Here is a 56520-nt window from a genome sequence, read left to right as displayed (position 1 = left end):
CCACGTCAACGGCGGGCGGCTCCTCTCCGACAAGGAACTGAAGATCCGCTACCCCACCAAGAAGACCTATGTGGAGCGGCTGAACGCCTGGCTGAGTACGGAGAAGTGCTACCTCCCCAAGGATCAGGAGGGCGCCTTCTGTCAAGGGGCCGCGAGTCTCGGTCTGTTCTCCTACGGAAATTCCTCAGGCCGGATCAAGGAAGCTGGGAAATCGATCAAAAATGCGGCTTCGTATGTAATGTCCTACAGCAAGACTTCTGGCGTTTGCGTGAGCGCCAACGCCACGTTCGGCGCCGGGTTCGAGGGATCCGGGTGCTTCATGCGAGTGGGCGACGACTACGCCCTGGCCGCCGTCACAGAAGAGCAAGCAGGCCTTGAAGCCGGGGTGGGTATCACCGCGGGGCTCGTGTTCAGCAACGCGGACTCAGTTGATCAGGTAAGAGGGGAGGCCGCAGGTGTGGGTGGCACCCTCGGGCCTCTGACTCTCAGTCATCGGGGCACCTTCGGGACCAGAAACGAACGTGGAGACATCGTGCACGGCGTGACCACCTCGGGCGGTCTCAATGTTGGCCTGGGTGGCAACTTCGGCTCCGGGAAGACGCACATCGCAACAGTGGGAACTGTATTCGACCACGTGGGTGACTTCTTGCACCTCTGGTAACGTTCCGGCCGACACTGCGCCGCGATCGGTCCGAACGCCGCCACTTTACTCCAGTATCATGTTTCGTTTAACGAAAGAGGACATCATGATCACAGCCGCCCAGGGTGAAGCGGTCGGCTACTTGCACGCCATCTGGCAAGGAATAATGGCGGTAGTGACTCTGTCCATCGCATTCAATGTCCGAGACTGCGCCTATCGAATTTTCCAGTATTCGATGGACCGCAGCCCCGTTACTCCTGGCGCAGGATTCAGCCCGACGGTGATCCGTTTGGCTACGGGGGTCATAGGTGTCGTTCTGACTTTCTCGTCCATGAGCAACCTACTTGGTTGAGAAATAACGCAGGGAAGCACTGAGCACGAAGAAGCCCCGCCCGGAATCATCCGGGCGGGGCCTTCTCGATTGCGCGGGCGCGGAGCGCCGCTCAGTCCATCGGGCGCTTGGGGCTCGGGCGCCAGACGACCAGGGCGCTGCCCGGCTGCGGGGGCTGGTACGGGACCAGGTCGCGCCGGTAGGAGGCGTGCACCTGGGCCTCGCGGGCCCGCAGGGTGGCCGCCGCGCCGTCCACCGCCGCGGAGAGCTCGGCGACGCGCTGCTGGAGCGCGGCCACCTGGTTCTCCAGCTCGATGATCCGCTTGATGCCCGCCAGGTTGATGCCCTCGTCCTGGGACAGCGCCTGCACCGTGCGGAGCAGCTCGATGTCCCGGGCCGAGTAGCGCCGGCCGCGCCCGGCCGTACGGTCCGGGGAGACCAGGCCGAGGCGGTCGTACTGGCGGAGGGTCTGCGGATGCAGGCCCGAGAGCTGGGCGGCCACCGAGATCACGTAGACCGGGGTCTCGTCGGTGAGTGGGTAACCGCTTCCCAGACGGGAAGACTGTCGTCGGCGGCCGTCCATGTCATGCTCCCTTCGCGGACTCGAACAGCGCGGAGCGCGGGTCCTGCGACTCCGTCGCCTCGCGGTACATCTCCAGCGCCTCGCGGGCCTTGTCCGACAGCTCGGTCGGAACCGCCACTTCCACGGTGACCAGCAGGTCCCCGCGGGTGCCGTCCTTGCGGACCGCCCCCTTGCCGCGGGCCCGCATCGTACGCCCGTTCGGGGTGCCCGGGGGTAGTTTCAGCGTGACCGACGGGCCGTTCAGGGTCGGGACCTTGATGTCGGCGCCCAGCGCCGCCTCCGCGAACGTCACCGGGACGGTCACCGTGAGGTTGTCGTCCTTGCGCCCGAACACCGGGTGGGTGCCGACGTGCACGACCACGTAGAGGTCGCCGGCCGGACCGCCCCGCTCGCCCGGAGCGCCCTTACCGCGCAGCCGGATCCGCTGGCCGTCGGAGACGCCCGCCGGGATCCGGACCTGCATGGTGCGGGAACTGCGGGCCCGGCCGCTGCCCTTGCACACGTCACACGGGGTCTCCGCGATCAGGCCGCGGCCCTTGCAGTCCGCGCAGGGGTCGGTCAGCGAGAAGCCGCCGCCGCTGCCCCGCGAGACCTGGCCGGTGCCGACGCAGGTCGGGCACACCCGGGGGGTGCCGTTCTTGTCGCCGGTGCCCGAACAGGCCTTGCAGGGCGCCTGCGAGGACATCCGGAGCGGGACCGTGGCCCCGTCCACCGCCTCCGTGAAGGAGAGGGTGACCTCCGACTCGATGTCCTGGCCGCGGCGCGGCTGGGTACGGGTGCCCGCACCCGGGCCGGCGCCGCGGTTGAAGAGGCCGCCGAAGACGTCGCCCAGGCCGCCGCCGAAGCCGCCGGCCTGGCCGCCCTGCTGGGTGCCGCCGAAGAGGTCGCCCAGGTCGAAGTTGAACGAGCCGCCGCCGCCCGGCCCGGGGCGGAAGCCACCGCTGCCGAACAGGGCGCGCGCCTCGTCGTACTCCTTGCGCTTCTTGGCGTCCCCGAGGATGTCGTTCGCCTCGGAGATCTCCTTGAAGCGCTCCTCGGCGGCGGCGTCGCCCTTGTTGGCGTCCGGGTGGAACTCGCGCGCGAGCTTCCGGTACGCCTTCTTGATCTCGGCCTCGGTGGCGTCCTTCGGGACACCGAGGACCTTGTAGTAGTCCTTCTCGACGAAGTCCTTCGTGTTCATCCCCGGTGTCCCTCCTCCCGCGCTGCCTCTACGTGTACTGCGTCAGCCCTTGTCGGCTGCATCCGCGTCCTCGCCGGACGGCTTGTCGCCCTCCGCGGACTCGGACTTGGGGGCCGCGCCCGGCTGGGGCTCGGCCACCGCGACCCGTGCGGGACGGATCGTACGCTCGCCGATCCGGTACCCCGGCTGCAGGATCGCCACGCAGGTCGTCTCGGTGACGTCCGGCGCGTACGAGTGCATCAGGGCCTCGTGGACCGTCGGGTCGAAGGGCTCGCCCTCCTTGCCGAACTGCTGCAGGCCCATCTTGGCGGCGACCGTCTCCAGCGATTCGGCCACCGACTTGAAGCCGCCGACCAGCTCTCCGTGCTCCCGCGCCCGACCGATGTCGTCGAGCGTGGGCAGGAGCTCCGTCAGGAGGGACGCGACCGCGATCTCCTTGACGGTGATCCGGTCCCGCTCCACCCGGCGGCGGTAGTTCTGGTACTCCGCCTGGAGCCGCTGGAGGTCCGTGGTGCGCTCACCGAGCGCGGTACGGGCCTGGTCCAGCTGCGCCAGCAGGGCCACGTCCTGTGCGCTGTCCCCGGCCGGGGCCGCACCCTCCGCCGTGTCGGCGGAGTCGGCGGCCTTCGGCTCGGCGTCGTCCTGAGCGGCGTCGGCGGGGACTTCGGGCTTCTCGTCGAAGCCCGGGGTCTCCTCCGACATCAGGCAGCGCCACCCTTCGGCTTCTCGTCGTCGACGATCTCGGCGTCGACGACGTCGTCGTCGGCCTTCGCCTGGCCCGCGTCGCCGGCGGCGGCACCCGCGGCGCCCTGGGCGGCCTGGGCGTCGGCGTAGAGCGCCTGGCCGAGCTTCTGGCTGACCGCGGCGAGCTTCTCGGTCGCGCTGCGGATCTCGCCGGTGTCCTCGCCCTTGAGCTTCTCCTTCAGCTCGGTGACGGCGGACTCGACCTCGGTCTTGACCTCGGCCGGGACCTTGTCCTCGTTGTCCTTGAGGAACTTCTCCGTCTGGTAGACGAGCTGCTCGCCCTGGTTGCGGGACTCGGCGGCCTCCTTGCGGCGCAGGTCCTCGTCCGCGTACTGCTCCGCCTCCTGGCGCATGCGGTCGACCTCGTCCTTGCCGAGCGAAGAGCCGCCGGTGACGGTCATCTTCTGCTCCTTGCCCGTGCCGAGGTCCTTCGCGGTCACGTGCATGATGCCGTTGGCGTCGATGTCGAAGGAGACCTCGATCTGCGGGACGCCACGCGGGGCCGGCGGCAGGCCGGTCAGCTCGAACATGCCGAGCTTCTTGTTGTACGCCGCGATCTCGCGCTCGCCCTGGTAGACCTGGATCTGCACGGACGGCTGGTTGTCCTCGGCCGTGGTGAAGATCTCGGACCGCTTGGTCGGGATCGTCGTGTTGCGCTCGATGAGCTTGGTCATGATGCCGCCCTTGGTCTCGATGCCGAGGGACAGCGGGGTCACGTCGAGGAGCAGGACGTCCTTGACCTCACCCTTGAGGACACCGGCCTGGAGGGTGGCGCCGATGGCGACGACCTCGTCCGGGTTGACGCCCTTGTTGGCGTCCTGGCCGCCGGTCAGCTCCTTGACGAGCTCGGCGACGGCCGGCATGCGGGTGGAGCCGCCGACCAGGACCACGTGGTCGATCTCGGACAGCTGGATGCCGGCGTCCTTGATGACGTTGTGGAACGGGGTCTTGCAGCGGTCCAGCAGGTCCGCGGTCAGCTGCTGGAACTGGGCGCGCGTGAGCTTCTCGTCCAGGTGCAGCGGGCCCTCGGCGGACGCGGTGATGTACGGCAGGTTGATCGAGGTCTCCGTGGAGGAGGACAGCTCGATCTTCGCCTTCTCGGCGGCCTCGCGCAGGCGCTGGAGCGCCATCTTGTCCTTGGAGAGGTCCACGCCGTGGCCGTTGGCGAACTGCTTCACCAGGTAGTCGACGACGCGCTGGTCCCAGTCGTCACCACCGAGGTGGTTGTCACCGTTGGTGGCCTTGACCTCGACGACGCCGTCACCGATCTCCAGGAGCGACACGTCGAAGGTGCCGCCACCGAGGTCGAAGACGAGAATGGTCTGGTCGTCCTTGTCGAGACCGTAGGCCAGGGCGGCGGCCGTCGGCTCGTTGACGATGCGCAGGACGTTCAGGCCCGCGATCTCGCCGGCCTCCTTGGTCGCCTGGCGCTCGGAGTCGTTGAAGTAGGCCGGGACGGTGATGACCGCGTCCGTGACCTTCTCACCCAGGTAGGCCTCGGCGTCGCGCTTCAGCTTCTGCAGGATGAAGGCGCTCATCTGCTGCGGGTTGAAGTCCTTGCCATCCAGGTTGATCTTCCAGTCAGTGCCCATGTGGCGCTTGACGGAACGGATGGTCCGGTCCACGTTCGTGACCGCCTGGCGCTTGGCCACCTCGCCGACGAGGACCTCGCCGTTCTTGGCGAAGGCGACGACGGACGGCGTGGTCCTGGCGCCCTCGGCGTTGGTGATGACGGTGGGCTCGCCGCCTTCCAGAACGCTGACGACGGAGTTCGTGGTGCCCAGGTCGATGCCGACCGCACGTGCCATTTCGATTCCTCCAGGTGACTTGAGTGGAACAGACTCAACCATGCCGCATCGACCCGCTCGCGTCAACAGAACTGAGTCAGGTCGACTCAATCTTTAGCCGCCGCTTACGCGCAACCCCGCGCCCTCCCGACGACCGGGCGGCCGGACGAGGGACCCGCGCCGCGCGGCGCGCCGGGGCCGCACCGCACATGCGGCAGCGTGCTGGCATGCCGCTCACACTCACCGCCCCCCGGCTCCGGGCACGGCGGCCCGCCGCCCCGCCGGCGAAGCGGGTGCTCGACCTCGTCGGGGCGGTGATCCTGCTCGCCGCGCTGGGCCTGCCGCTCGCGGCCGTCACCGCGCTGCTGTACGCGACCCGGGGCGGGCGGCCCTTCGCACGGCGGCCCGCGGCGGGCCTCGCCGGGCGGCCGTTTCGGACCTGGCGCTTCGACACGGCCGGGCCGGGCCGGACGGGCGCCCTGCTGGAGCGCTGCGCGCTCGACGGCCTCCCCCAGCTGCTCAACGTGGTCCGCGGCGAGATGTCGCTGGTCGGTCCGCGACCCGAGGCCCGCACGGATCGCCCGGAGCGGCTTCTCGTACGCCCCGGAATGACCGGATTGTGGCAGGTGAGCGCACGCTCCGACCTCCCCTGGGAGGAGATGGCGCTGCTCGACCGGCATTATGTGGAGAACCACTGGCTCGGGATGGACCTGGCGATCCTCGCCCAGACCCCGCGGGCGGCCTACCGACGAAGGCTCGCCTGAGCGACACAGATCACCGCACACTCAGCTACATTGCGGCGTCGGGAATGGGTAACCTCAAGCCTTGACTTCATAAGTTACCGCTTAGTAAGCGCCGCCCGAGGAGCCCTCCCATGCAACTCGCCGCGATCATCGTGTCGCTGGTCCTGACGGTGGTCGGCGTCGCGCTGCTCGCACGAGCCGTGGCGCAGATCTACCGCTTCGTGAAGATCGGTCAGCCCGTACCGGCCGGCAGCCGCACGGACGACCCGAAGGCCCGAACGCTGACCCTCGTCCGGGAGTTCCTCGGCCACAGCCGGATGAACCGCTGGGGCATCATCGGCTTCGCCCACTGGTTCGTCGCGATCGGCTTCCTGACGCTCCCGCCGACCCTGGCGCAGGCCTACGGCCAGCTCTTCCAGGCCGACTGGACGCTTCCGGTCCTGGGCGGCTTCCTGCCGTTCGAGCTGTACATCGAGTTCATCGGCCTGATGACGGTCGTCGGCATCCTGGTCCTGATCGGGATCCGCCTGCTCAGCCTGCCCTCGCGGGCCGGCCGCAAGTCGCGCTTCGCCGGCTCGAAGGCCTGGCAGGCGTACTTCGTCGAGTACGTCATCCTCACCATCGGCCTCGCGATCCTGTGCCTGCGCGGCCTTGAGGGCGCCATCCACCACGTGGACGGCTGGGAACCGGCGTACTTCGTCTCGTACCCGCTGGTCACGGTCTTCGAGGGGCTGTCGCCGAGCGCGCTGCAGAACGCCATCTACTTCACCGCGATGATCAAGATCGGCACCTCGCTGATCTGGATGATCGTGGTCTCCCTGAACACCAACATGGGTGTCGCGTGGCACCGCTTCCTGGGCTTCCCGAACATCTGGTTCAAGCGGAACGCCGACGGCGCGACCGCCCTGGGCGCGCTCCAGCCGATGACCAGCGGCGGCAAGGAGATCGACTTCGAGGACCCGGGCGAGGACGACGTCTTCGGCGTCTCGCAGGTCGAGCAGTTCTCCTGGAAGGGCATCCTCGACTTCTCCACGTGCACCGAGTGCGGCCGCTGCCAGTCCCAGTGCCCCGCCTGGAACACGGGCAAGCCGCTGTCCCCCAAGCTGCTGATCATGTCGCTGCGCGACCACGCGCACGCCAAGGCCCCGTACCTGCTGGCCGGCGGCGGCAAGACGATGGAGGGCGAGGAGAAGGCCTCCGAGGAGCAGCTGGCCGGTGTGCCGGCGACCGCGCTCGCCGAGGCCGAGCGCCCGCTGATCGGCACGGTCGAGGAGAACGGCGTCATCGACCCGGACGTGCTGTGGTCCTGCACGACCTGCGGTGCCTGCGTGGAGCAGTGCCCGGTCGACATCGAGCACATCGACCACATCGTCGACATGCGCCGCTACCAGGTGATGATCGAGTCCGCGTTCCCGTCCGAGGCGGGCACGATGCTCAAGAACCTGGAGAAGAAGGGCAACCCCTGGGGCCTGGCGAAGAAGCAGCGCGTCGAGTGGACGAAGGAGGTCGACTTCGAGGTCCCGATCATCGGCAAGGACGCGGAGGACCTCTCCGAGTTCGACTACCTCTACTGGGTCGGCTGCGCCGGCGCCCTGGAGGACCGGGCCAAGAAGACCACGAAGGCCTTCGCGGAGCTCCTGAACATCGCGGGCGTCAAGTTCGCGATCATGGGCGGCGACGAGAAGTGCACCGGCGACTCGCCGCGCCGCCTGGGCAACGAGCCGCTCTTCCAGCAGCTGGGCCAGGAGAACGTGGCCATGCTGAACATGGCGTTCGGCGAGGACGACGAAGATCCTTCGACCCGTAAGCCGAAGTCGGCGAAGCGGATCGTCTCGACCTGCCCGCACTGCTTCAACACCATCGCGAACGAGTACCCGCAGCTGGGCGGCGAGTACGAGGTCATCCACCACACGCAGCTGCTCCAGCACCTGATCGACGAGGGCCGGCTGACGCCGGTGACGCCGGTCGACGGACTGATCACGTACCACGACCCGTGCTACCTGGGCCGGCACAACAAGGTCTACACGCCGCCGCGCGAGATCATGTCGGCCGTGCCGGGCCTGCGCCAGCAGGAGATGCACCGCCACAAGGAACGGGGCTTCTGTTGTGGCGCCGGTGGCGCACGGATGTGGATGGAGGAGCGGATCGGCAAGCGCATCAACAACGAGCGCGTCGACGAGGCCCTGTCCCTGAACCCCGACATCGTCTCCACCGCCTGCCCGTTCTGCCTGGTCATGTTGACCGACTCGGTCAACGGCAAGAAGAACGAGGGCCAGGCGAAGGAATCGGTCCAGGTCGTGGACGTGGCCCAGCTCCTGCTGGAGTCGGTCAAGGCCCCGGGGCCGACGGAGGAAGAACTGGCCGCCCTGGCGGCCGAGGCCGAGGCCGAGGCCGCTGCGGCAGCGGCGGAGGCGGAGGCAGCCGCCAAGGCGAAGGCGGCCGAGGAGGCCAAGGCCGAGGCGGAGGCCAAGGCCAAGGCGGAAGCCGAGGCGGAGGCCAAGGCCGAGGCGGCTGCCGCGGCAGCGGCAGCGCCGGCGGCTGATGCCGAGGCTGAGAAGACCGGAGCCGCGCAGGCGGTGGACGCGAAGCCGGAAGCGAAGCCGGAAGCCGAAGCGGCGCCGGAGGCAGAGGCCGATGCCGAGGCTGAGGCCGAGAAGCCGACGTCGCCGCAGACGTCGGCGGAGCCCACGGCCGAGCCCGAGGCTCCGGCTCAGGGCGAGGCGAAGTCCGGAGACGCCAGGTAGGCACCCGGCCAGTCGGCCGACCCAACAGCAGGCGACACAGCGGAACGGCCGGCCCCACCCGGGGGCCGGCCGTTCCGGCGTTTCCGGTCAGCCCCGGAGCGGTATCACCGCGAAGCCCAGCCCGGCCGCGTCCGTCGCGGCCGCGCCGCCGCTGCTGGGGACGGCCCGGTCACGGTGCTTCCCCGGCTTCGGCGCGTCGGCCGGGTACCTCGCGATCAGCCTGCCGTCGAAGTCGTACACCCAGCCGTTCCCGCCGCCCGCGCCGTCGATGACGACGAAGGTGAAGCGCTTGCCGTCCCGGGCGATCTCGTACGCCCAGCCGTCCTGCCGCATACCCGGGCGCTTCGGGTCGAGGGTGCCGAGGACGTTGCCGTTCGGCGTGGAGACCACGACGTACACGCCGCGCGGGCCGTCCACCAGCTTGGCGATGCGCCCGTCCGGCAGGGCGACCCGTACCGAGCTCTCCACCACGTCCTGCTTCTTCACCGCGGGCTTGGGCTGCGGCGTCGCCTTCGGAGTCGGCTCCCCGTCCAGCCACGACGTCACGGTGCCGTCCGGCCGGAGCACGACGTGCAGGCCGTCGCTCCGCCCGTACGACGCCGGCTCCGCCCGGCTGACCAGGGTGTCCGGTCGGGCGGAGCCGGCGAAGACGTCGGCTTCGAAGTGGCTCGTGCCGATCCGGTAGACCTTGGCCACGGAACCGTCCGCCAGCCTCACGGCGGCGGCGAAGGTGCGGACTTCGGGCGCCGGCCGGTGCTTCGGGTCGACCGGGGCTCCGGCGGGCGGCCCGGCCGACGGCCGCCCGGCACCCGGCAGCGCCTCCTTCCCGGGCGCGGCCGGAGAGTCCGCGAAGGCGGACCCGCCCGGGAGTGCCAGGACGGAGGCCACGCCGGCGACGACGACGGCGGCGGTACGGAGGGCGGTGCGGCGGATGCTGCGCATGATGGGACTCTTCCTCGTGCTCGTTCGTACGTGTTCGCACTGCGTGGAGGCGACGGAACCGACGGAGACGACGCTACGAGCCCGATATGTGGAGAGACCGTCGAATATGTAACAGAAGCCCACAGAAGAGCCCGCAACTCCATGAACCAGACATGGGATGCAGGATCCCCGGGGGTGGGGGCAACCCCCCGGGGATCCCCTAGGGGATGTCACAGGTCAGCCGCAAAGGATGCGTGTTCCGGCTGCCCGGCCACCGGGGCCCGCCGGACCAGGTACGTTCGATCACGTGGCTGGATTCAGGATCGGACGCGGACGGGACGACAACCGCGGTCCACAACAACCCCCGCAGCAGCAGCAGTCGTACGGTCAGCAGCAACCGCCGCCGTACGGCCGGCCGGCCTACCCTCCCGTCGGCGGCCCGCCACCGCAGCAGCAGTGGCCGCAGCCGAACGCCGGGGACCACGGCGAGCCGGAGTACTTCGACCCGTACGGACAGCAGCAGCCGCACGCGCAGCAGCCTCCGTACGGCCACGGGGGCGGCGGGAACTACACGAACGACAACCCGGGTCACACACAGGTCTTCGCCGTCGGCGAGGACCCGTACGGCCAGGGAGCGACCTACCAGGCGGGAGCAGCCCCGGCGGCACCGTCCGGGCCGCGGCTGCCGTGGAAGGAACTGCTCCGCGGCATCGTGACGCGCCCCGGGCCGACCTTCCTGCAGATGCGCGACTACCCCGTGTGGGGTCCGGCGCTGATCGTGACCTTCCTCTACGGCCTCCTCGCGGTCTTCGGCCTCGACGACGCCCGCGAGGACGTGATCAACGCGACCCTGTCGCAGGCCGTCCCGATCGTGCTGTCCGCCGGCGTGGCCTTCGTCATCTGCGGTCTGCTCCTGGGCGCGGTCACGCACACCCTGGCCCGCCAGATGGGCGGCGACGGCAGCTGGCAGCCCACCGTGGGCCTGTCGATGCTGGTCATGTCCATCACGGACGCCCCGCGCCTGCTCTTCGCTGTCTTCCTCGGCGGCGACAACATGGTCGTCCAGGTGCTGGGCTGGGCCACCTGGGTCGCCGCGGGCGCCCTGTTCACCTCGCTGATCAGCAAGTCGCACGACCTGCCGTGGCCGAAGGCGCTGGGCGCCTCCGCGATCCAGTTGATCGCCCTGCTGTCGATCATCAAGCTGGGCACCATCTAGCGCACCCGCACCCGCACACCGCGTGCGAGAGGGGCCCCGGCCGTCGGCCGGGGCCCCTCTCGCACGCGGTGGGACGAGACGCGATCAGGCGTCGAGGACCTGGCCCTCGCGCTTGACGACGGGCGGCTCGACCGACCACGGGAAGTTGATCCACTCGTCGGTCTTCTTCCACACGTACTCGCACTTCACGAGGGAGTGGGACTTCTCGTAGATGACCGCGGAGCGCACCTCGGCGACGTGGCCGAGGCAAAAGTCGTGCACCAGCTTCAGCGTCTTGCCGGTGTCGGCGACGTCGTCGGCGATGAGGACCTTCTTGTCGGTGAAGTCGATCGCCTCGGGCACGGGGGCCAGCATGACCGGCATCTCCAGCGTGGTGCCGACGCCGGTGTAGAACTCCACGTTCACCAGGTGGATGTTCTTGCAGTCCAGGGCGTAGGCCAGGCCGCCGGCGACGAACACACCGCCGCGGGCGATGCTGAGGATGATGTCCGGCTCGTAGCCGTCGTCGGCGATGGTCTGCGCCAGCTCGCGCACGGCGGCGCCGAAGCCCTCGTAGGTCAGGTTCTCGCGTACTGCGTTGCTCATGCCTCGTGCCTCACCTGGGTGCGGTGGAAGTTCTGGAAGGAGCGCGAGGCGGTCGGCCCGCGCTGCCCCTGGTACCGGGAGCCGTACCGTTCGCTGCCGTACGGGAACTCCGCGGGCGAGCTGAGCCGGAACATGCACAGCTGCCCGATCTTCATGCCGGGCCAGAGCTTGATCGGCAGCGTGGCCAGGTTCGACAGTTCGAGGGTCACGTGCCCCGAGAAGCCGGGGTCGATGAACCCCGCGGTCGAGTGCGTCACCAGTCCCAGGCGACCGAGGCTGGACTTCCCCTCCAGCCGGGAGGCGATGTCGTCGGGCAGCGTGATGACCTCGTAGGTCGACGCGAGGACGAACTCACCGGGGTGCAGGATGAACGCCTCGTCCCCCTCGGGCTCGACCATCCGGGTCAGATCCGGCTGTTCGACCGCGGGGTCGATGTGGGCGTAGCGGTGATTCTCGAACACCCGGAAGTACCGGTCGAGACGCACATCGATGCTGGAGGGCTGCACCATCGCCTCGTCGAACGGGTCGATGCGAACCCGTCCGCTGTCGATCTCGGCCCGGATGTCTTTGTCAGAGAGAAGCACGCCCCGAGGATACGCAGAGCGCGCGGGCCGCCCCAATCGAGAGGGACCGCCCGCGCGCCCGGCCGTACGACTCACCCCGCCCGGCGCTCAGCGCTTGGGCGCACCGCCGACGGGGACGGCCTGGCGCAGGCGTGCGCACCGCGGACACCGCAGCAGCCGCCCGGGCCCGATCCGGCCGGCACCGAGGTGCTGCAGCGGGAAGGAGGCGGTACTGAAAACGTGCCCTTCGGCACAACGGACGACGGTGTGCTCCATCGAGTCCCTTTCCCCAACGAGCCATACTGCGACGAATCGCCACATTAGGGGATGATCGGCACCCGCTCCAGCCGCCGCTCCGCACCACACGGTACGCCCCAACTCCCGCCCCCACACGCCCCCGTGTACACCACAGACGACAACGACCCCGCGGCGGATACACCGGGGGTCGATCATGAGGTAGAGTGTGAAACGGTAGTGATCCAGGCAACTGGTCCACTGTGCGGATGTAGTTTAATGGTAGAACATGAGCTTCCCAAGCTTATAGCGCGGGTTCGATTCCCGTCATCCGCTCTTGAACGAAGGCCCAGGTCACAGACCTGGGCCTTCGTCATTGTCTAGACCTCTCACCCCTCGCCGTGCCCTCCGCGTGCCCCAACTCGCAGGAACTCCCTGGCCGGAGGGCCCTTCGCGCACCACTTGCACCACACGAGCCCCCGCCGATCTCGCGTCGCGAGACACGTCCTCGATGACCTGCGTCACACCGCTGTCTCCGTCGGGTGAATTCGCTTTCCAAAAGGGGCGGTTGGTCGGAGGGGTTGACTCAGACCCTCGACGGGTCCGCCTAGTCCTCCCTTCCCGCCAACACGCGATCGGCGGCGTAGTGCGGGCAGGAAGGGAGGTGCCACGTCACCGTCACCCGGCACCGGTCGGCGGCGACGGTACGAGCCTGCCCAGTGGCCGGGCAGGCCGCGCAGTGCGGGCACGCGACGGTTTCGAACTTCAGCTCAGCCATCACCTACGCCACCTTCCCCGCCAACGGTGCTCGCGACGAGAGTGCCACGCCTCTCAGCGGGACAGGCTCCACACACCGGTCCCCACTGATGCAAGTCTCGAAGCGAGCGGCGCACCGGGACTCGGGGGCGGCCTGGTCCAGCCGTGCCAGTGAGATCACCGTTGAGCTGACCATCTCGTCAGAAGATTCCCACGGGTGCCGGTGGATGAAGGCAGTGACCCCGAGCGGGATACTCCGGCAGAGCGTCCGGACACGGCTGGTCCTTCCGTTCATGTGTGGGCCACGGCCGGCCCACCATGCCTTCCCGCAGAAGCGGCCGCCACCGTCGAGGCCATCGTGCGGGCTGTGCACCATGGCGATGACGTTCGTATCCGGATCCTTTTGGCAGCCTTGGTCGGCATCGCCGACGCCGAGGTTCTCCTCCACCTGCGGGAGCGGCTTCGCGAACGACCGCCGTGAGGGGTCAGGCGCGGCGGAACAGACGTGTAGCGATAGCGAGGCCGGCCGCGCCGCCTTGCCGTGGACGCCCCCGAGGCCGCCATGGAGCACCTGCGAGCTGCTGATCTTTAGGGAGGGCGCTGCTGACACACCCCGTAGGCTCACGCCCCCTGGACTGCACGTCGCAGCTGGCGGACGCTCCTGCTCCCGAAACGCTGCACTCGGGGGGAATCAATATCTATCCCCGCGGTCAGAGAGTTTAATGGACCCAGCAGGGAGAGTTCTTCCGCACCGCACACGATGGAGACATTTAACGCACACGAACCGCTGCAGCATGCTACTGTCGGTCTCGGTTGCAGTTTTGGTACCCAAAAACTTCAAGCGCTCCAGTCGGCCTCCGCGCCACATTCGAGTGCTTCATATTTCCGGTCATTTTCCGGCGGGGCATCATCGCGGCGACACGGTGTCCGTATGGTGCGGATGCTGGTGTACTGCCCCAAAGGAGATATGACATGGCATCTGGCACCGTGAAGTGGTTCAATGCGGCCAAGGGTTTCGGCTTCATCGAGCAGGACGGTGGCGGCGACGACGTCTTCGCCCACTTCTCGAACATCGCCTCCTCTGGCTTCCGCGAGCTGGTGGAAGGCCAGAAGGTCACCTTCGACATCGCGCAGGGCCAGAAGGGCCCGACGGCCGAGAACATCGTTCCCGCCTGACGCTGACGCGCATTTCGTAGCTGGGGCCCGCATCCCTCGGGGTGCGGGCCCCAGCTGCACGCATCTCCCTCAGTGGGTTCACCTGCGTGACGAGGTATCCAGGGTTAAAGCCCGCTCGGCGATTCACCCCCTCGATTTTTCTCGGTTTCGCGTCCACATGACGCCTCCCCATCTCAGCGCCTGCGACCGTGCAGAATCTCTGTAGGCCAGAGTCGCTTTCGCATTCCATTCGGCCCGTTCTTGTGATTCCCTGTGCTGCGCTTCCGCTGCGGGAATTCCTTGATACGTGCCGTATCAAGGAAGGTTCTGAATGAACCGCACTCGTACGAATGACCGTTCCTCTCGTACCCGTAGCCGCACCGGCGGCCCCGCTTTCGGCGCTGCCACCGGTTCGGAGCGGGGGAACCGCTCCGGCTCGTCGGCCCCGAGCCGTTCCGGAGGTCCGAGCCGCTCCGGCGGCTACGGCCGCCGACCCGCCGCAATCCAAGGCGAGTTCGCCCTGCCGAAGACGATCACTCCGGCGCTGCCCGCCGTCGAGGCCTTCGCCGACCTCGCCATGCCGGCCGAGCTGTTGGCCGCTCTCGGCGCGCAGGGCATGACCTTGCCCTTCCCGATCCAGGGAGCCACCCTGCCCAACACCCTCGCAGGCCGCGACGTCCTCGGCCGCGGCCGTACCGGCTCCGGCAAGACCCTCGCCTTCGGCCTCGCCCTGCTGGCCCGCACCGCCGGGCAGCGCGCCGAGCCCCGCCAGCCCCTCGCCCTCGTCCTCGTCCCCACCCGCGAGCTGGCCCAACAGGTGACCGACGCCCTCACCCCGTACGCCCGCGCCGCGAAACTGCGCCTGACCACCGTCGTCGGCGGCATGTCGATCGGCAAGCAGGCCGGCGCGCTGCGCGGAGGCACGGAGGTCGTCGTGGCGACGCCCGGCCGATTGAAGGACCTCATCGACCGCGGCGAATGCCGGCTGAGCCAGGTCGCGATCACCGTCCTCGACGAAGCCGACCAGATGGCCGACATGGGCTTCATGCCCCAGGTCACCGCCCTGCTCGACCAGGTGCGCCCCGAAGGTCAGCGGATGCTGTTCTCCGCCACCCTCGACCGCAACGTCGACCTGTTGGTCCGCCGCTACCTCACCGACCCTGTCGTCCACTCGGTAGACCCCTCGGCCGGTGCGGTGACGACGATGGAGCACCACGTGCTGCACGTCCACGGCGCCGACAAACACCGGACGACGACGGAGATCGCGGCGCGCGAGGGCCGGGTGATGATGTTCCTGGACACCAAGCACGCCGTCGACCGGCTGACCCAGGACCTGCTGAACTGCGGTGTCCGGGCCGCCGCCCTGCACGGCGGGAAGTCGCAGCCCCAGCGCACCCGCACCCTCGCCCAGTTCAAGACCGGACACGTGACCGTACTGGTCGCGACGAACGTGGCGGCGCGCGGCATCCACGTCGACAACCTCGACCTCGTCGTCAACGTCGACCCGCCCACCGACCACAAGGACTACCTCCACCGCGGCGGCCGCACCGCCCGCGCCGGCGAGTCCGGCAGCGTCGTCACGCTCGTCACCCCCAACCAGCGCCGCGACATGACCCGCCTCATGCAGGCCGCCGGCATCACACCGCAGACCACCCAGGTCCGCTCCGGCGAAGACGCCCTGAACCGCATCACCGGCGCCCAGACACCCTCCGGCATCCCCGTCGTCATCACCGCACCCGTCGCCGAACGCGCCAAGCGCAGCACGGCCTCCCGCGGCAGGCGACGGCCCGACTCGACGGTCCGGCGCGTGAGCGTGCGGCAGTCCGCCTTCGATGCGGCGGCCTGAGAACCACGTGATCAGGAAACTGACCCATCTCTGCAGGAGGCACGTTTTGACGCTGGTCCAGATGCAGCCCCGCTCGACGAACGCCAACCCTGTCCACCGGACAGTGGACACCGCGATGGAGGCGGCCGGTCCACAGGCCTGCGACGACATGACGGTCGAGGTCGCCCTGGCCGTCATGGCCAGTGCCCGTGCGGATCATCTGCTCGTCTGCGACGAGGACGGCCTGTGCACCGGGCTGGTCACCCAGGCCGGGCTCGCCGCCGTCCGCGACAGCGCGGCGTACACGGACCAGGTCCGTCTCCGCGACCTCCTGGGAGACCACGGGCCGGTCACCTCGCCCTTGACCACGATGGCCGAGGCCGAGCACGCGATGCGCTATCGCCGGCTCGATGCCCTGCCGGTCGTCGACGAGCAGGGCAGCGCTCTGGGCGTCCTCGCCCTTGCCCGCTGAACCGCCTCACCACGGCACGACCGTCCCCCTTTCCTCTTCCTGTGAGGCAACATGCGCTGCGTCATCGCCCGTTTCCCGTTCGACCTGACCAAGAGCGGTGTCCTGGAGTCGATGAAGGGCATCAAGCCCGAGCCGGTCGTCGGCGAATCCGTGATCATCGGGCGCCGTACCTACCCCGTCAAGCAGGTCGGCCAGGTCATCACTCGGCAGGACCGGCGTGACTTCAGTGCCGGTGAAGTCCTCCGGGCCATGAACCAGCTCGGGTTCACCTGCCGCGGCCTCCCCCGGGCCGCCGTGCCCACGCGCGTCCTCACCCCGTTCCAGCAGGCATCCGCGATGCTCGGCATCCCGGTGACCGTCTAACGGACGGACAGGACCGGCGCAAGCCGACACCCGAACACAGCGAGGAGGGCCCGACCGGCACGCGCCGGTCGGGCCCTCCCGCGTACCCAGGGATTTCCTACGCGATGTCGGTCAGTGGTCGGAATAGCTGAAGTCGCCCATGGTCCAGGCGCTGACATCCGCGATCGAGACGCGATACATCCCACCCGTCTCCGGGATCCCCACCGTGCCCTGAAGGATGCGGGCCACATGGAAGTGCAGATGGTTGGGCGGCCCCTCGCGGGGTGTCGTGGCGGTGAAGACGGCGGCGAACTCGCCCAGGCGGGCGGAATCCGCCAGGACCTCCGACACCCGCTGCCTCCACACGGCTTCGGGTGCCAGCCGACCGGTGATGACAGCGCCACCGGCGACCACGGTCAGGGACATCTGATTGCTCTGCCCGGACTCCACCATCGTGGCAATGTCAACGAGCAGCTCGTCAGGCTTCGACATGGGAGCCGAGTTTATGCACCGGTCGTCCCGTCCCCTCGACGGCGAGGACTACCGGTCGAGAGGAGCACTCACCGTCTTCCCGCCGGAGGGCCGACGGGTGACACCGGTTGCTCGGGCGCTGCGGTGCCCATGGGCCAGCCGAATCCACCGGTACGGCGGCCGTACAGGACAGGGCGTCCGAGCCCCTGACCTGCTGTGCGGGATCCTCTGCACATCTGGTCCCACCGCAGAGGTCTAGCTCTCCTCGACGGATGCGAAAATCTATGATGGCCGGAGTAGACATTGGGCTGTGGCGTGGTTATGGTTTCTCTCGTAGCCCAGAGAGACAGCAGGGCCTGGCAGAGACGAACTGCCGGGCAGCAGTACCCGCAGTTGCAGTGCGCAGGACGGTGCGGTGGTGGAGTTCCGAAGCCAGGGTTGTTGCAAGATGGCGACGGGACTGACGACCGGACCGGGTGGCCCTCAGTGATCAGGGGCCGCCGTGAGCAGTACCCGCAGTTAATGCGGTGGCAGTACCTGTAAGTGCAGTTCGAAGTACCCAGCAGTGCAGTAAGTGAACAGCACCTCGGTGAAGGCGTCGGCTGCGGGCGCACGCACCGGGAAGTTCGGCAGTGGGGTTCTAAGCCAGAGCAGACGCAGGATGGGCAACGGGGCTGGCTGCCGAAGAGTGGCGCTGGGTCAGGCCACTGAGCAGTACGAAGTAGAGCAGTACCAGCAGTAAGCAGTTGATCGCCGAGGGAAGAACGGAGGAGCCGAGCACCATCGGGATCGCCCGGGCGGAAGCCTTGCGCCCGGGTACCGCAGGACATCGATAGCGAGGTGGTCTCCGGTCAAGCAACCGCGATCCCCGCACTCCCGGCAGCGTCTCGGTCGGGTCGGCGGAAACACAGGGTCGGCGCAGTATCAGGGCCGACAGATGGTGTAGTAGTTCCTTCGGGGCCCTGGTGCCGTACGGCACCAGGGCCCCTCCACGCGTTCCATGAGAGAGGTTCAATGACAGCAGACGACTCGTTCGGCCGTCTCGACGACGACGATTACCCCGCCTACACGATGGGCCGGGCGGCCGACATGCTCGGCACCACCCAGGGCTTCCTCCGCGCCATCGGCGAAGCCCGCCTCATCACCCCGCTCCGCTCCGAGGGCGGCCACCGCCGCTACTCCCGCTACCAGCTGCGCATCGCCGCCCGCGCCCGGGAACTCGTCGACCAGGGCACCCCCATCGATGCCGCCTGCCGCATCATCATCCTCGAGGACCAGCTCGAGGAGGCACAGCGCATCAACGCCGAGTACCGCCGCGCCGCCGAATCATCCGCGCCGCCGCCCTCGGCCTGACCCGAGTGCGCCCGTCGGGATCGGCGGGAGCAAACGGCAGATGGGCCCGGAAGGGCTCGGCGCCGGCCCGTCCGCGATCACCCCGGTCGGGTTCCACGCGGCAGAGGAAGCCTCAGGTTCGGGCTGCCGGGTCGCCGGCGCCTGCGCCCTCGGGGCCAGGTGTGGTGGCGATGAGGATCTGAGCGGCCTCCGTGATGTTGTCGGCACGGACGGCGCGGGCCATCGCTTCGCGGGCGGCGTCGGCTGTGGTGTCCGGGGGAACGACCAGCAGGGCGAAGTGGTCGTTGCGGCCGCGGGTGATGAGAACGGTGTCGTCGCCGACGGGGTCGGAGTCGAGGTGCACGACCTGGTCGTCGATGATCAGCCGGGGTGGGAGAGCGTTCCAGGCGGATGCGTCCACTCCCACGCGGGTGATCGGCCCGAGGTGCCCGGTCAACACGCCGATCAGCGCGGGCAGCTCGGTCTCGATATCGCGGGTGTGGGGCCACCACGCGCCGTCCAGGAGGCCCTCCCGGGACCGTGTGGTCTCCAGCCGCAGCAGGGCCGTGCCGGGTTTGACCGCCCGGTGGATCGCATCCGGCAGCAGCAGCGGTGGCGTGTGGGGGATGTCGGATTCAGCCATGGGGTCCGCCCGTCTACGGGGTGCGGCCGCGCTCCGTAGCAGGTCGGGGCCGGTCTCCGGGTCTCGACGTACGCGAGCTTGCCGTCGTTTCACGGTACCCCCGCGACCCGTGCCGCCGCTCTCCACCGCACCTCCGCCGGAAAATATCTGGTCAAATGGGTCATATACCACCGAACGCGCGTGCAGTGGAAGTACCGGAAGCACTTCGCACACCGGCTTTCATGCGGGTGTCGTTTCCGGCGATCGCTACAAACCGGGCTGTCGACGGGCAGTCCGGGGGCAGGTCCACCCCATGACCAGCGTCCTCGAACGGACCGCTCCCCGCGACCTCGCCACAGAGTTCCCGGCACGCTTGTCCCTCACCCCGAAGACCACCCTCGCAGGCAAACTGGACGGCGCCTGGTGGCCCTACTCCCGTGATCTGACCGTCGAGCTTCCGCCGCTCGCGGCCGCCCTCGACGAGGCCTGGGGGCGCATCACCCGCGTCACCGTGAACCCCGCCCGCTGGCCCGTCGTCCCGCACGCCGTTCACACGGCCGGACGGACGCTCCACATCGGCTGGTTCACCGAACAGGACCCCGACAAGCACATGGAGGCCGCGGAGGAAGAACACGGCTGAAGCGCCTCCCCTGCGTGAAGGACGTGCAGCCGGGGGCGGGGACGCCGGCACGAGTCCTCACCTCGTCCTGGATGCCGAGCGCGCCGTCGGCCCCGCCCTGCGGGAGCCGGTCGTGTGGCGTGCCCGGCCGCCCAAGGGGATCCTGTAGGCCACACCGCCCATGCGGCCGAACCCCGCGCCCGGCCCGGTTGGAGGCACCAGGATGGCCGTCGGAGCTCGCGGGGCCCCGGACCGCTCCGAAAGCTTCGGGGAGGGAGTGCTCGGGCTGCTCCTGGACCGGGCGCACGAGCTGCCACCGCACCTGGTCGCACCGCTCGTCGCGGAGGCGGTGGCCCGGCTGGGCGGCCGCGATGCCCAGATCATGCTCCAGGACTACGGGCAGCAGAACCTGGTCCCCCTGCCCGGTACGGCAGCGGGGACCGGGGGTCCGCAGCCCATCGACGGGTCGGATGCCGGCCGGTGCTTCCTGGAGTCGCGCCCCGTGGAAGTGCCGGCGCCCGGCGGCGTTCGGGTCCACCTGCCCCTGCTGGACGGTGGCGACCAGGTGGGGGTCCTCTCCGTCACCCTGGACGGGACCGGCCGCGACGAGCACCGCATCCTGCGCCGGATCGCGGGCCTCACGGCCGACATGATGCAGACCAAGAACGGCTACACCGACCTCTTCTTCCGGACCCGTCGCAGCGAACCGATGAGCGTGGCCGCGGAGATCCAGTGGTCCCTGCTGCCCCCGCTGTCGATGGTGATGCCTCGCGTCGCGGTCGCAGGGGTCCTGGAGCCCGCCTACGCCGTGGCAGGTGACAGCTTCGACTACGCCCTCAACGGCGACGTCCTGCACCTCGCCATGATCGACGCCATGGGGCACGGCCTGGACGCGGCCACCATGGCCACGGTGGCCATCGGCGCGTACCGCCACGCCCGCCGGATCAGCATCGAGCTGTCCGAGATCTACCTCTTCATGGACCGCGCCATCGCCGAGCAGTTCGACCCGGACCACTTCGTGACCGCCCAGATGATGCGACTGGACACGGACACCGGCCGCCTCCAGTGGGTCAACGCGGGACACCCCGCGCCCATGCTGGTCCGCGCACACCGCGTCGTACGCCGCCTGGAGAGCCCCACGACCCTCCCCGTCGGCTTCGGCGGGGACCAGCCCCAGGTCAGCGCGGTGACACTGGAGCCGGGCGACCGCGTCCTCTGCTTCACCGACGGCCTCATCGAGGAACACGCCAATGGGCAGGAGCAGTTCGGCGAGGAACAGCTGATCGACTGGGTGAACCGGCTGGAAGAGGCCGACCACGGGATCCGCACCGTGGCCCGGGAGCTGTCCCACACCCTCAAACGGGCGCGCGGCGAAACCACCTCGGACGACGCCACGCTCGTCCTGTTCGAATGGCGGGGCTGACAGAGGCCCCGTGCCACAACGTGCCAGTAGCAGCGGTGAACGGCGGTCGACAGCAGACACGAAAAGGCGGCCGCGAGCCCTGGACCCCAGAGGCATTTCCGCAGGTCAGGGGCTATCGGGCCGATCAAGCGCCGGGTGATTCCCAAGCTTATAGCGCGGGTTCGATTCCCGTCATCCGCTCCACGACAAAGCCCCAGGTCAACGGCCTGGGGCTTGTTTGTTGTCCAGACCTTCCGGCGTCCGAGCTGCCCTTCGCGTGCCATAGCGGCCCTCACCGTGCATCAGGTTGGGCCCAGACCCGTACGCAGCAGGTCCAGGAAGACGGTGGCGGCGGGGCTGGAGGGGCCGTCCGTCCGCCAGGCCACGGCGACCCGGCCGCGTAGCCGCGGCTCGGTGATCTCCAGCGTCCGCAGCCCGAGGGCCGACGCCGCACCGGCGGGGAGGGCCGGAAGCACCGCCACGCCGAGACCGCGGGCGGCGAGCTGTGCAAGGAACGGCGGAGCAGCCGCCTCGAAGGCAATGCGGGGCCGGAACCCCGCCTGCACGCACGCGCGGTCGAGCACTCCACGGATACCTGTGCCACGCGGCAGGCTGATCAGCGGGCGATCGCGGAGCTCGGTCAACGGAATGCTCGTGCGGTCCGGGGGCATGAGGGCGGGGTCGTCCGGGGTGACGGCTGCGACCAGGGGTTCGTCGACCAGGACTTGGATGGAGATGCCTGGCGGGGGCTCCTCGTCCGCGAGTCCGATCACGGCGATGTCGAGTTCCCCTCGGTGCAGTGCGGTGAGCATCCGCTCCGAGGTGTCCTCGGTCAGGGCGATCTCCACCTGGGGGTGGTCCTCGTGGAATCCGGCCAGGACGGCCGCCAGGCCGAACTCGTGGGCCGCCGCTGCCGCGCCCGAGACGAGACCGAGGTTGACGTGCCCGCGCAGCAACCCGGTGAACTCGTCCGCGGTCTGCCGAACCGCTTCGACGGCGGTGAGCGCGGCCCGCGCGTACGGCAGTACGGCCTCGCCCACTTCCGTCAGGGTCACCGACCGGCCGGAGCGGTCGAGCAGCGGGTGCCCGAGTTCCTTTTCGAGCTGGCGGACTTGGGCACTCACCCCCGGCTGAGCCAGGTGCAGACGGGCGGCGGCGCGGGTGAAGTTGGCTTCCTCCGCGACCGTGACAAAGTACCGCAACTGCCGGATGTCCATAACTGATCATGCTAGTTGCGAGACATTCAAACTCTTGGACTTATGGCGGGCCTGCCGAGAGCCTTGAGGCCATGGGGAACACGACTCGCACGACTCACCGCAGACCAGCCGCGGACATCAGAGCCGCGATCGCTGCCGAACGCCGCGAGCTGGCCGCCATGCTGGATGGTCTGCCGGCCGCGCAGTGGGACGCGCCGACCCTGTGCGGAGGGTGGCGGGTACGGGAAGTCGCGGCCCACATGACGATGGGGTTCCGATACTCCATCCCCAGGATGGCGTGGGAACTGATCAGGTCGCGAGGCAACCTCCATCGGATGACCGACCGTTGCGCCCACCAGGACGCGGCTGCCCATTCGACGCGTGAGCTCGCCGCATTGCTCGCTGACAACGCGGACCACCCTTGGAGGCCGCCGGTCGGCGGGATCGAAGGGGCCTTGGGCCACGACGTGATCCACGGCCTGGACGTCACGGTCGCGCTGGGCCTCGGCCGCCGGGTTCCCGAGGATCGCGTGCGCATCCTCCTGGAGGGCGTCAGCCCCAGGACCCTCAAGTTCTTCGGAGCCGACCTGGCCGGCATCGAACTCCGCGCCGACGACCTCGACTGGTCCTTCGGCACCGGAACGCCTCTGTACGGCGCCGCACAGGATCTCCTCCTGGTCGCATACGGCCGACGGCTCCCCGCAGGGCACCTCCGCGGCGAACTGGGCGTCCGCTTCCTTGCTGCGGAAGCGTGACGGCGGCACGCCTGACCGTCGCCCGTCCTCCTGCCTGTGACGCACCACAGGCCCGGCACCGCCCCGCCTCGACCACTCAGAGCCGTCGACCGGACCAAGCCACACAAGCACCCGTCTCCTCTTGATCCAGTGCGCCCGCCCGGTAGGCATTGGCGAGGGCGGTGACGTGCTGGCGGGACCAGCCGACGCGGCGACCAACCGCCGCCTTCTGCCCGTAGCGGTCAGCGGAGCCGATGCGACCCGCCGTGTGGTTGAGGTGAGCCTGCGCCCGCGCCAGGGCCTGCTCGGCCCGCCGGACGGCCTTGAGGGCCTCGTCCAGCTCGGTCTTCTCGTCTACGGTCAGGGGGTCGCTCGTCGCTCGCACACCCCGAGCATAAACCGTCACCTTGACCTGACGCTATGAGACCCTCTGGAAATGCACCCGAGCCGAGGGACGACGTCTCCTGAAGACGACGGGGCGACCGCTGATCTGTGAGGCACGGCCGCCCGACACCAAGGACCTCTTCTCGCCCGGCAGGAAGCGCGTGAAGTCGGCGGCCGTGCCACAACGTGCCAGTAGAGGCGGTGAACAGCGGTCAACAAGGGGTTCACCGAGACAGCCGGACCAGGTCCATCAGTTGACGTTTCCGCAGCTCAGATGCCATGCACAAGGCCAAATGCCGGGTGATTCCCAAGCTTACGGCGCGGGTTCGCTTCCCATCATCCGCTCTTCTTACGAAGCCCCAGGTCAACGGCCTGGGGCTTCGTCGTTGTTCGGGCATCTCGGATGCATGCCACGTGCGTGTTGAAGCCGTGGTGACGGCATTCCAGTTCTCGCCTCGGTGGCGCAGTGCGCGGCCCTGTGGCACCGAGTGGCGCTGCTTCTCCTACGCGATACGGTCTCGCCGCCGGGCGACGAAGGCGGCCAGGATCGATCGGACTACAAGCGGCCCGGCGACCCAGTGGGTCACATGCGCCACCCGGCCCGGCTCCCCCGCCCGCCATCAGGGGCACCGTCTCGACGGCGAGCTCACCGGTCCTGGAGTGCCGGGGCGGCGTGGCGGCCCCGGCCCCGAAGCTCACGTCGGCGCACGAACCACCAGACCGCGGGCAGCGGAACGAGCCAGGCGACCATCTGAAGCGGGACGCTGGTGAGGTCCCCCACGACCAGGGCAGGCGCAGCGCACAGCATCGCGCCGAACGCCGCCTTGCCATGGACCACGAGGAGCCGGGGCAGCCCGCGTTCTCCGTAGCGGCGGGCCCTGGTGAGCACCCGCCCTCCGGCGTAGGCGGTGAACACGCCGGCCGTCAGCAGGACCGTACCCACCGCGGTCGCGAGCTGCGGCTCACCCACCGGGCTGTCGGCCGTCTCCTGGAGCCGGCCGTCCTTGGCCACCGCGACCACGTAGTCCTGCCACAGCGTGACGGTCACGACATCACCAGGCCGCAGGTCCTTGAGCAAGGGGCCGGGCGCACCCATGTCGACGTCGCCCGAGACCTCGCGCGGGCCCCTGAGGCGTACCGAGAACTCGTCGTACTTGATCTCGTCCTTGATCACGGTGCTCACGACCGTCGCCGTCACCTCACGGAGACAGTCGTCGGCCGCGCCTGCGGCTGCGGGACACGGAGACGCAGCGGCATGGGCCCGTTCGTCGTCGATCAGCTCCGGTACCACGCCCAGGAGAACCGCCCCCGACAGCAGGGTCATCGCGAGACCCCAAAGAGCTGCGCACGCACCCCATGCGCGATGCCAGACCGTACGCCGACGTACGGAACCCTCAGCCGCCGGCAGAGCGAGACGCGGTGAACCGTCAGGCATGCGACCTCCGCGCCCGAACCGCTCGTGCCTGTGCGATCACCGTGAGGACGGGGACGGCCGCCGAAGCCCCCTGCCCGGTGGCGAGCGGATCCGCCATGCCTCGGTCCGTCACCGGCCGCAGGTCGCGACGCCGCCAGAACCAGTGCGCCAGAACCGTCATCACCGCGAAGGCGACCGGCGAGAACGGTTCATCGACGCAGGACAGCAGTACCCCGCCCAGGCCACACACCGCCCAGCACCCCGCGCGCACCCAGCCCGCCTCACGCCACGTGCCCCTTCGGCGACCCGTCATCGTCCCGGCCCCCCCTCCGTCGTCCCTTCGAGCCGGCCGGAAACCGGCCACCGTCTGTCACCACGCGGTCGTGCTCCATGGGGAAGCCGCCAGAAGACGACGAGGTAGAGCACGGGGCCGGCGGCACGGCAGAAGCCGACCGCCCAGGGCTCCGGCAGTCCCGTCAGGCCGTACACACCACTGCTCCCCATGCCGATCCCCAGGAGCACCAAGCCCGCCACCCGGGAGCGCACGGCCCACCGCGGGCCACGAGCCATCCACGCGGGAGCCCGATCGGGGTGACGCCGCCACTCCCAGGCGGTCCACGCCACCAGCGGCCCGAAGAGCAACAGAGCGACATCGCCGAACGCGTCCCACAGCCAGTCCATACTCCCCTCCCTGGTTACGCCTGGCTCCGAACCGCATGCCACGGGGGAGCACCTTGTCGCCTTGCCCAGCTCTCAGGAAGGGGCCCGGCGCCTCCAGCAGGGAAGCCGCAGCCGGCATGAGTGCCGCGCGAGTCGGCGAAGGAGCAGACAAGCCCGACTTGCTCGTCCGCGACCTCGCCTCGGCGCAGGACCGAGCATGCCACCCCACACCGGGGAACACATGGCCGGGTTCCGGCAGCATCGGCGCACGTAGGCAGACGGCTCGGCCCCTGATGCGGCCCTCTGCCGCCTGGTGAGGGCCGCCCTCAACTCCGGAGTCCGCTGTACGGCGCCATCAACCTCGGCACAGCCGCCCACACGGCCGCACGGTGCCCGGAAGGGGGTCACGCCTCCGCTGAGCCCTGACCGGAGCCGTGCCGCAACGTGCCAGCAGGAACGGTGAACAGCAGTCGTCAGAGGCTTCGGCGAGTCGACCGCCGCGAGGCCGCCGATGACCGCTCTCAGGTCAGACGGTGCGCGCCCGCCCGAATACCGGGTGATTCCCAAGCTTGTAGCGCGGGTTCGGTTCTCGTCGTCCGCTCCCCTGCGATGCCCCGGGTCGAAGCCTCGGGGCAGGTGTTCACGGCCTGGCGGGCGTCGAGGAATCAGCGCGCGACGACGGCCAGCGCCGCGATCCCGTCAAGCACCTCGGCGGCGGTGGGGGCGGTGGTGGGGTCGCTGAGGCACTGGAACATCACACCGGAGACGAGCGCCAACTGGACTGCGCCGAGGGTACGGACGGAGGCTTCCTGTACCTCCTCCTCGGGGACGCCGTCGAGGATGGCCGCCATGCCGCGCCGTCCCTGAGCGGTGCCCTCGGCCAGCGCCGCCTTCAAAGCGGGCTGCCGCTGGGCCTGCATGAAGAGCTCCACCGAGGCCAGCCAGAGGTCGGGGTGCGCGCCGAAGTCCTCGATCAGGCTCTCCCAGATGCGCTCGAAGTGGGCCCGGGCGGAGCCGTCTCCATCGGGCACCAGGGCCCGGCCCATCGCGTCACCCCACTCGTCGAGGATCTCGAACAGGGCCTGGTTGAGCAGCGCTTCCCGGGAGCCGTAGTGGTAGCCGACGGCGGCCGTGCTCACGCCGGCGGCGGTGGCGATGTCACGCACGGAGGTGCGGTCGTACCCCTTCTCCCGCAGGCATGCCTTGGCGCTGATCAGCAGCGCTTCACGGTTTCCCACGCCCGGAGCCTAGCGGGGAGATGGCACGCACGTCTCATACGATCGAGTTATACAAACGTATTGCACGCTCGTTTGATTCTGTCGTAGCGTTCGGAGCATGAGACACGTCAAGAACGTTTCCAAGGGGTTCGCCGCCGCCCTGACGCTCAGCCTGGGCCTGAGCCTCGGGGTCGGCGCCGGACCGGCCGCCGCGTCAGGGGAGGCGGCGGGCCGCGCCGGCGGCACGGTCGTCGAAACCACCGGAGGCGCCGTGCGCGGCACCGCCGACTCCGAGGGCGTGCGCAGCTTCCAGGGAATCCCCTACGCCGCCCCGCCGGTGGGCGAGCTCCGCTGGGCCTCGCCGCGGCCCGCCGCGCCCTGGACCGGAGTCCGCGCGGCGACCGCGCCGGGCCCTCCCTGTCCGCAGCCGCAGGGGCTGCCCATAGGGAAACCCGGCGAGAACGAGGACTGCCTGTACCTGAACGTCACCACGCCGACCCAGCGGACCGGCAAGCAGCCGGTGATCGTGTGGATCCACGGCGGCAGCCTGATGTTCGGCAGCGGCGACATCTACGGCCCCGCGCGGCTGGCCGCCGAGGGCGCGGTCGTGGTCTCGGTCAACTACCGGCTCGGTGTGATGGGCTTCCTGTCCGACCCGGTACTGAAGACCTCCGGCGGTCTCGGCCTGGAGGACCAGCAGGCCGCACTGCGGTGGGTCCGTGCGAACGCGGGCGCCTTCGGCGGCGACCCCGCCCATGTGACGGTCATGGGCGAGTCCGGCGGCGGCTACAGCGTCTGCGGCCACCTTGCTTCGCCGAAGTCGGCCGGGCTCTTCGACCGCGCCGTCATCCAGAGCGCACCCTGCGCCACGGGCGGCTCCCGCACCCGGCAGGAGGCCGAGGACGAGGCGAAGGCCACCCTCGCGAACCTCCGGACGTCGGGGGCGTGCGGGAAGGAGGAGGACGCGGAGGCGTGCCTGCGCCGCACGGATGCGGCCACGCTCATGAAGGCGTACGGGACCTGGAACGAGCCGCGTCCCATAGCGGGAACGGAGTTGATGCCGCTCGCCCCCGCCGAGGCGCTGCGCACCGGGAGGTTCAACCGCGTCCCCGTGCTCCTCGGGGTCAACCACGACGAGGAGCGCGGCAGGATCCTCGGCCAGGAGCTGCGGGACGGGCCCCTGCCGGCCGACGGCTACGAACCCGCGATCCGTGCGGAGTTCGGCGCTCGGGCGGACGCGGTCCTGGCCCGGTACCCGCTGAGCCGTTTCGGCTCGGCCGGCGAGGCCCTGGCGACCGTACGGACCGACCACGGCTGGTCCGTACCGACGCTGGACACCGCCAAGCTGCTGTCCCGGTGGACGCCGACCCACATGTTCGAGTTCAGCGAGCGCGACACCCCGCGGTGGGCGGGCATCGAGCCCCTCAGCTTCGAGCCGCGCGCCCAGCACATGGCCGAACTGCCCTACCTCTTCGACTTCACCATCCCCCTGTTCGAGGAGCTGACGAAGAAGCAGCAGGCCCTCGGCAGGCGAATGACAAACACCTGGGTGACGTTCGCCGCTTCCGGGAAGACGGACTGGCCGGGCTTCCGCTCCTGCGGCTACGTCCAGGCGCTGGCCTCGGGGCCCTGGAAGCGCGCGGAGTTCACGAAGGACCACGACTACACGTTCTGGAAGAACCTCGACTGACGTCGATGGCTCGTGCCACAACGTGCCGGTCGGGACGGGTGCCGGCAGGCGGTCCGGCGGCCACCGTCCCATGGCCCCGGCTCGCCCCGTGGCCTTGCGCGCCTGACCGCTCCGGGCCCGGGCCCGGGCAGCCTTGGCGCGTGATCGAGGGATGCAACCGCATTCCGGTCACGGCCGACGACGGCGTACGGCGCGCACTCCGGCGGCCCGCACAGCCGCCCTCCCCTCCGCGCGAACCGTGCTCACGTCCGGCACGCATTACCGGTCGTAATCCCCAACGCAACCGGCCTGAACTCTTCCCATCTGGGAATATGCACCGGAATCGTTCTGGGCTACACCAGCATGGACCCGGCGGGCGGAGGCGACGCCTGGGTGAGCACCGACGGCCAGGCGGCCGACACCGCCTTCGCCGACTCGTTCGGGCCCATCGTGCTCCGCAATGTGGGAGCCGCGATGCTGATGTTCTCCGGAGTGCTGACAGCGGGGTCCACCGTCGTGGCCCTCGGTCTGATGGCGGCGTACATCGGTGCCACCTTCGGATCGGCGGCCCATGCCGTGGGATTCCAGGAAGCGCTGGGCTCCATCGTCCTCTACGCGCCCCTCATCGGCCGGGGGCGGCTCATCGCCGACCTGCCGCTGACCGAGTTCATCCACTCCTTCGAGCTCGATGCCGTCCTCACGCGCACCGCCGACGCGGACGGGCTGGCCCGGGCCATGGCGGAGGCGGGCGGCACGGTGCTGGAGCGGGAGGCCGAACTCGTCGTCGTACGCGGGCTGTCCCAGCGCCGCATCGCCGAGATCGCTCTGGATCACCGCATCCTCGTGTACGAGCTGATCGCCCGTACCTCCACGCTGGAGGCCGCGTATCTGCGCGCCTCGGCAGAACAGACCGACTACGACGCCGGGCAGGTCGTCGGGGACATGGTGACGGCATGACGACAGCTCTCGCTTACGAGTGGTGGCGGCTGAGGACCCTGCGCAGCACCTGGTGGACGGCCGCCGCCACGCTGGTCGTCACCGCCCTGCTGGCCCTGGCCTTCGGCAGCCTGATCAAGGACATGTCAGCGGATCAAGGGCATCCGGTACCGGTCTCCGAGCTCCTCGTGATCATGCTGACGAAGTCTCCGCTGACACCGGTGATCGCCGGAACGCTCGGGGTCTTCGCCATGGGCCACGAGTACCGGTACGGCACGATCCGCACAACGCTCGCCCTGACTCCGCGCCGCACGGTGGCCTTCGGCGCCAAAGCCGCGTCGATCGCCGCCTTCAGCGGGCTGCTGGCTCTGGCCAACCTTGCCGCGGCGTGGGCCGTAGCCGTGCCACTGCTGGCGGGCGACTCCATGGACGGGGTCTCCGCAGCGCTCCTGGTGCGCGTCCATGTCGGCCAGGTGCTGCTGATCGTGGGCTGGGGCCTGGCGGGCGTCGCGCTGGGCGCGCTCATCCGTTCCCAGACGGCGGCCCTGCTCACCCTGTTGGCCGTCCCCTTCGTGGTGGAGCCGATGCTCCGCGCGGTTCTGACGAACTCCGGCCAACCGGTGCTGGAACGTGCCGGCGCATTCCTGCCCTTCACCGCGGGCGGCGCCATGACCAGCGCCGCGGACACCAGCACCACCCTGCTGGACAGCAGCGCCCAACTGGGCCCGTTCGTGGGCGGAATGGTGTTCCTCGCCTTGATCGCGGCGAAGACAGCGGCAGCGGTGACGGCATTCCAACGGCGCGACGCCTGAGATCGTCCGACCCGGAAGGGTCTCGTCCCGACGCTACCGGGACGAGACCCTTCCTCACGATACGGCGGCCCCGTTCTCGCCAGCGACCCGGCCACCACCCACTTCGCCGGCGCCACGCGACCGCGGAGCAGGGGGCGCCTGGTCCGGTGCACTCAGCCGGTCGACCGCGAGCTCGCCAGAGCGCGACCCCCGAGGGCGGTCGCGATCAGCCCCACCAGCAGGCCGCCGGGAGGTCCGGCGTCGGCACCGAGGACGCCGGCAGCACGAAGGCGGGCACGCGGCAGCCCGCATCCGCTCGCGTCACCACTCGGTGATGAGCGGCGCGTCCGGTTCGTGCTGCCGCCAGGCTGCGGTGAGGCGGACGAGCCGGGAGGGCGCGGCGATGCCGCGCACCGTTGCGATCCTGCCGCCCGTGATGTCGAACGTGACGGCACCGACGACCTTGTCTCCGGGCACGAAGAGGATGGCGGGGGCCCCGTTGACGAGCGCGTAGTGGACGGCGGAGACCCCTCCGGCAAGCCGCTGTTTCGCGGGTGTCGAGGTGAAGCCGGCCCGCGCGATGGCGGCGATGCGCTGCGGAGTGTCGTACCGCATCAGCTTCTCGGTCAGGCCCGCGCCGTCGGAGATCGCGGTCGCGTCATCGGTGAGCAGCGCCACCAGCTGTTCGGTACGGCCCGAGGAAGCGGCGGCGAGGAACTCCTCGACGATCCTGCGGGCGGATGCCGGGTCGAGTTCGCCTCCGCCGCGGCGCGCGGTGGTGATGCGGTGCCGGGCGCGGTGGAGGTGCTGCTGGCTTGCGGACTCGGTGATGTCGAGGATCTCGGCGATCTCGGCGTGGCGGTAGGAGAACGCCTCCCGCAGGAGGTAGACGGCCCGCTCGTGCGGTGAGAGGCGCTCCATGAGGGTCAGCATGGCCAGGGAGACCGACTCGCGCTGCTCGAAGGTGTCGGCCGGGCCGAGCATCGGGTCGCCGTCCAGGAGGGGTTCGGGCAGCCAGGCGCCGACGGTGCGTTCGCGGCGGGCCTGTGCCGAGCGGAGCCGGTCGAGGCACAGGTTGGTGGCGACCTTGGTCAGCCATGCTTCCGGCACCCTGATGAGCTGCCGGTCGGCGGCCTGCCAGTGCAGGAACGTATCCTGCACGGCGTCCTCGGCGTCGGCGGCCGAGCCCAGCAGCCGGTACGCCAGCGAGGCCAGCCGATTGCGGCTGGCCTCGAACCGACTGGTGTCGAAGCGGTCGATGGCGGCGCTGTCCACGCGAATCAGCCTAGTTACCGACCACCCGGCTGCGCGACCGCGTTCTCGGCCGGGGCATCCGGCCCGGCGGCCAGACGACGCCGGCGCGGGCGCAGCCCGCCGGTCAGACACAGCGCGACACCGAATCCGAGCCAGGCCGTGAGCACGAGGACGCAGTGGGCGGAGCCGCGACCGTCGAAGAAGGCCGTGGAGCGCAGCAGTTGGCCACCCGCCCCGGGCGGGAGCAGTTGGCCGAGCGCGCCGGACCGGCCGGGCAGCATCTCGGGAGCGGTCGGGGTACCCGACAGGGGATTGCCGATGAGCATCATGGTGGCGGCTCCGAGGCCGAAGCCCGCGAACCCGAGCAGGGCCCCCAGCCCGATGATGCTCAGCGATGTGGCCGCCATGGTCAGGGCGATCGCCGCGGTGTTGGCGGCGTAGGAGCCGCCCAGCGAGCCGAGCCAGAACTGCAGGATCGCTGCCACCGCCAGGCCGCCGGTGATCGCGAAGGAGACCGCCCCGACGGCCTGGCGGGCAGTGCCGCGGACGAGCCTGGTCAGCAGCAGTGCGGCGAGGAGACTGCCCATGACCAGGGGCAGGGCTCCGGCGGCCAGGCCGGCACCGCGCGGGTCGCCGGACGGCATGGGGACGAGGTCGCGGACGGGGGGCGTCTTGGGGGCGCCCTGAGCCTGCGCCTGGCCGAGCCCCGCCGCGACGCCCTGCAGGGTCTGGGCGAGCGCCGTGCTGGCGGCAGAGGCCGTGATGACGTGCGGGGTGCCGGAGGTGGCATCGATCGCGCCGTACACCTCCCGGTCGCGGATCAACCGTTCGGCGGCCGCGGTGTCGGCGACCTCTCGGATCGCGAAGCCGTCCGGCAGGCGTCGGTCCAGGGCGGTGCTGAGCTGCTCGACCGCCGCGGCCGGTCCGGCGACGGCTATCGGCACGTCGTGCGCGTGCGACCGTACCGACGGCCAGGCGAAGGTGGTGAGCAGCACACTGACGATCGCCGTGAGCAGGACGACTGTTCTGGCCACGGTCGGCCAGGACGACGGCCGTGTGTCGGCCGCGCGGGGGACGGGACTACCCATGCTTCCTCCTCGTAGAGACAGTCTTCTTCGCGTGGTGACGGGGGCCGCGGCCGCCCGGCCCGGTGCCGGGATGCCGAGGCCGAACGCCACCACGCCCGGAAGCCACACGGACGGAGTGATCCGCCGTCGGCCTCGAACCCGCCGGTGTCGAAGCGAACGGCGGGGCTGTCGAGGGCGGCTACGCGGCTGCCTTCTCGATGGACTTGTCCGGTACGGCTGCCAGGTGACGCTTGCGCTTGGGCAGGCCGAAGGTCGGGTGCGAGGTGGTCCACAGCGACATCCTGAGGATGCCCGCCTTGATCCGCGCGGCCTTCCGGCCGCCCAGGTACTTCGGCTTCGCCTGCGCTTCGCCGTCGACCATCTGCAGGATCCCGTCCCGCCGCCCGAGGCTGATGTGGTTGCCGTGGTACTCCAGCTTGACGTTCGGAATCTTGCGGCCGGTCAGCCGCCCCACGATCGCGACCGTGGCCTGCATGCCGGTGTAGCCGGCCGAGGCGCAGGACATCGGCAGCGGCCGACCGTTGTCGCCGAGGGCGTAGGCGCTGTCGCCGACGGCGTACACGTGCGGGTGCGACACCGAGCGCATGGTGCGGTCGACGACGACCCGGCCGTCCTCGGTGACGTCGAGGCCGGCCTCGGCGGCGATGAGGCCGACCGCGAACCCGGCCGTCCACACGGTCGCGTCGGACGCCAGCGTGCTGCCGTCGGCGCACAGCACCCACTTCGCCTCGACGGCGCGGACGTCGGTGTGCTCCAGGACGGTGATGCCCAGTCGGTCGCAGGCCTGCCGCAGGTGGCCGCGGGCCCCGGCGGAGAGCGCGGCTCCCAGCTCTCCACGGGCAACCAGCGCCACCGACAGCCCGGGCCTGGATTCGGCGATCTCGGTGGCGGTCTCGATGCCGGTCAGCCCGTCGCCGATGACCACCACCCTCCCGCCTTCGTCCCGCCTGCCCGGGCTGTCCAGGCTGTCCAGGCGTTCGCGCAGGCGCAACGCCGCCGGACGGCTGGTGACGTGGAAGGCGTGCTCGGCCACACCGGGGACGCCGTGGTCGGCGACGTGGCTGCCCAGCGCGTAGACGAGCGTGTCGTAGCCGACCTCACCGCCCCCGTCGGCGTCGGCCACGGCGACGACCCGGCGCTCCGGGTCGATGCCGGTGATCCGGGCCGGGCGCAGGCGTATCCCCGTACCCGCGAACACGTCGGCGAGCTGCGGGGCCTCGATCTGCTGGCCGGCCGCGAGCTGGTGCAGCCGCAGCCGCTGGACGAAGTCCGGCTCGGCGTTGACCACGGTGATCTCGGTGTCCGCCGGGGACAGCCGACGGGCCAGGGTCCCGGCGACGTAGGCCCCTGCGTAGCCGGCTCCGAGGACGGCGATGCGGTGCTTCATGTGCTGCTCCTGTCGGTCGGTTTCGCGTGCTGTCGCCGGCTTGAGCGGAACAGCACCCGGATTGCTGACAGGAATCGCATGTGACGTGAGTCACAGATCGACGGAGGTGCCGCCCTGCGCCTCGACCGCGGCCGGACGGAGGCTGCCAGGCGGTCGCGAACCCGCCCCGCGGCGACGGCCGTCCGAGGGGGAGAAGCACCCCGCGGACGGTCGGCCGTGACGCCGGGACTGCTGCCCGGACCTCACGGACCCGGATCGTCAGGACGCTGCGAACCGGTACGTGAGGTGGGTGACCCGCGGTGAGTCGACCACCCCGGCGGGTTCGAGGCCGAGGGCCGCCGACATCCCGTCGAAGAGCCGGACGCCCGCGCCGAGGACGAGGGGTGCGAGATGGATCTGGAGTTCGTCCAGGAGTCCGGCGTCGATGAACTGCCGTACGGTGTCGGCACCGCCGGAGATCTGGACGTCCTTGCCCCCCGCGGCCCTGCGAGCCCGCTCCAGCGCGCTGCCGATCCCTTCCGTCACGAAGGTGAAGGTGGTGCCGCCCTGCCGCACCCACGGTTCCCGCGGGGTGTGGGTGAGGACGAAGACGGGGGCGCGGAAGGGCGGCGGGTCGGACCAGCCGACCTCCCCTTCGGCGAACATCCGCCGGCCCATGATGTAGGCGCCGGCCCGGTCGAAGTTCGCCCGGACGATGGCGTCGTCCTGATCGGTCTGCCCGCCCTCGGCGTTCTGCCGGGCCCGCCAGCTCTCTACGCCGAAGACCCATTCGTGGATGCGCATTCCGCCGTCCCCGAGCGGGTTGTCGGGGCCGGAGCCGGGACCGGCGATGAAGCCGTCCAGGGACATGCCCAGGCTGGCGAAGACCTTGCTCACGCCTGCTCCCCGAAGCTGAAGAAGCCGGTCAGGACCGGGGCGAGGTGCTTGGGGTCGATGGCGTGCTCCTCGCCGGGGAAGACCCGGAGGGTGAAGTTGTCCTTGAGCGCGGCGAGTTCCCGCGCGCCGGTGAGCATGTGCGGCGGGCCGGCGTCGCCGCTGCCGACGAGAACGGGAACCGTCACGGACTGCCAGCGGTCGGCGGGCAGGGGACGGCCGGACATGGTCTCGCCCATGATCCGGCCGTCGTGCGGCAGGGTCCGGGCGTTGGCCTCCATGCCGGGCCAGAACGGGGCCTGCCGCATGCCGGCGACGGCCTCGGCGGGCACACCCGCGGCCGCGGTCAGGAAGTACGCCGCCGCATCGCCGTACGCCCCCTGTTCCAGCAGCTCCTCCAGCCGGGCGATGTAGTCGGCGGGCAGCGGCGGACGACTGTCGTCGGTGATGAAGGGCGGCTCGTACAGGGCCAGCCGGGTCACGGCGCTGCCCCGGGCGGCGGCCTCCAGCGCCAGTACGGCGCCGGAGGACATGCCGAAGAGCATGGCCTCGCCGCCGGCGTGCCCGATCAGCGCGTCCAGATCCTCTACCTCCCGCTGCACGTCGTACGCCGGGCCGTCGCCGCTGTCGCCGCGCCCGCGGCGGTCGTACGTGATCACCGTGAAGTGCTCGGCGAGGAGACCGGCGAGCTCCGCCGACTCGTGCCGCGTCATGAACGCGCCCCCGACGAGCACCACTGCAGGACCCGAACCCTGCTGCTCGAACGCGATGGCCGTGCCATCGGCCGAGGTGACCTTGCCCATGTGAACCCCCATGCGTAGGCGGCACGGCCGGAGGGCCGCGCCGTTTGGAACTAGACGGTACAGTACCGAAACGAGTACTGGTCAGTCCAGTACTCTTCGGAGGCGGGGATACGGAGTGGAGAGGGAGTCGAAGATGGACGGCCGTTCGGCACGCAAGCACCAGGCGATCCTGGATGCCGCAACCACCGTGTTCCTGGACAAGGGGTACTCGGGGACGAGCATGGACGACATCGCGAAACTGGCGGCGGTCTCCAAGCAGACCGTCTACAAGCACTTCGCGGACAAGGAAAAGCTCTTCGCCGAGATCGTCATGGCCACCACCGACCGCATCGACGGCATGATCGACCTCGTGGCCGACGTACCCGCCGACGCCGAAACCCTGGACGAGAACCTGACCCGCCTCGCCCGCCGATTCCTGACGACCCTCACCCAGCCCGGGGTCATCCAGCTGCGTCGGCTGATCATCGCCAACGCCGACACCTTCCCCGCGCTGGGAGCCGCCTGGTACGAGCACGGGTTCGAGCGGGTCCTGGCCACCCTGGCGGCCACCTTCGAGCGCCTGACCGGCCAGGGGGCGCTCAGGACCGACGACCCCGTGCTGGCCGCCCACCACTTCGCCGGACTGCTGCTGTGGATCCCCGTGAACCAGGCCATGTTCCACGGTGGCGCCCGGCACACGGAGGCCGACCTCGACCTCTACGCGACGGCCGGCGTCCGCACCTTCCTCGCCGCGTACCGGGCGCCGGGCCCGGCGCAGCCCGTGGGCGACGGCGGACCGGCCTGACGGCCGGGCACTTCGGCCCCTCGTGGCCTCCGGGCGCCGGGCCGGGCGGCATGTGTGAGACTCCTCTCAACGATCACTCGGGGGGGGATGGCGTTGAACGCGCTGTTGAAGAGGGTGTGGATCGGGCTGGCCGTGGCCCTGATCGGGAGTCTGGCCGCCGCGGCCTTTCCGGACCTCATCCGGAGGGACGACACCGGGCGCATCCGCCTGGGGGCGCCCGCGCCGTCGCCGTCCGCGTCGGCGCCCACGCCGGAGTCCGCGTCGCCGCCCCTGCCACGGGACGCCGTGGACGAGGCGATTCAGACCGCGATCGGCGCGGCGGGCCTCGACCCCGCGCAGGGCCGGCCGCTCGGCCCGACCGGCGCCGACTCGGACAGGACCGGCTGGACGGCCGTCCGCGAACGGACCTCCGCGGTGTCGGAGATGAACGCGATCTGCGCCGACCTGGAACGGCAGGGCTGGACGCCGAACCCGAACGGCGACCGCCCCGACCTGTCCCGCAGCTACCGGCGCGGGAGCTGGTCCCTGCTGGTGAGCACGCGCGGGAAGACCCTGGCGCCGTCCACCACCTCCGCCCTGACCGACTCGCAGACGTACCTGACCGTGGTCGGGTTCCGGCTCAACCTGTCCGACATCCCCCTCCCCGAGATCACGGTCCGCCTCGGCTGACCCGCACGGAGAAGCCCGCGCCGCCCTCGCGGGACCCCGCCCCGGCGCCCGGGGCCGGCCAGGGCGGGGTCCCGCCGGCACTCCCCCGGCCACGGACCATCGTGCGGCGGGGCGCGATGCGGGAGCGGCGGACGGGACGCGGCGGGACGCGGCGGTGCGCGGTGAGCAGGTCGGTCATGGCGGGGCCTTCCGCGCTTCGTCGTGGTCACCCGTATGACCGACGACGAGGAGGGCGGTCATCGCCCCCGTCCCTGCGCAGGCCGGGAGGGCTTCCGCGGCCCGTTCGGGCCTGCCAGGACCCGGAGGAGCATGATCGCCCTGCGGCAGGGTGCGCGCGGGCCCGGCCCTCGCCTCCGGGCGGGCAGGGCGCCGGCGGGCCGCCTGCCGAGCCGGTCCGGCGCATCATGGACGGGGAGGCGGTGCGCCGCACGGGCGCATCATCGTCGACGCGCGGAACAGCCACGTTCCCGTCGGTTCCGCGCCCGTACCGGTGTGCCGGTGAGCGGAGATCAGCACCATGTCAGCTGCCGACCGGGAGGCCGTTCCCGAGGGCGTTCGGCCGTCTGCCGCCCCAGGCGGCGCGGCGTCGTACGGGAGGCCGATGAGCCAGGCGATCCGCGACGCGCTCGTCGAGCTGGACGCCGTCACCGGCATCGTCTACCTGCTGGACCGGGGCCGTCGCCGACTGCGGGCCACCCTGATCGGCGGCTCCCCTCCGGTGATCTTCACCATGCCCGAGCAGATCCCGGTCGACGCTCCCTACGCCTCGGCGAGGGCGTGGCGGACCGGCACGGTCGTGGTCATCGGAGAGCCCGAGACAAGGCCCGACGACCCGGGGCTCGCGCGGCTGGTCCCCTTCCCCTATTCGGTGATGTCCACCCCGCTGTCGGGCGGCGGCCACCGGTTCGGCGCCCTGACCGTCGTGCGGCTCCCCACTCGTGACGGCACCCTGAGCATTCCGCAGCGCCGCAAGCTCCGCGCCATCGGCGACCGGCTGGCCGCCCGTCTGACGGCGGGCACGGCAGGCGGCGGTCCGCCGGACCCCCCGGATCGCCCGGTGGTCTTCTCCGTCGATTCCGTTCCGCCGCCGAGCGACGGCGAGCCGTCGGGCGGCTGGGGACTGCCCGGGATCCCCGGTTCGTACGAGACCACCCTCATGTACCAGCTGCACAAGCTGTCCGAAGCGCTCAACAAGGCCGCGGACATGGATGCCGTGGCCGACGTGGCCCGGACCGGCATCATGGCGCCCTATCGGGCCGGGTCCCTCGTCATCACCGGGTTCGGAGGCGGACGGCTCTGGGTCACGGCTCACCACGGCACCGCCGCCGGCTCCCTCCGCTCGGTCCACGGAGCCTCCGCCGAGGCGCCGTCCCCCTACGCGGACACGCTGCGCGGCAGGGACCTTCGGCTCTTCTCCGACCGCGCCGAACTCCTCGCCGCCTATCCCGACGCGCCCGACGACGGCTGCCGCGCCTGGGCCTTCCTTCCCCTGCGCGCAGGCGACACCCCGGTGGGGGTGTGCGCCCTCGGCTTCCCGGCCGAGCGCCACTTCACGCCGGAGGAACAGGCGACGGCGATGATGATGGCGAGCCTGCTCGCCCAAGCCCTGGAGCGCGTCCGGCTCGGGGAGAAGAAGCACGCCATCGCCGAGAGCGTCCAGAAATGGCTGCTCCCGCGCATCCTGGGCGACCTGCCGGACATCGTCACGACCGCGCGATACCTGCCGGCCGCCTCGGCCTCCGGGATCGGCGGCGACTGGTACGACGTCATCGCCCTGCCGGACAGCCGGATCTGCCTGATCGTCGGCGACGTCGAGGGCCACAAGGTGGAGAGCGCGATGCTGATGGGACAGCTGCGCAGCGCGATGCTCGCCTACGCCCGCGAGGAGCACGGCCCGGCAGCGGTGCTCAGCCGGACCGGGGACCTGCTCGCCGCGCTGGAGACCGACCTGCTGGCGACATGCTGCCTCGTCCGGGTGGACGCCGCGCAGGGAACGGCCGAGGTCGCCTCGGCCGGCCATCCCCCACCGCTCCTGCGGCGTCCCGACGGCAGCCTCGACACCCCGGACGTGCCCGTCGACGTGCCCTTGGGGGTCCACTCCGGCGTGGCGTACCGGAGCGTCGAATTCCTTCTCGAACCGGGCACTCTGCTCCTGCTCTACACCGACGGCCTCACCAGTGCCCGGGACGCCGACCTGATGCCCCGGGTCCGGGAACTGCTGGCGGCCGGGCCTCCCGCCACCGAACACAACCTGGAAGGCCTCGCGGACCGGCTGGTCGCCGCCCTGCCCGCGCCGCCGGAGCGCCGCGACGACATCGCCCTGCTCCTGGCACGCTACGAGGGCGCACTGTCGCGCCACCGGTACCGGTTCGCCCGCATGGAGGTCCGCCGGCACGACCTTCCAGGTGTCCGGGCCGCACGGAGGTTCGTCCGCGAGAGCCTGCACGACTGGGGCCACGGGGACGTCGCGGACGCGCTGGAGCTCATGGCCTCGGAGGTGGTGACCAATGCGCTGATCCATGCCGACAGCCATGTCGACCTGCGCCTGCGCGAGGGCCCGGACCACATCCGGCTGGAGGTGCGCGACTCCGACGTCACTCCGCCCGTCCCGTCGCCGGTCTCCGTGTCCGGCGAGGGGAACGCCCGGGCCGAGCACGGACGCGGCCTGCTCATCGTGGAGAGTCTGGCGAGCGCGTGGGGTACCTCGCCCAGTGGCCGCGGAAAGACCGTGTGGCTGGAACTGCCGATCTGAGCTGCTCCGCTGCGCCGCGGCCCCGCGGGTGGTCACCGGGCATCGACGCCGGGCACCTCCCGCTGGAGGGCGGCCCGGGTCTCCGGCCCGTACGAGCCGCGCGGATCTCCGGTGAGGCGGCGGCTGCTCTGGTAGGCGGCGACCGCGTCGGTCAGCCGCTGGTTGTAGGCGCCGTTCAGACGGCCTTCGTACAGGCCGAGCACCCGTAGCCGGTACTGCAGCTCGGCGACCTCGGGACCGCTCGCACCGCAGCACAGGTCGGGGGGCCGTCGGCTGGGCGACGGAGTCTCGGGCCGGCCGGCGGACGGGCACGGCGCTCCGGGAAGGTGCGGTGTGACGCACCGGGGGGCGGGGCCCTGCTGCGGGGTGGCCGCGGGTCTGGGCGGGGTGACGCCGGGGCGCCCGGACGGCTGCTTCGCGGCATCGGGGGGACCGGCGGCGCCCTCCGTGCCCTCGGCGGCCGGGGTCGCTGGACCGCCGGGGGACGGCGCGGTCGTGGGATCGACGGCGGGCAGCGGGACGGACGTCGGCTCCGACTCCACCCGTTGCGCGGTGGCGCGCGGATCCACCTGTGGGCCGCCGAGCATCGCCGCGCCGACCACCGCCGCCATCACGGCCATCACGGCCATCAGACCCACCGCCCCGGCCGACCGGCGCCTGCCGGCACGCCGGTGCGACGCCGGCCGCCTGCCACGGGTCCGGCGCGGCCCCGGCACGTCCCCGGGTGCGGCGGCCGCGCCGGTGAGGGGGCGCGGGCCGACCGGGGTCAGGATGAGGGTGTCGTCCCCGAGCGGGTGGGGACCGACCGGGGTCAGGATGAGGGTGTCGTCCCCGAGCGGGTACGGACCATCGGGGGCGGGGGGAGTGCCCTGCCCCGCTGAGGACGCGGAACCGGCCGGCGGGTGGAGCGCGGACACCGCCGCGCCGGGGTGCGGCGGGAGCGTGCCGGCGGCGCGGTGTTCCCGCGGCGGACCGTGCTCCGGCCGCAAGGACACGTACGGCTGCATGATCCCCAGCACGCGTCCCGGGGCGTCACCGTGCGCCCCGGCCGGATCCGGTTCGGTCCCGTGCCGGTCCTCGGCAGCGGCCGGGGGCCCGTGTTGCGCCGCGCCGACGTAGGGGCGCACCCAGGTGCGGGCGAACGGTTCGCGGTCGCCGGGCGCGGTCGCCCCGCTTCCGGGGCAGGGACAGTCCGTGCCCCGGGTCGCTCGGGTGGCGCCGCAGCGTGGGCAGGTCGACGGGGACACGTGCGTACATCCTCTTCTCGGAGGCCCTTCGGACGGGCCTCGCCGAACGTGCGGCCGTCGTTCTGGGCGGGCCGCACGGCGTGCCACCGGCCCGGAAGCCGGCCTGGGGCCGGATCCGGCTCCGCGCGGGGCGGCCCGGCACGGCCGGATCTAGGGGGTCAGCGGCCGGTGCGCCGGTGGCGGCCGCCCCGCAGCAGGAAGAAGCAGAGGAGGAGCAGGGAGGAGGCGGCGACTGCCGTGCTCAGCACGGTGGCGGTGGCGCCGGCGTCGTCGGCGGCCGGGCGCGCGCCGTCCGCGCCGCGGGCGTCTGCGGTGCGGGCGTCTGCGGTGCGGGCGTCCGCGGTGCGGGCGTCCGCGGCGCGCGATGTCCCGTCCTGCGGAGAGCCGGGCCCGCCGTGTCCCGCGCCGGCCCGGGTGAGGGATCCGGTGGCGGCGGACGCGGGTCCGGCCGACCCGCGCAGGACGCCGTTCTCCCGCACGCCGTCCGCGGCGGTCGGCAGGGCCACCGCACTCGTGCCCGCGAACAGCGTCGCCGACACGGCCACCGCTCCGGCAAGCCGATTCAGGCTGAGTCCCATGATGCTCCGCACTCCGTTGGACCGTTGCTCCTCACGAGCAGAGAGCGGCGCGTGCCGCCGGACCTCCCGGCGCTTTGCGGATTCTTTACCCGTGGGAGTCCGGCGCGCGGTGCGCCTGCCGGGGCGCGGGAGGACCGGCGGAGCCGCCGTCCGGCGGGTTCACCAGTCGGTACGGAAGTGCAGGGACGGCGAGAGGTAGTAGTGGGGACTCGTCGCGATCAGCGGGTCGTGCGCCTCCCCCCGGGCGGCGGGAGCCCACTGCTTGAGGCCGAGGTACATGTTGTCGCTGGTGAAGATGCCCGCGGTGCCCTTGTCGTCGTGCCGGTTGATGCTCCAGACCTGCAGCGGGTTGGTGGCGTCGCAGAGGGCCTGCCGCACCGGCGCGCCGCTCGCGGTGCTGCCGGTGTGGGTCAGGCACATGCCGGTGCCCCCGTTGCGCAGCATCACCCGACGGCGCTTCTCCTGCGCGATCACGTCCCACTCCTGGTACGCGGCGCCCGTGCACGCCGCCTCCCGCGGCTGTACTCCCGCCTGCCCGCTGCCCCCCGGGATCTCCATGCACATCCCCGTCGCGTCGATCCGCAGCCGGGTGCGTTCGCCGGGGCCGGCGGGCGCGACGACGGCGGCGGCGGCCTGTGCGGTCCGCGCGAGGGGGATGCTCGGCACGGCCGAGGGGGAGGAGCCGGGGGCGGGGCTGCGGGTGGCCTCGGGAGTGGCGGCGGGTCCCGCCGTCCTCGTTGGCAGCGACGGCCCGGACGTCTCGCGGACGACCGGCGGAGCGGCCCTCCTGGTGTCGGCCCCTTCCGGGACGACGACGTAGGCCAGGGCGCCGATCGCCGTCGCGGCCGCCAGTGAAACGGCGACGAGCTTCGCGGCGGGGAGTCCGGCGGCCGCGCCCGAGCCACCGGCAGCCGCGCCCGAGCCACCGGCGGCCGCGCCCGCACCTCCCGCGGCGGCGGCCGTGACGGCGTACGAGGAGAGGTACTTCTCGGCGCCCCACAGCAGCACGGCGCCGGGCAGCACCACGCGCAGCCGGGAGTTGATCTCCGTCAGGTCGTGGAACGCCTTGCGGCAGGAACCGCAGTCGCCCAGGTGGCGGTCCAGTCGTCGCCCGGCGGTGCGTCGGCCCCGGCGCACCGCCGCGGCCATCAAGGGGCTGTGACGGCGGCATTCGTGCGATGCCCGGGGGCCGTGGGCGTGCTCCGAGAGGTAGGCCTCGCGCAGCCCCTCCCGGGCCCGCTCCGCAAGGGACCACACGCCACTGGCGCTCAGGCCCATCATGGCGCCGACCCGCTGGGCGCTCTCCTCCTCCACCAGCGTGTGCCACAGCACGGCCTGCCAGCGTTCGGGCAGCGCGCGGAAGCCGCGCAGGACCAGGTCGTCCTCCTCACCGCGCAGGGCGAACTCCTCACCGCCCCCGGTGTGCGGTACGGCCTGCTCCCAGCGTTCGACGTCCTCGGTCAGCTCGGCCCGACGGGCCGTGTCGGCCCAGGCCATGGCCGTACGCCGGACGACGGTCAGCAGATACGGCCGCCAGGGCCCCGTCGGCCCCCCGCCCGACCGCACCGCCTCCAGCGTCTTCGCGAACGCCTCGGCCGCAAGGTCCTCGGCGGTGTGCGCGTCGCGGCAGCAGGTGCGCGCGTACGCCAGCACGGCGGACCGATGGCGGGCGTACAGCTCCGCCATCGCCCGTTCCTCCGCACCGCCGCGTATCGACTCCGCCAGTTCCTCGTCCGACCGCTCGGCGACGGACAGCCCCGCGTACTCAGTCATTGGTGCTCCTGAAATCGGGCCGGACGGCGCAGTGCGTGGTGCTCCGGGAGGACCGGGCGGCAGCCCCGCGCAGGAGGCTCGGCGGCAGCTCGATTCCGTTGCGCCCTACCGGAATCCAGAGCTCCGGCAGGCGTCGTCCGACGAGAATAGACGTACGTTCCATGGGTGGGGCGTCCGCGATGTTCCGAGGGCGCCGAAGGGGGTGTGACGGCGGGTGCGGTGCGGTTCCGCCGCCGTTCGGCCGAACGCCGTCGGCCCCGCCCCGCGCGGGGCGGTCTCGCAGAGAGCCTCGGCCGCACTGGGGCCGAGGATCCGGCGCGCGGGCGATCGGGGGCGATCACCCGGTCCGGGGGCCCGCCCTCCGGCGCCGGACCAGCACGGTCCCATCCGCCGTCGTCCATGTGCTTCCTCAACCTTCTTCTCGCGAGGCGTTCAACTGGACCGATGCGCTCCGCTCCACCCCCTCCCGCGGCGTTACCGAACCGTTATCCACATGCGAGCGGGGCGACCCTCCGGAGGCGGGACGGGGCCGCCCGCGCCGACGGGGGACGCCGCGCGTCCGCAAGCTGCCACCCCGCGTACGCGTGCGTACTGTGTTCATATGGGCGGAATCATGCGGATTCATCACCTATGGCGCCGCCGCGGTGGCGGTCGGTCCGGGCACGGAAGGCCGCGGGGCGGTCGGTGAGCGGGACGAAACCGACGAAGCGGGCCACAGGCGTCGGCCGGGGCCCGTGCGCAGCGGGGCCGGACGTCGGCACGGAGGAGGCGGAGGAGGCTCCCCGCCTCGCGTGCGCGGACCGGTCACCGTGAGAACCGGGTGGTGATGATGCGATCGTCGTTCCGTGCCCCAGGACCCGGCGCCGGTATGGAGCAGGTGGAAGCCCTCATGGCCGACGTGGTGCGCGAGACCGGCGCATCGGCCGGCCTGCTGTACCTCCTGCCGCCCGGCGGCCGGCTGCTGTGGCTCACCCTGCTGTCCGGTGTGTCCCGGCAGATCGCCGCGCCGTGGTCCCGCTCCTCGGTCGACGCGGCCACCCCGGTCACGGACGCCATGCGCCAACGCCGGCCGATCTGGCTGGAGAGCGGCGAGCAGGTGGCGCGCCGTTACCCGCAACTGGGCATCGTCCTCCCCTACGACTTCGCGCTCGCCGCGGTTCCCTTCCTCAGCGGCACTCGGGCGTGGGGCGGCCTCGCGCTGGTGTGGCCCGTCGAACAGCCTCCGCACCTGAGCAGCCGCCTGCGCGCGACCGTCACCGCGTGCTGCCGGCGCACGGCACTCGTCCTGGAGCGGGCCGCCGCCCAGGGGGACCCGCTGCTGCCTCCCGAGGAACCCCGCTACCTTCCGGCACCGCCCGAGGCGGCCGACCCCGACCGGGCCGCGGCCGCACTCGGGTTCACCGAACGCCTGCCCCTCGGCTGCTGCGCACTGGACCTGGAGGGCCGGCTCACCTTCCTCAACTCCGCGGGCGCCGATCTGGTGGGCGCCGATGCCGCCTCCCTCAGGGGGCTCCGGCCGTGGGAAGCAGTGCCGTGGCTGCACGTACCGGTCAGCGAGGAGAGCTACCGCGCGGCGGTGGTCACCCGCCGGCCCACCTCGTTCACCGCGGTGCGCCCCCCGGACCGGCCCCTGCTCTTCCAGCTCTACCCCGACGACAGCGGCATCAGCGTCCACATCACACCCGCCCCGCGGCGGACGGCCGCCTCACCGGCCCCGCCGTCCGACGAGTCGCTCGGCGCCCTCGGGCTGTACCACCTCACCCACCTGGCGGCTGCCCTCGCCGAGGCCGCCAGCGTCAGTGACGTGACCGACGCGGCCGCCGACCAGATCGTGCCCGCCTTCGGCCCGCAGGGCCTGGTCCTCATGGTCGTCGAGGACGGCCGCCTGCACGTCATCGGCCGGCGCGGCTACAGCACGGAGTTCGTCGACCGCCTCGACGGCACGCCCCTGGACTCCCGTACCCCGACGGCGTACGCGCGGGCCACGGGCGAGCCGCTCTTCTTCCCGGACTTCGCCGACTTCCGGCGCGCCTACCCCGGCGCACCCCGCCACGACGCCAGGAACGCATGGGCCTTCCTGCCGCTGACCGCCTCCGGCCGCAACACCGGATGCCTCGTGCTCTCCTATGACCAGCCCCGCCCCTTCCCGCCGGCCGAACGCGCCCTCCTCGCCTCCCTCGCCGGACTGATCGCCCAGGCCCTGGACCGCGCCCGCCTGTACGACGCCCAGCACACCCTCGCCCACACCCTGCAGACCGGCCTGCTTCCCCCCGCGCTGCCCCGGGTCCCCGGCCTCGGCGTCGCCGCCCGCTACCAGTCCGCCCGCCACGGCATGGACATCGGCGGCGACTTCTACGACCTGATCCACACGCCCACCGCCACCACGGCGGCGATCGGCGACGTCCAGGGCCACAACACCGCCGCCGCCGCGCTGATGGGGCAGGTCCGCACCGCCGTCCACGCCCACGCCGCCGCCGGCGCCTCACCCGGAGAACTCCTCGCCCGCACCAACCGCCTCCTGACCGACCTCGACGCGGGACTGTTCACCAGCTGCCTGGTCGTCCGACTCGACCTCGCCCACCAGCGCGCCCGGCTCGCCACCGCCGGACACCCCTCACCGCTGCTGCGCCACCCCGACGGACACACCGAAGTCCTGAACCTGGACCCCGGACTCCTGCTGGGCATCGACCCCGACGCCGACTACCCCACCACCGACATCCCGCTCCCGCCCGGCGCCGTGCTCCTGCTGTACACCGACGGGCTCGTGGAGGTCCCCGGCACCGACATCGACGACACCACCGAAGCCCTCGCCCGACAGCTCGCCCGGACCCCGGTCCACCACCTCGACGACCTCGCCCAGAACCTCCTGCGCCACGCCGGGCACCCCGCCCGCAACCACGACGACATCGCCCTGCTGCTCATCCGCCCCGACCCGTGACGCGGGGCAGGCGGGCAGGTGGGCAGGCGGGCAGCACGAGCGACCGGCCGACCGGCGGCGTACGGGAGGCGTTCCGCCGGGTGGGGTGCCGGTCGCCGTGTCGGCGTGGGCGGCGGCAGTGGCACCACGAGGATGTTGGCCGACGTTTCCCGGGAGCTCCCGCGAGTACCGTGGGAGGGGCATCCGGGGGCCGCACCGGCGGATGGGGATGACAGGCGTGTCGACATCGAGTCACGAAACATTCGGCGCACCCTGCTGGGTCAGCCTCATGGCCCGCGACGTCGGTGCCGCACAGGCCTTCTACAGCGCCGTCCTCGGCTGGCGGTTCGGCGGCGACCGGCTCGGCGAGGGCTTCGCCGTCGGGTTCAGTGACGGGATCCCGGTGGCCGGACTCGGTTCGGTGCCCGCCGGTGTCACGGTCCCCGTCACCTGGACCCCGTACTTCGCCGTCGACGACGCCGACGTCACCGCCTCGCGCATCCTCGAACGCAGCGGGACCGTCGCCGTCGGCCCCCTCGCCTTCGGTACGGGACGCGCGGCGCTCGCCGCCGACCTCGACGGCGCGGTCTTCGGGATCTGGCAGGGCGACGCCATCCCCGACTGGGGCATGGGCGGGGAGGCCGCGCCCGCCTGGCTCGAACTGCGCACCAGGAACGCCTTCGACGCCGCGATCTTCTACGGCGAGGTCCTGGAATGGGCCGGTGCCCACACCGGGTGCTGCGAGGTCGCCTACGTGGAGGAGGACAACCGCATCCTGCTCCGCCACGCGGGCCGCACGGTGGCCCGCCTGCACGGCGGAACGCTCGCCCAGGCACCCGACCCGCACCTGCGGCCGCACTGGCACGTCCACTTCCGGGTGCCCGACCCGGAGACCGCGGTGAAGGCGGCGACCTCCCTGGGCGGCAGCACCGTCTCGGTGGCGGACGCCGGTCCCGGCCCGCACGAGATCACCCTGAGGGACCCGGAGGGCGCGCTGTTCGGGATCGTCGGGCCGGACGTCGCCGTCCCCTTCTGATCGGGCGCCGTCCCCGTCCGCTCCCCCCCGTCCCCCACCCCTCTGCCCTTCGGCAGAGGGGCGGATCGTCCGCGCGGCCCATGCCGGCGCGGAATCCGGCATCGATACTGGTCGGCGTGGGACCCATCAGCCTTTCGCCGCACCCTGCCCGCGGCCGCCCGGTCGCGCGGACGGCCGGTGCGGGCCTCGCCGGCCTGCTCGGCCTGGGCGTGTACGCGGTCGTCGGCCGCCTCGGGTTCCTGCCCCACCCGTCCCTCCAGCTCGCGGTCCTCGCCGTGGGCACCGGGCTCTTCGCGCTACGCCGGCGACTGCCCGGGGCCGTGCTGCTCACGGCGCTCGCCGCGCTGGCCGGAGCGGTGCCGGCCGTCGGGCCGGTGACGGCCGCGGCCGCCTACTGCGTGGCCCGCCGGACGGCCCGGCCGCGGCTGCGGGCCCGGCTGCTGGCCTGCGCCGGGCTCCTCCTGGTGGTCTGCGCGACGGCGGCCGGGCCGTGGCTCGGCCCCGGGTCGGCGGCGTACGGGCTGGCGCTCGGCCTGGCCCTCGCGCCGACCGCCGTGGTCGTCCCGGGCCTGGTGGGCACGGCGCAGGGGCAGCAGGGCCGCCTGGTACGGGCGCTGCGCGAGCGCGGTGACGCGGCCGAACGGGCCCGCCGGCTGGCCGACAGCGAGGCCCGCATCCACGAGCGGTCCCGTATCGCCGCCGAGATGCACGACCTGGTGGGCCACCGGCTCAGCCTGGTGTCGCTGCACGCCGGAGGGCTGGAACTGGCTCTGGAACGGGCCGCGCCGGAGCTGCGCGAGGAAGCCGTCCTGGTGCGGCGCACCACCCGCGACGCCATGCGCGAGCTGCGCCAGGCCCTCGGCGTGCTCGGGCCGCTCGGCCGCGACACCGGGCCCGATCCGCTCACCGACGCCACCGGCACGCGCACCGACATCGAGGCGCTGGTCGCACAGTCGCGCGACGGGGGGATCGCGGTACGGCTCGACTGGACGGGACCGGACCTCGACGCCCGCCCCGCACCGGTCCGGCGGGCGGTGCACCGCGTCGTACGGGAGGGCCTGACGAACGTGCACCGCTACGCGCCGGACGCGCACGTCACCGTGGCGGTCCGGCACGGCGGCGGGCAGGTGCGGGTCGGTGTGCGCAACGGGGCGCGCCCCGGGCCGCCGGCGCCCGTGGCGGAAGCAGGCACCGGGCGCGGCCTGACCGGACTGCGCGAGCGGGTCGAACTGCTCGGCGGGACGTTCGAAGCCGCCGCGCTGCCGTCCGGCGGTTTCCGGGTGGCGGCGGCCCTGCCGGCCGAGCCCGCGGGCGGCCCCGCCTCCGGGCGCACCGCATCCGCGCCAGACGCCTCCCGGCCACCGTCCACCCTCGAAGCGCCCGTCACCGGACCGCCCGCGGCCGGACCGCCCGCGGCCGGGCCCGACGGGCGCGGGACCGCTGCGTTCCTGACGCTCGGCCTGGGGCTGGCCGCGCTGTCCGCGCTCATGGTCGTCGGGATCGCCTTCGTGTACGCCGCCCAGCCGTCCGGCCGCACCGGGCCCGCCCCGCTGCCGCGCGTCGGCATGACATACGGGGAGGTGTCGGCGCTCGGCGTTCATGACAACGGCGCCGTACGGGCCGCTGCCACCGGCCACGAGCCGCCGCGTCCGGCCGGTGCGGCGGGCTGCCTCTACCCCTTCAACGGCGCCACGGAGCGGCACCCCGGCGGCCTGCTCATCGCCCGCTACTGCTTCGACGCGGCGCAGCGGCTGATCGCCGTCGACCGGTTCGACGTCCCGGCCGTCCGGGACTCCACTCCCTGGGAGATCCCGTGACCGAGCCCGTCCCGCCCACCGGACCCACCGGGCCCGCCCAGCCCGCTCGGCCCCTCCGGCCCGTCCGTGTCCTGCTCGCCGACGACGAGACGATGATCCGGCACGGCGTCCGCCTGATCCTGCGGCACGCGGGTGACATCGACGTCGTCGCCGAGGCCGCCGACGGACGGCAGGCCGTCGCACTGGCCGCCGCCCACCTGCCCGACGTGGCGCTGGTCGACATCCGGATGCCGGTGTGCGACGGTCTGGCCGCGATCGCACCGCTGCTCGCCCTCGATCCCGCGCCGCGCGTGGTGATGCTGACGACCTTCGGCGACGAGGACAACGTCCTGACGGCGCTGCGCGAGGGCGCCGCGGGCTTCCTCCTGAAGGACGAGGGCCCGCAGGAGCTCATCGCCGCGGTACGCGCGGCCGCCGCGGGCGACTCCGTGCTCTCCCCGGGCGTGACGGGGTCGGTGATCGCCCGGATGCTGCGCGGTGGCGGCCGCGACGGCTCCGGGTCCGCACCGGCGCCCGCGGACGAGCGGATCGCGCGGCTCACCGCACGGGAACGAGAGGTCCTCTCGATGCTGGGCGAGGGTCTGTCGAACCAGGACATCGCCGGACGGCTCGGCATCGGGATCGGCACGGTGAAGACGCACGTGGGCGCGATCCTGGAGAAGACCGGCTCGGCGAGCCGGGTGCAGGCGGCCCTCCTCGCCCACCGGACGGGCCTGGCCTCCTGACGGCGGCCCTGCGCCGGCCTCTGCCCGAAGGCGGAGGCGGCCCCGCCCCGGCTGTGCCCGAAGGCAGAGGCGGCGGGCCCCCCGCCTTCCTCGGGACATAGCTCAACTCCCGCCTCCAGCACGATGTCCGCGCAGGTCAGGACGGTGAGCATGGATGCGTCCCCCGGTCCGGCCGCCCTTGTCGGGTGCGGACCGTCGCTCCTCGCACCCGAGGCGGAGTCCCCATGTCTCAGTTCTCTCCTTCCCCCGAACCGGCCGCCCGCGCCACCGGTCTGACCAAGGTGTACGGGAAGGGGGACACCCGGGTCACCGCCCTGGACGCGGTGACGGTCGACTTCGCCCGGGGCAGGTTCACCGCCGTCATGGGCCCCTCCGGATCCGGCAAGTCCACACTGATGCACTGCCTGGCCGGACTGGAAACGGTGACCTCCGGCTCGGCTCGCATCGGCGCCACCGAGCTGTCCTCGCTGAACGACCGGCAGTTGACCGCACTGCGGCGGCACAAGGTGGGCTTCGTCTTCCAGGGGTTCAACCTGCTGCCCACCCTGACCGCACTGGAGAACATCACGCTGCCGCTACGGCTCGCCGGGCGCCGGCCCGACGCCGCCTGGCTGGAGGCCGTCGTCGCCACCGTCGGGCTGGCGGGCCGGCTGGGCCACCGCCCGGCCGAGCTCTCCGGCGGCCAGCAACAGCGGGTGGCGGTGGCGCGGGCGCTCATCTCCCGCCCCGAGATCGTCTTCGCCGACGAGCCGACCGGGAACCTCGACTCGCGCTCCGGCGCCGAGATCCTCGGCTTCCTGCGCGACTGCGTACGGGAGTTGGGGCAGACAGTGGTGATGGTCACCCATGACCCGGCGGCCGCCGCCTCCACGGACCGGGCCCTGTTCCTCGCCGACGGCCACGTCGTCGACGAACTGCACGAGCCGTCCTGCGCCGCCGTCCTCGACCTGATGCTCGGGGTCGAGGACGGGCGCGGGAACGGGGACGGGCGCGGGATGCACCGAGAGGGCGCGGGCCACCGCACCCGCTGACCGGCTCACCGCCCCCCGTCTCCCGGTACCGGCACCCCGCACCCCGCACCCTGAAAGCTCCTCATGCTGCGAACAGTCCTGCGCAACCTGCGCGCGCACACGGCCCGTCTGGCCATGACCGTCCTCGCGGTCTGTCTCGGTGTCGCCCTCGTCTCCGGCACCCTCGTCCTCGCCGACTCCTCCGCCGCCGCCTACCGCGCCGCCGCCTCGAAGAACTTCGCCGGCATCGCGGTGACCGTGACCCCGAAGGACGCCCCGGACGCACCACCCGGCGAAGACCGCACGAGCGTCCTGGACGACGCCCTGGTACGAAAGCTGGCCGGCGTACCGGGTGTCGCCGCCGTACGGCCCGCCGCCGACGGCTCGGCCACCCTGTCCGCCTCGGACGGCACCCCGCTTCGGGCCGGCCGTGCCTGGGCCAACCTCGGCGCCGCCCACCTACCCGGCGCGGACGGCCAGGACAGCCGCTACCCGCTGGTCGAGGGCCGCGCACCACGCACCGGCGGGGAGATCGCCGTGGACCGCGGCACGGCCGCCGCCGGCCGCTTCCGCCTCGGCGACACGATCACCCTGGCCACCGACGGCCCCGTGATGGCCAAGCGGCTCGTGGGCATCGTGACCACGCAGGACACCCGGGTCACCGCGGGCGGCACCCTCGCCCTGTTCGACCGGGCCACCGCCCAGCAGCTGTTCGCCTCACCCGGCCGGTACACCGGGATCGACCTGGCCGCCGCGCCCGGCACGAGCCAGGCCGAACTCTCCGGCCGGGTGGCCTCCGTACTGCCCGCCGGGCGGGCCGAGGCCACCACCGGCGCCGCCCAGGCCGCCGGGCAGGCCCTCTACGTCGGCACCCTGACCCGGGGGCACGCCAAGCTGCCGCTGGTCTTCGCCGGGATCTCGCTGTTCATCGGCTCCTTCCTCATCGTCAACACCTTCACGATGCTGGTGACCCGGCGCACCCGGGAGATCGCGCTGCTGCGGGCGATCGGGGCCTCGCGGCGTCAGGTGACCGGCTCCGTGCTCGCCGAGGCCGCGCTCGTCGGCCTGGTCTCCTCCGCCGCCGGATTCCTGCTCGGCCTCGGGGTCGCGGCCGTACTGCCCGGCCTGCTCAGCACCGCGCAGGACGCGCTGCCCGACGGGCCGCTGGTGATCGGCCCGCGTCCGGTGGCGGCCGCGCTCGGCGTCGGCGTCGGCGTCACGGTGCTCGCCGCATGGCTGCCGTCCCGCAGGGCCGCGAAGGTCGCGCCGGTCGAGGCGATGCGCTCGGCGCACCGGCCGCCGTCCGCGACGCGCTCGCGGCTGCGCGCCGCCGCCGGGCTGGTCCCGCTCGTCCTCGGCGCGGGGCTGCTGGTGTCGCTGAGCGGGGTGAAGGACGCCTCGGTCCGCAACCTCCAGGACGCGATGCTCGCCTGCGGCCTCCTCGTCGTCGCCCTGATCGTGCTCGCGCCGCTGCTCGCCGCGCCGGTGATCCGGCTGGCGGGCCGGGCGGTCGACCGGTTCGGGGCCGTCGGCCGGCTCGCCCGGGAGAACGCGCTGCGCGACCCGCGGCGCACCGCGGCCACCGCGTCCGCCCTGATGGTCAGTACGGCGCTGGTGGCCGGGCTCGCGGTCGTCGGCCACTCCACTGCGCAGGCCCTGGACCGGCAGGCCGCGGCGGGACTCGGCGCCGACTACGTGATCGGCACCCGCACGCCCACCGCGGGCATCGACCCGGACGCCGTCCGGCGGGTGGCCGCCGCCCCCGGGGTGCGGACCGCGGCGGCCGTCGCGGACGTGTCGCTGTTCGTCGGCGGCGGGGTTCGTCGGATCGCCGGGGTGGACCCGGCCGTCGTGGACGCGGTCATCGAGCTGGACTTCGTCGACGGCTCCGCGAAGGGGCTCGGGCCGGGCCGGATCGCCGTCTCCGCCTCCCTCGCCCGGGAGCAGGGCCTCGCCGCCGGCGACCGGGTCGCCGCCCGCATCGGACGCGGCCGGGACCTGACCCCGTACACGGTCGTCGGCGTCTACCAGGACAACCCCGTGGCCGGCGACGCGCTCGGCGACCTCGGCGAGGTGCGGCAGCACGGCGTCCTGCCCGGATCCGCCCAGCGGGTCCTGGTGCGCACGGACGACGGCGCCGCCTCCGACGCCGTGGAGAAGCGGCTGCGCACCGCGGTGGGCGGCAACCCGCTGCTGAAGGTCCAGGACCGGCAGGCACTCGTCCGCGAGGCCGCGGGCAGCGTCGGCGACCTGCTGACCCTGATGTACGGGCTGCTCGCCATCGGCGTCGTGATCAGTGCGCTCGGCATCGTGAACACCCTGGCCATGTCGGTCGCCGAGCGGACCCGGGAGATCGGCGTGCTGCGCGCCATCGGCATGGACCGGGCCGGTGTCCGGCGGATGATCCGGCTGGAGGCCGTGATCGTCGCCGCCTTCGGGACCCTGCTGGGACTGCTGGCCGGCGTGTTCAGCGCCTGGGCCGTCGGCTCGCTGGCCAACGGCGCCATGGCCCACTACGCGCTGGTGGTCCCGTGGGGAACCCTGCTGCTGGTGTGTCTGCTGTCCCTGGCGATCGGCGCGGCGGCCGCCGTCGTCCCCGCCCGACGAGCGGCGGCGCTGAGCCCGCTGCGCGCGGTCTCCGACGCGTAGCAGGCCGAAGGGCCGTCACCTGGAGGGCCCAGCTGAACAGGCGCGTCCCGTGGCGGTCCGGGTCCAATGGCAGGGCGCGGCCTTCCGCCGCGCCCCGTCGCTGCCCAGCCGTCCCCGGGAGTGCCATGAGCGAGCCGTCCCCGTCACCCGGCGACCCGCCCGGGGCGGCGCCGACCACCCCGCCGACCACCCCGCCGGCCGCCCCGCCGGCCGCCCCCGGCGGCGGATCCCGCGGGGGGAGGATCGCGAAGAGCGCCCTCTCGGCCGTGCTGATCACGCTGACGTGCATCCTCGTGCCGGTCTCCCTGCTCACCGTGTGGGTGCACGACATCGTGCTGGACACCAACCGGTACGTCGCCACGGTGCGGCCGCTCGCCTCCAACCCGGCGATCCAGCAGGCCGCCGTCCACCGCATCACGGAGGCCGCCGATGCGAAGGTGGACGGCTCCCGAATCACGGCCGACCTGGCGAAGTGGCTGGAGTCCCAGGGGCTGCCGCCCAGCGTGGGCTCGGCGGTCAAGTTGCTGGGCCCCCAGCTGGACGCGGCCGCCGACCAGGTCGTCTCCGGGGTGGCGACCCGGATCGTGGAGAGCGACCTGTTCGAGGACGTGTGGACGGTGGCCAACCGCACCGCCCACGGCGCCGTGGTGCACGCGCTCACCGGCAAGGGCCGCGGCGCGGTCGGGGTCGACGGCGGCACCGTGACGCTCGATGTCGGGGAGGCCGTCGACAAGGTCAAGGAAGAGCTCGTGGCCGCCGGGGTCTCCCCGGCGGCCAAGATCCCCGAGGTCGACAAGCAGATGGTGCTCTTCCAGAGCGACGAGCTGGGCCGCATCCGGGGCGCGGTGCACCTGCTCGACGTCCTCGGGAACTGGCTTCCCGTCATTACGGTCGTCCTCGGCGCGGCCGGCGTGCTGCTCGCCCGGCGACGGCGCCGGGCCCTGGTGACCACCGCGCTGTGCGCCGCGTTCGCCTGCCTGCTCGTCGCCGTCGCCCTGGTGGTGGGCCGCCACTACTACCTCGACCACCTGCCCGCGGAGGTCCAGTCCCCGGCTGCGGCAGCGGCCGTCTTCGACACGCTGGTGCGCTTCCTGCGGGTCAGTCTGCGGACCGCGATGGTCCTCGGGATCGTCGTGGCGCTCGGCGCCTATCTGTCCGGCGCCGGCCGTCTGCCGCGCGGCGTGCGCGGGCGGGCCGACCGTACGGCCGACTCCGCGGCGCGCTGGGGCGCCGGGCACGGGGTGCACACCGGCACGGCGGGCCGGTGGGTGGAGGCCCACCGCCACGCGCTCACGGTGGGCGTGCTCCTCGCCGTGGCGCTCGTGTTCGCCCTGTGGAACCACCCGACCGTACTGACCGTGCTGCTGCTGGTGCTGATCCTGCTGGTGGTGCTCGCCGTACTGGCCCTGCTGGCGGCCGGCGGCCGGGTCGCCGACGGCACGGAAGGCGGAGCGGCGCCCGCTGCGGGGGCGGCACCGGGACCGGGTGACCGGGGAGCCGGGAGCCGGTGACCGGTCGGCGCGCGGATGAGGCCGGGCAGGTCCCGACCCGGGGCCGGGCGGGACCCGCCCCGGGTCGTGCGGCTCAGGCGAGGATCCTGGCCTTGGCCCGGTCGAACTCCTCCTGGCTGATGTCGCCCTTGTCCTTGAGCGCGGAGAGTTTGCTCAGCTCGTCCGCGCTGCCGCCGCTGCCGCTGCCGGCCGCCTGCCGGACGTACGAGCGGAAGGCCGCCTCGTTCTCCTTGACCTGCCTGGCGTCGCGCTCGTGCATGCTGCGGCCGCGGGCGATGACGTAGACGAACACGCCGATGAAGGGGACGAGCAGCACCAGGATGAGCCATCCCGCCTTCCCCCAGCCGTGCAGGCTGTGGTCACGGAAGATGTCCGTGATGACTTTGAAGAGCAGGAAGAACCACATGACCCACAGGAAGAACCACAGCATCGTCCAGAAGAGGTTGAGAAGTGGATAGTCGTCCATATCCGACTCCGATCGTGCGCGTGGTACTCCAGTGATACAGGCGGCTCCGCCGCGGCGCATGCGGAGCCGGTGGGGCATCTTTTGCACCCGTGCGCGGGACGACGCGACCATGGACGCATGAGCACTGTCTTCCCCCTTCCCGGGGAGGGGCCGACCCACCGATGGGGAAAAGCCGATGGTGCTTGACCTGATCGTCATCGGGCTGATCATCACGCTCTATCCGCTGCCCATCATGGCCTTCGTCCTGGTGGTGTCCGCGCCCGGCGGTCTGTGGAAGGGGCTCGCCTTCATCCTCGCCTGGCTGGGCTGCCTCGTCGCCGTGATCGCCGTCGTCCTCCTCCTCACCGGGGGCCAGCCCCCGCCGCCGCGCTCCCCACCGTCCACCGCGGGCCTCGCGGTCCGGCTGGCCATCGGCATCGCACTGGTCGGGTACGCCGAACACCGGCGCCGGCGGCGCCCGGTGGGGGGCGTCGCCCCGGACGCGGAAGGGGCGGGATCCGGACCGGCCGAGGAGCCGCGCGCGCTCTCCCGCATGGACCGGGCGTCCGCGTGGTCGGCGGCCGGGATCGCGGTACTCCTCCAGCCGTGGGGGATGGTGGGGGCGGCCGCCGCGACGGTCGTCGAGGCGAACCTGTCCGACGGCGCCACGTACCTGGCCCTGTTCGGCTTCTGCGTCCTGGCCTCCTCCACCCTCCTGGCGATGGAGCTGTTCATGGTGTTCGCGCCCGAGCGGGCCGCGCTGGCGCTCACCGGGATGCGGGCGTGGCTGTCGGACCACAAGGACCCTGCGATCGTCCTCGCCTGCCTCGTCCTGGGCCTGTGGCTGGTGGGCAGGAGCCTGTACGAGCTCACGCGCTGACGGCGGCCCGCGGACGGGCGTGGTGCTCCGGTCGCCGGATGCGGTCCGGGCCGT

General features: G+C 71.9%; 49 protein-coding genes, 1 tRNA gene and 1 pseudogene (1 of these 51 cut by a window edge). 28 read left to right on the top strand and 23 right to left on the bottom strand.

The window, feature by feature from the left end; genetic code table 11:
- Both R4Z63_RS16745 and R4Z63_RS16740 read left to right on the top strand, forming a co-directional pair.
- A protein-coding gene (locus tag R4Z63_RS16745; RefSeq protein ID WP_384445993.1) for a ricin-type beta-trefoil lectin domain protein crosses the window boundary here: on the top strand, positions 1-661 show its 3' end. 6164 nt of this gene lie to the left of the window's left edge; 661 of the gene's 6825 nt are visible here — the last part of the coding sequence; its start codon lies off the left edge, out of view; its stop codon occupies positions 659-661.
- A gap of 85 nt (positions 662-746) precedes the next feature.
- Positions 747-992 carry a hypothetical protein gene (locus R4Z63_RS16740; RefSeq protein ID WP_384445992.1) on the top strand — a complete coding sequence of 82 codons (246 nt, stop codon included), beginning with the start codon at positions 747-749 and terminating at the stop codon, positions 990-992.
- Between the two features lie 91 nt (positions 993-1083).
- Here the strand turns inward: R4Z63_RS16740 and R4Z63_RS16735 are convergent, their stop codons facing one another.
- Genes R4Z63_RS16735 through dnaK form a run of 4 tightly spaced genes read right to left on the bottom strand, consistent with a single transcriptional unit; the run spans position 1084 to position 5286 of the window.
- On the bottom strand, positions 1084-1554 hold the full coding sequence (locus tag R4Z63_RS16735; protein WP_384445991.1) for a heat shock protein transcriptional repressor HspR: 471 nt from the start codon (positions 1552-1554) through the stop codon (positions 1084-1086).
- A gap of 1 nt (position 1555) precedes the next feature.
- The gene (dnaJ, locus tag R4Z63_RS16730) at positions 1556-2734 is read right to left on the bottom strand and encodes a molecular chaperone DnaJ (RefSeq protein WP_037920774.1); all 1179 of its coding nucleotides are present in this window, start codon (positions 2732-2734) and stop codon (positions 1556-1558) included.
- 42 nt (positions 2735-2776) lie between these two features.
- Positions 2777-3436 carry a nucleotide exchange factor GrpE gene (gene grpE / locus R4Z63_RS16725; protein WP_037920772.1) on the bottom strand — a complete coding sequence of 220 codons (660 nt, stop codon included), beginning with the start codon at positions 3434-3436 and terminating at the stop codon, positions 2777-2779.
- Positions 3436-5286, bottom strand: a complete 1851-nt coding sequence (gene dnaK / locus R4Z63_RS16720; protein ID WP_037920770.1) for a molecular chaperone DnaK — start codon at positions 5284-5286, stop codon at positions 3436-3438. The genes grpE and dnaK overlap by 1 nt, the downstream gene beginning before the upstream one ends.
- Positions 5287-5492: 206 nt before the next feature.
- On the opposite strand from dnaK, the gene R4Z63_RS16715 reads away from it, so the two are divergent.
- Positions 5493-6029: a sugar transferase gene (locus R4Z63_RS16715; RefSeq protein ID WP_384445990.1), complete on the top strand. Its 537-nt coding sequence runs from the start codon at positions 5493-5495 to the stop codon at positions 6027-6029.
- A 110-nt stretch (positions 6030-6139) separates the two neighbouring features.
- Positions 6140-8362 (top strand): annotated as a pseudogene (locus R4Z63_RS16710) ((Fe-S)-binding protein); the annotation flags it as partial.
- A gap of 477 nt (positions 8363-8839) precedes the next feature.
- On the opposite strand, the gene R4Z63_RS16705 reads toward R4Z63_RS16710, so the two are convergent.
- Positions 8840-9694: a hypothetical protein gene (locus R4Z63_RS16705; RefSeq protein WP_384445989.1), complete on the bottom strand. Its 855-nt coding sequence runs from the start codon at positions 9692-9694 to the stop codon at positions 8840-8842.
- Between the two features lie 286 nt (positions 9695-9980).
- Here R4Z63_RS16705 and R4Z63_RS16700 point away from each other — a divergent pair, with 286 nt between their 5' ends.
- On the top strand, positions 9981-10889 hold the full coding sequence (locus R4Z63_RS16700) for a Yip1 family protein (RefSeq protein ID WP_037920765.1): 909 nt from the start codon (positions 9981-9983) through the stop codon (positions 10887-10889).
- 84 nt (positions 10890-10973) lie between these two features.
- On the opposite strand, the gene R4Z63_RS16695 is transcribed toward R4Z63_RS16700, so the two are convergent.
- The 3 genes from R4Z63_RS16695 to R4Z63_RS16685 all read right to left on the bottom strand — a co-directional run bounded on the left by R4Z63_RS16695 (position 10974) and on the right by R4Z63_RS16685 (position 12358).
- The gene (locus tag R4Z63_RS16695) at positions 10974-11474 is read right to left on the bottom strand and encodes a phosphoribosyltransferase (RefSeq protein WP_031155112.1); all 501 of its coding nucleotides are present in this window, start codon (positions 11472-11474) and stop codon (positions 10974-10976) included.
- Entirely contained in the window at positions 11471-12058 is a 588-nt protein-coding gene (dcd, locus tag R4Z63_RS16690) for a dCTP deaminase (RefSeq protein WP_030956554.1), read from the bottom strand. The genes R4Z63_RS16695 and dcd overlap by 4 nt, the downstream gene beginning before the upstream one ends.
- Positions 12059-12145: 87 nt before the next feature.
- Positions 12146-12358, bottom strand: coding sequence for a hypothetical protein (locus R4Z63_RS16685; protein ID WP_078556323.1), 213 nt, complete (start codon positions 12356-12358; stop codon positions 12146-12148).
- 178 nt (positions 12359-12536) lie between these two features.
- On the opposite strand from R4Z63_RS16685, the gene R4Z63_RS16680 reads away from it, so the two are divergent.
- The 5 genes from R4Z63_RS16680 to R4Z63_RS16660 all read left to right on the top strand — a co-directional run bounded on the left by R4Z63_RS16680 (position 12537) and on the right by R4Z63_RS16660 (position 16842).
- A tRNA-Gly gene (locus R4Z63_RS16680) sits at positions 12537-12607 on the top strand.
- Positions 12608-13999: 1392 nt separating this feature from the next.
- Positions 14000-14203, top strand: a complete 204-nt coding sequence (locus R4Z63_RS16675; RefSeq protein WP_384452480.1) for a cold-shock protein — start codon at positions 14000-14002, stop codon at positions 14201-14203.
- Positions 14204-14513: 310 nt separating this feature from the next.
- On the top strand, positions 14514-16028 hold the full coding sequence (locus tag R4Z63_RS16670; protein ID WP_384452483.1) for a DEAD/DEAH box helicase: 1515 nt from the start codon (positions 14514-14516) through the stop codon (positions 16026-16028).
- A 46-nt stretch (positions 16029-16074) separates the two neighbouring features.
- A complete protein-coding gene (locus R4Z63_RS16665) occupies positions 16075-16479 on the top strand; it encodes a CBS domain-containing protein (RefSeq protein ID WP_384452486.1) in 405 nt (134 codons plus the stop codon).
- Positions 16480-16530: 51 nt separating this feature from the next.
- Entirely contained in the window at positions 16531-16842 is a 312-nt protein-coding gene (locus R4Z63_RS16660; RefSeq protein ID WP_384452489.1) for an SCO5918 family protein, read from the top strand.
- 111 nt (positions 16843-16953) lie between these two features.
- Here the strand turns inward: R4Z63_RS16660 and R4Z63_RS16655 are convergent, their stop codons facing one another.
- Positions 16954-17313 (bottom strand): GvpU-like protein, encoded by a 360-nt coding sequence (locus R4Z63_RS16655; protein WP_384452492.1) that lies wholly within the window; start codon positions 17311-17313, stop codon positions 16954-16956.
- Positions 17314-18306: 993 nt separating this feature from the next.
- Here R4Z63_RS16655 and R4Z63_RS16650 point away from each other — a divergent pair.
- Positions 18307-18645, top strand: coding sequence for a MerR family transcriptional regulator (locus R4Z63_RS16650; protein ID WP_384452494.1), 339 nt, complete (start codon positions 18307-18309; stop codon positions 18643-18645).
- A 112-nt stretch (positions 18646-18757) separates the two neighbouring features.
- Here R4Z63_RS16650 and R4Z63_RS16645 read toward each other — a convergent pair whose 3' ends face one another.
- Positions 18758-19267, bottom strand: coding sequence for a DUF5994 family protein (locus R4Z63_RS16645; RefSeq protein ID WP_384452497.1), 510 nt, complete (start codon positions 19265-19267; stop codon positions 18758-18760).
- Between the two features lie 292 nt (positions 19268-19559).
- Here R4Z63_RS16645 and R4Z63_RS16640 point away from each other — a divergent pair, with 292 nt between their 5' ends.
- Both R4Z63_RS16640 and R4Z63_RS16635 read left to right on the top strand, forming a co-directional pair.
- A complete protein-coding gene (locus R4Z63_RS16640; protein ID WP_384452500.1) occupies positions 19560-19886 on the top strand; it encodes a DUF5994 family protein in 327 nt (108 codons plus the stop codon).
- A 202-nt stretch (positions 19887-20088) separates the two neighbouring features.
- On the top strand, positions 20089-21288 hold the full coding sequence (locus tag R4Z63_RS16635) for a PP2C family protein-serine/threonine phosphatase (RefSeq protein WP_384452503.1): 1200 nt from the start codon (positions 20089-20091) through the stop codon (positions 21286-21288).
- Between the two features lie 281 nt (positions 21289-21569).
- On the opposite strand, the gene R4Z63_RS16630 is transcribed toward R4Z63_RS16635, so the two are convergent.
- Entirely contained in the window at positions 21570-22484 is a 915-nt protein-coding gene (locus tag R4Z63_RS16630) for a LysR family transcriptional regulator (RefSeq protein ID WP_384452506.1), read from the bottom strand.
- Positions 22485-22555: 71 nt separating this feature from the next.
- Here R4Z63_RS16630 and R4Z63_RS16625 point away from each other — a divergent pair, with 71 nt between their 5' ends.
- On the top strand, positions 22556-23218 hold the full coding sequence (locus R4Z63_RS16625) for a maleylpyruvate isomerase family mycothiol-dependent enzyme (protein WP_384452509.1): 663 nt from the start codon (positions 22556-22558) through the stop codon (positions 23216-23218).
- Between the two features lie 76 nt (positions 23219-23294).
- On the opposite strand, the gene R4Z63_RS16620 is transcribed toward R4Z63_RS16625, so the two are convergent.
- The 3 genes from R4Z63_RS16620 to R4Z63_RS16610 all read right to left on the bottom strand — a co-directional run bounded on the left by R4Z63_RS16620 (position 23295) and on the right by R4Z63_RS16610 (position 26893).
- Positions 23295-23582 (bottom strand): hypothetical protein, encoded by a 288-nt coding sequence (locus R4Z63_RS16620; RefSeq protein WP_384452512.1) that lies wholly within the window; start codon positions 23580-23582, stop codon positions 23295-23297.
- A gap of 645 nt (positions 23583-24227) precedes the next feature.
- The gene (locus R4Z63_RS16615) at positions 24228-24905 is read right to left on the bottom strand and encodes a hypothetical protein (protein ID WP_384452515.1); all 678 of its coding nucleotides are present in this window, start codon (positions 24903-24905) and stop codon (positions 24228-24230) included.
- Between the two features lie 1415 nt (positions 24906-26320).
- Complete coding sequence (locus tag R4Z63_RS16610) at positions 26321-26893, bottom strand: TetR/AcrR family transcriptional regulator (protein WP_384452518.1); 573 nt, start codon at positions 26891-26893, stop codon at positions 26321-26323.
- A 97-nt stretch (positions 26894-26990) separates the two neighbouring features.
- On the opposite strand from R4Z63_RS16610, the gene R4Z63_RS16605 reads away from it, so the two are divergent.
- The 3 genes from R4Z63_RS16605 (at position 26991) to R4Z63_RS16595 (ending at position 30289) form a co-directional block, all read left to right on the top strand.
- Positions 26991-28562: a carboxylesterase/lipase family protein gene (locus R4Z63_RS16605; protein ID WP_384452521.1), complete on the top strand. Its 1572-nt coding sequence runs from the start codon at positions 26991-26993 to the stop codon at positions 28560-28562.
- A 372-nt stretch (positions 28563-28934) separates the two neighbouring features.
- Positions 28935-29498: a DUF8746 domain-containing protein gene (locus tag R4Z63_RS16600; RefSeq protein ID WP_384452524.1), complete on the top strand. Its 564-nt coding sequence runs from the start codon at positions 28935-28937 to the stop codon at positions 29496-29498.
- The gene (locus tag R4Z63_RS16595) at positions 29495-30289 is read left to right on the top strand and encodes a hypothetical protein (RefSeq protein ID WP_384452527.1); all 795 of its coding nucleotides are present in this window, start codon (positions 29495-29497) and stop codon (positions 30287-30289) included. The genes R4Z63_RS16600 and R4Z63_RS16595 overlap by 4 nt, the downstream gene beginning before the upstream one ends.
- A gap of 300 nt (positions 30290-30589) precedes the next feature.
- Here R4Z63_RS16595 and R4Z63_RS16590 read toward each other — a convergent pair whose 3' ends face one another.
- From R4Z63_RS16590 to R4Z63_RS16570, 5 genes are all read right to left on the bottom strand, one after another.
- Complete coding sequence (locus tag R4Z63_RS16590) at positions 30590-31543, bottom strand: sigma-70 family RNA polymerase sigma factor (protein WP_384452530.1); 954 nt, start codon at positions 31541-31543, stop codon at positions 30590-30592.
- A 14-nt stretch (positions 31544-31557) separates the two neighbouring features.
- Positions 31558-32610, bottom strand: coding sequence for an ABC transporter permease (locus tag R4Z63_RS16585; protein WP_384452533.1), 1053 nt, complete (start codon positions 32608-32610; stop codon positions 31558-31560).
- 178 nt (positions 32611-32788) lie between these two features.
- A complete protein-coding gene (locus R4Z63_RS16580; protein WP_384452536.1) occupies positions 32789-33997 on the bottom strand; it encodes an NAD(P)/FAD-dependent oxidoreductase in 1209 nt (402 codons plus the stop codon).
- A gap of 258 nt (positions 33998-34255) precedes the next feature.
- On the bottom strand, positions 34256-34873 hold the full coding sequence (locus R4Z63_RS16575; RefSeq protein ID WP_384452539.1) for a dihydrofolate reductase family protein: 618 nt from the start codon (positions 34871-34873) through the stop codon (positions 34256-34258).
- Positions 34870-35673 (bottom strand): alpha/beta fold hydrolase, encoded by an 804-nt coding sequence (locus tag R4Z63_RS16570; protein ID WP_384452542.1) that lies wholly within the window; start codon positions 35671-35673, stop codon positions 34870-34872. The genes R4Z63_RS16575 and R4Z63_RS16570 overlap by 4 nt, the downstream gene beginning before the upstream one ends.
- Before the next feature lie 133 nt (positions 35674-35806).
- Between R4Z63_RS16570 and R4Z63_RS16565 the strand changes: the two genes are divergently transcribed.
- From R4Z63_RS16565 to R4Z63_RS16555, 3 genes are all read left to right on the top strand, one after another.
- Positions 35807-36457: a TetR/AcrR family transcriptional regulator gene (locus tag R4Z63_RS16565; RefSeq protein ID WP_384452545.1), complete on the top strand. Its 651-nt coding sequence runs from the start codon at positions 35807-35809 to the stop codon at positions 36455-36457.
- 93 nt (positions 36458-36550) lie between these two features.
- On the top strand, positions 36551-37126 hold the full coding sequence (locus R4Z63_RS16560) for a hypothetical protein (RefSeq protein ID WP_491522557.1): 576 nt from the start codon (positions 36551-36553) through the stop codon (positions 37124-37126).
- Between the two features lie 601 nt (positions 37127-37727).
- Complete coding sequence (locus R4Z63_RS16555) at positions 37728-39878, top strand: ATP-binding SpoIIE family protein phosphatase (RefSeq protein ID WP_384452550.1); 2151 nt, start codon at positions 37728-37730, stop codon at positions 39876-39878.
- A gap of 32 nt (positions 39879-39910) precedes the next feature.
- Here R4Z63_RS16555 and R4Z63_RS16550 read toward each other — a convergent pair whose 3' ends face one another.
- The 3 genes from R4Z63_RS16550 to R4Z63_RS16540 form a co-directional block, all read right to left on the bottom strand.
- The gene (locus R4Z63_RS16550; protein ID WP_384452553.1) at positions 39911-41125 is read right to left on the bottom strand and encodes a peptidoglycan-binding domain-containing protein; all 1215 of its coding nucleotides are present in this window, start codon (positions 41123-41125) and stop codon (positions 39911-39913) included.
- A gap of 158 nt (positions 41126-41283) precedes the next feature.
- Positions 41284-41703, bottom strand: coding sequence for a hypothetical protein (locus R4Z63_RS16545; protein WP_384452556.1), 420 nt, complete (start codon positions 41701-41703; stop codon positions 41284-41286).
- Between the two features lie 159 nt (positions 41704-41862).
- Positions 41863-43476, bottom strand: coding sequence for a sigma-70 family RNA polymerase sigma factor (locus tag R4Z63_RS16540; RefSeq protein ID WP_384452559.1), 1614 nt, complete (start codon positions 43474-43476; stop codon positions 41863-41865).
- A gap of 868 nt (positions 43477-44344) precedes the next feature.
- Between R4Z63_RS16540 and R4Z63_RS16535 the strand changes: the two genes are divergently transcribed.
- The 7 genes from R4Z63_RS16535 (at position 44345) to R4Z63_RS16505 (ending at position 55141) form a co-directional block, all read left to right on the top strand.
- Positions 44345-46414: a SpoIIE family protein phosphatase gene (locus R4Z63_RS16535; protein WP_384452562.1), complete on the top strand. Its 2070-nt coding sequence runs from the start codon at positions 44345-44347 to the stop codon at positions 46412-46414.
- A 268-nt stretch (positions 46415-46682) separates the two neighbouring features.
- Positions 46683-47429 (top strand): VOC family protein, encoded by a 747-nt coding sequence (locus R4Z63_RS16530; RefSeq protein ID WP_037920686.1) that lies wholly within the window; start codon positions 46683-46685, stop codon positions 47427-47429.
- A 116-nt stretch (positions 47430-47545) separates the two neighbouring features.
- A complete protein-coding gene (locus R4Z63_RS16525) occupies positions 47546-49246 on the top strand; it encodes a sensor histidine kinase (protein ID WP_384452565.1) in 1701 nt (566 codons plus the stop codon).
- Between the two features lie 92 nt (positions 49247-49338).
- Positions 49339-49971, top strand: a complete 633-nt coding sequence (locus R4Z63_RS16520) for a response regulator (RefSeq protein ID WP_384452614.1) — start codon at positions 49339-49341, stop codon at positions 49969-49971.
- A gap of 224 nt (positions 49972-50195) precedes the next feature.
- The gene (locus R4Z63_RS16515) at positions 50196-51002 is read left to right on the top strand and encodes an ABC transporter ATP-binding protein (protein ID WP_384452568.1); all 807 of its coding nucleotides are present in this window, start codon (positions 50196-50198) and stop codon (positions 51000-51002) included.
- A gap of 63 nt (positions 51003-51065) precedes the next feature.
- Entirely contained in the window at positions 51066-53630 is a 2565-nt protein-coding gene (locus R4Z63_RS16510) for an ABC transporter permease (protein WP_384452571.1), read from the top strand.
- Positions 53631-53755: 125 nt separating this feature from the next.
- Positions 53756-55141, top strand: coding sequence for a hypothetical protein (locus R4Z63_RS16505; RefSeq protein WP_384452574.1), 1386 nt, complete (start codon positions 53756-53758; stop codon positions 55139-55141).
- Between the two features lie 73 nt (positions 55142-55214).
- Here the strand turns inward: R4Z63_RS16505 and R4Z63_RS16500 are convergent, their stop codons facing one another.
- On the bottom strand, positions 55215-55607 hold the full coding sequence (locus R4Z63_RS16500; protein ID WP_384452577.1) for an SHOCT domain-containing protein: 393 nt from the start codon (positions 55605-55607) through the stop codon (positions 55215-55217).
- A 175-nt stretch (positions 55608-55782) separates the two neighbouring features.
- Here R4Z63_RS16500 and R4Z63_RS16495 point away from each other — a divergent pair, with 175 nt between their 5' ends.
- Complete coding sequence (locus R4Z63_RS16495; RefSeq protein ID WP_037920678.1) at positions 55783-56466, top strand: GAP family protein; 684 nt, start codon at positions 55783-55785, stop codon at positions 56464-56466.
- Positions 56467-56520: the final 54 nt, after the last annotated feature.

The organism is Streptomyces sp. PL-29 (genome assembly GCF_058344425.1).
The sequence above is the reverse complement of the archived record's forward strand: the minus strand, read 5'-3'. Positions and strand labels throughout refer to the sequence as shown.

What these genes read in the sequence shown, in the direction of transcription:
- R4Z63_RS16740 (WP_384445992.1), top strand. Translation starts at nt 747, where the DNA reads ATGATCACAGCCGCCCAGGGTGAAGCGGTCGGCTACTTGCACGCCATC.
- R4Z63_RS16735 (WP_384445991.1), bottom strand. Translation starts at nt 1,554, where the DNA reads ATGGACGGCCGCCGACGACAGTCTTCCCGTCTGGGAAGCGGTTACCCA.
- dnaJ (WP_037920774.1), bottom strand. Translation starts at nt 2,734, where the DNA reads ATGAACACGAAGGACTTCGTCGAGAAGGACTACTACAAGGTCCTCGGT.
- grpE (WP_037920772.1), bottom strand. Translation starts at nt 3,436, where the DNA reads ATGTCGGAGGAGACCCCGGGCTTCGACGAGAAGCCCGAAGTCCCCGCC.
- dnaK (WP_037920770.1), bottom strand. Translation starts at nt 5,286, where the DNA reads ATGGCACGTGCGGTCGGCATCGACCTGGGCACCACGAACTCCGTCGTC.
- R4Z63_RS16715 (WP_384445990.1), top strand. Translation starts at nt 5,493, where the DNA reads ATGCCGCTCACACTCACCGCCCCCCGGCTCCGGGCACGGCGGCCCGCC.
- R4Z63_RS16705 (WP_384445989.1), bottom strand. Translation starts at nt 9,694, where the DNA reads ATGCGCAGCATCCGCCGCACCGCCCTCCGTACCGCCGCCGTCGTCGTC.
- R4Z63_RS16695 (WP_031155112.1), bottom strand. Translation starts at nt 11,474, where the DNA reads ATGAGCAACGCAGTACGCGAGAACCTGACCTACGAGGGCTTCGGCGCC.
- R4Z63_RS16685 (WP_078556323.1), bottom strand. Translation starts at nt 12,358, where the DNA reads ATGTGGCGATTCGTCGCAGTATGGCTCGTTGGGGAAAGGGACTCGATG.
- R4Z63_RS16675 (WP_384452480.1), top strand. Translation starts at nt 14,000, where the DNA reads ATGGCATCTGGCACCGTGAAGTGGTTCAATGCGGCCAAGGGTTTCGGC.
- R4Z63_RS16670 (WP_384452483.1), top strand. Translation starts at nt 14,514, where the DNA reads ATGAACCGCACTCGTACGAATGACCGTTCCTCTCGTACCCGTAGCCGC.
- R4Z63_RS16660 (WP_384452489.1), top strand. Translation starts at nt 16,531, where the DNA reads ATGCGCTGCGTCATCGCCCGTTTCCCGTTCGACCTGACCAAGAGCGGT.
- R4Z63_RS16655 (WP_384452492.1), bottom strand. Translation starts at nt 17,313, where the DNA reads ATGTCGAAGCCTGACGAGCTGCTCGTTGACATTGCCACGATGGTGGAG.
- R4Z63_RS16650 (WP_384452494.1), top strand. Translation starts at nt 18,307, where the DNA reads ATGACAGCAGACGACTCGTTCGGCCGTCTCGACGACGACGATTACCCC.
- R4Z63_RS16645 (WP_384452497.1), bottom strand. Translation starts at nt 19,267, where the DNA reads ATGGCTGAATCCGACATCCCCCACACGCCACCGCTGCTGCTGCCGGAT.
- R4Z63_RS16640 (WP_384452500.1), top strand. Translation starts at nt 19,560, where the DNA reads ATGACCAGCGTCCTCGAACGGACCGCTCCCCGCGACCTCGCCACAGAG.
- R4Z63_RS16635 (WP_384452503.1), top strand. Translation starts at nt 20,089, where the DNA reads ATGGCCGTCGGAGCTCGCGGGGCCCCGGACCGCTCCGAAAGCTTCGGG.
- R4Z63_RS16630 (WP_384452506.1), bottom strand. Translation starts at nt 22,484, where the DNA reads ATGGACATCCGGCAGTTGCGGTACTTTGTCACGGTCGCGGAGGAAGCC.
- R4Z63_RS16625 (WP_384452509.1), top strand. Translation starts at nt 22,556, where the DNA reads ATGGGGAACACGACTCGCACGACTCACCGCAGACCAGCCGCGGACATC.
- R4Z63_RS16615 (WP_384452515.1), bottom strand. Translation starts at nt 24,905, where the DNA reads ATGACCCTGCTGTCGGGGGCGGTTCTCCTGGGCGTGGTACCGGAGCTG.
- R4Z63_RS16605 (WP_384452521.1), top strand. Translation starts at nt 26,991, where the DNA reads ATGAGACACGTCAAGAACGTTTCCAAGGGGTTCGCCGCCGCCCTGACG.
- R4Z63_RS16595 (WP_384452527.1), top strand. Translation starts at nt 29,495, where the DNA reads ATGACGACAGCTCTCGCTTACGAGTGGTGGCGGCTGAGGACCCTGCGC.
- R4Z63_RS16585 (WP_384452533.1), bottom strand. Translation starts at nt 32,610, where the DNA reads ATGGGTAGTCCCGTCCCCCGCGCGGCCGACACACGGCCGTCGTCCTGG.
- R4Z63_RS16580 (WP_384452536.1), bottom strand. Translation starts at nt 33,997, where the DNA reads ATGAAGCACCGCATCGCCGTCCTCGGAGCCGGCTACGCAGGGGCCTAC.
- R4Z63_RS16570 (WP_384452542.1), bottom strand. Translation starts at nt 35,673, where the DNA reads ATGGGCAAGGTCACCTCGGCCGATGGCACGGCCATCGCGTTCGAGCAG.
- R4Z63_RS16565 (WP_384452545.1), top strand. Translation starts at nt 35,807, where the DNA reads ATGGACGGCCGTTCGGCACGCAAGCACCAGGCGATCCTGGATGCCGCA.
- R4Z63_RS16555 (WP_384452550.1), top strand. Translation starts at nt 37,728, where the DNA reads ATGAGCCAGGCGATCCGCGACGCGCTCGTCGAGCTGGACGCCGTCACC.
- R4Z63_RS16545 (WP_384452556.1), bottom strand. Translation starts at nt 41,703, where the DNA reads ATGGGACTCAGCCTGAATCGGCTTGCCGGAGCGGTGGCCGTGTCGGCG.
- R4Z63_RS16540 (WP_384452559.1), bottom strand. Translation starts at nt 43,476, where the DNA reads ATGACTGAGTACGCGGGGCTGTCCGTCGCCGAGCGGTCGGACGAGGAA.
- R4Z63_RS16535 (WP_384452562.1), top strand. Translation starts at nt 44,345, where the DNA reads ATGGAGCAGGTGGAAGCCCTCATGGCCGACGTGGTGCGCGAGACCGGC.
- R4Z63_RS16530 (WP_037920686.1), top strand. Translation starts at nt 46,683, where the DNA reads ATGGCCCGCGACGTCGGTGCCGCACAGGCCTTCTACAGCGCCGTCCTC.
- R4Z63_RS16520 (WP_384452614.1), top strand. Translation starts at nt 49,339, where the DNA reads ATGATCCGGCACGGCGTCCGCCTGATCCTGCGGCACGCGGGTGACATC.
- R4Z63_RS16515 (WP_384452568.1), top strand. Translation starts at nt 50,196, where the DNA reads ATGTCTCAGTTCTCTCCTTCCCCCGAACCGGCCGCCCGCGCCACCGGT.
- R4Z63_RS16510 (WP_384452571.1), top strand. Translation starts at nt 51,066, where the DNA reads ATGCTGCGAACAGTCCTGCGCAACCTGCGCGCGCACACGGCCCGTCTG.
- R4Z63_RS16505 (WP_384452574.1), top strand. Translation starts at nt 53,756, where the DNA reads ATGAGCGAGCCGTCCCCGTCACCCGGCGACCCGCCCGGGGCGGCGCCG.
- R4Z63_RS16500 (WP_384452577.1), bottom strand. Translation starts at nt 55,607, where the DNA reads ATGGACGACTATCCACTTCTCAACCTCTTCTGGACGATGCTGTGGTTC.
- R4Z63_RS16495 (WP_037920678.1), top strand. Translation starts at nt 55,783, where the DNA reads ATGGTGCTTGACCTGATCGTCATCGGGCTGATCATCACGCTCTATCCG.